Source organism: Rhodococcus sp. 11-3 (genome assembly GCF_023704055.1).
GTDB classification, from domain to species: Bacteria; Actinomycetota; Actinomycetes; order Mycobacteriales; family Mycobacteriaceae; genus Rhodococcus; species Rhodococcus aetherivorans.
Map to the genome: position 1 here is coordinate 2,664,541 of NZ_CP080406.1, position 57,671 is coordinate 2,722,211.

Annotated in this window: 49 protein-coding genes and 1 pseudogene (1 of these 50 running past the window's edge); 38 read left to right on the top strand and 12 right to left on the bottom strand. The window is 71.4% G+C overall.

The window, feature by feature from the left end; genetic code table 11:
- Window positions 1–57: 57 nt before the first annotated feature.
- Window positions 58–426, bottom strand: a complete 369-nt coding sequence (locus KZJ41_RS12735) for a lipopolysaccharide assembly LapA domain-containing protein (protein WP_006937437.1) — start codon at window positions 424–426, stop codon at window positions 58–60.
- An 87-nt stretch (window positions 427–513) separates the two neighbouring features.
- Between KZJ41_RS12735 and rlmN the strand changes: the two genes are divergently transcribed.
- A complete protein-coding gene (gene rlmN / locus KZJ41_RS12740) occupies window positions 514–1,623 on the top strand; it encodes a 23S rRNA (adenine(2503)-C(2))-methyltransferase RlmN (RefSeq protein ID WP_065922642.1) in 1,110 nt (369 codons plus the stop codon).
- Window positions 1,624–1,699: 76 nt separating this feature from the next.
- Here the strand turns inward: rlmN and KZJ41_RS12745 are convergent, their stop codons facing one another.
- A complete protein-coding gene (locus KZJ41_RS12745) occupies window positions 1,700–1,945 on the bottom strand; it encodes a DUF2631 domain-containing protein (protein ID WP_006937434.1) in 246 nt (81 codons plus the stop codon).
- Window positions 1,946–2,087: 142 nt separating this feature from the next.
- Between KZJ41_RS12745 and dxr the strand changes: the two genes are divergently transcribed.
- From dxr to KZJ41_RS12770, 5 genes are all read left to right on the top strand, one after another.
- Window positions 2,088–3,251 carry a 1-deoxy-D-xylulose-5-phosphate reductoisomerase gene (gene dxr, locus KZJ41_RS12750; RefSeq protein WP_065923488.1) on the top strand — a complete coding sequence of 388 codons (1,164 nt, stop codon included), beginning with the start codon at window positions 2,088–2,090 and terminating at the stop codon, window positions 3,249–3,251.
- A 15-nt stretch (window positions 3,252–3,266) separates the two neighbouring features.
- Window positions 3,267–4,484, top strand: coding sequence for an RIP metalloprotease (locus tag KZJ41_RS12755; RefSeq protein WP_006937432.1), 1,218 nt, complete (start codon window positions 3,267–3,269; stop codon window positions 4,482–4,484).
- A 45-nt stretch (window positions 4,485–4,529) separates the two neighbouring features.
- Window positions 4,530–5,684, top strand: a complete 1,155-nt coding sequence (gene ispG, locus KZJ41_RS12760) for a flavodoxin-dependent (E)-4-hydroxy-3-methylbut-2-enyl-diphosphate synthase (protein WP_006937431.1) — start codon at window positions 4,530–4,532, stop codon at window positions 5,682–5,684.
- A gap of 84 nt (window positions 5,685–5,768) precedes the next feature.
- Window positions 5,769–6,605, top strand: coding sequence for a GNAT family N-acetyltransferase (locus tag KZJ41_RS12765; RefSeq protein ID WP_006937430.1), 837 nt, complete (start codon window positions 5,769–5,771; stop codon window positions 6,603–6,605).
- Window positions 6,606–6,672: 67 nt separating this feature from the next.
- Window positions 6,673–8,514: a penicillin-binding transpeptidase domain-containing protein gene (locus tag KZJ41_RS12770; RefSeq protein ID WP_084648639.1), complete on the top strand. Its 1,842-nt coding sequence runs from the start codon at window positions 6,673–6,675 to the stop codon at window positions 8,512–8,514.
- A gap of 55 nt (window positions 8,515–8,569) precedes the next feature.
- Here the strand turns inward: KZJ41_RS12770 and KZJ41_RS12775 are convergent, their stop codons facing one another.
- The gene (locus KZJ41_RS12775) at window positions 8,570–9,430 is read right to left on the bottom strand and encodes a LuxR C-terminal-related transcriptional regulator (RefSeq protein ID WP_006937428.1); all 861 of its coding nucleotides are present in this window, start codon (window positions 9,428–9,430) and stop codon (window positions 8,570–8,572) included.
- A 106-nt stretch (window positions 9,431–9,536) separates the two neighbouring features.
- On the opposite strand from KZJ41_RS12775, the gene KZJ41_RS12780 reads away from it, so the two are divergent.
- The 3 genes from KZJ41_RS12780 to KZJ41_RS12790 all read left to right on the top strand — a co-directional run bounded on the left by KZJ41_RS12780 (window position 9,537) and on the right by KZJ41_RS12790 (window position 12,740).
- Window positions 9,537–11,195, top strand: coding sequence for an AMP-binding protein (locus KZJ41_RS12780; protein WP_065922641.1), 1,659 nt, complete (start codon window positions 9,537–9,539; stop codon window positions 11,193–11,195).
- Between the two features lie 72 nt (window positions 11,196–11,267).
- Entirely contained in the window at window positions 11,268–12,125 is an 858-nt protein-coding gene (map, locus tag KZJ41_RS12785; protein WP_065922640.1) for a type I methionyl aminopeptidase, read from the top strand.
- Between the two features lie 48 nt (window positions 12,126–12,173).
- Window positions 12,174–12,740 (top strand): alpha/beta fold hydrolase, encoded by a 567-nt coding sequence (locus KZJ41_RS12790; protein WP_029543250.1) that lies wholly within the window; start codon window positions 12,174–12,176, stop codon window positions 12,738–12,740.
- Between the two features lie 66 nt (window positions 12,741–12,806).
- Here the strand turns inward: KZJ41_RS12790 and mtr are convergent, their stop codons facing one another.
- Both mtr and KZJ41_RS12800 read right to left on the bottom strand, forming a co-directional pair.
- Entirely contained in the window at window positions 12,807–14,180 is a 1,374-nt protein-coding gene (mtr, locus tag KZJ41_RS12795) for a mycothione reductase (protein WP_102800118.1), read from the bottom strand.
- Between the two features lie 31 nt (window positions 14,181–14,211).
- Window positions 14,212–15,219, bottom strand: a complete 1,008-nt coding sequence (locus KZJ41_RS12800) for an alpha/beta hydrolase (protein WP_029543255.1) — start codon at window positions 15,217–15,219, stop codon at window positions 14,212–14,214.
- Between the two features lie 234 nt (window positions 15,220–15,453).
- On the opposite strand from KZJ41_RS12800, the gene mqo reads away from it, so the two are divergent.
- The 5 genes from mqo to KZJ41_RS12825 all read left to right on the top strand — a co-directional run bounded on the left by mqo (window position 15,454) and on the right by KZJ41_RS12825 (window position 22,905).
- Entirely contained in the window at window positions 15,454–16,983 is a 1,530-nt protein-coding gene (gene mqo / locus KZJ41_RS12805; protein WP_072635112.1) for a malate dehydrogenase (quinone), read from the top strand.
- Between the two features lie 135 nt (window positions 16,984–17,118).
- Window positions 17,119–18,801, top strand: a complete 1,683-nt coding sequence (locus KZJ41_RS12810) for a long-chain-fatty-acid--CoA ligase (RefSeq protein ID WP_082120233.1) — start codon at window positions 17,119–17,121, stop codon at window positions 18,799–18,801.
- Window positions 18,802–18,943: 142 nt separating this feature from the next.
- Window positions 18,944–20,200, top strand: a complete 1,257-nt coding sequence (gene cobA / locus KZJ41_RS12815; protein ID WP_373566473.1) for a uroporphyrinogen-III C-methyltransferase — start codon at window positions 18,944–18,946, stop codon at window positions 20,198–20,200.
- 11 nt (window positions 20,201–20,211) lie between these two features.
- Complete coding sequence (locus KZJ41_RS12820; protein ID WP_050035096.1) at window positions 20,212–21,693, top strand: MFS transporter; 1,482 nt, start codon at window positions 20,212–20,214, stop codon at window positions 21,691–21,693.
- 60 nt (window positions 21,694–21,753) lie between these two features.
- Window positions 21,754–22,905: an FUSC family protein gene (locus KZJ41_RS12825; protein WP_050035097.1), complete on the top strand. Its 1,152-nt coding sequence runs from the start codon at window positions 21,754–21,756 to the stop codon at window positions 22,903–22,905.
- Here the strand turns inward: KZJ41_RS12825 and yaaA are convergent.
- Window positions 22,876–23,619, bottom strand: coding sequence for a peroxide stress protein YaaA (yaaA, locus tag KZJ41_RS12830; RefSeq protein ID WP_029543262.1), 744 nt, complete (start codon window positions 23,617–23,619; stop codon window positions 22,876–22,878). The two genes, KZJ41_RS12825 and yaaA, sit on opposite strands and share 30 nt — an antisense overlap.
- A gap of 53 nt (window positions 23,620–23,672) precedes the next feature.
- On the opposite strand from yaaA, the gene KZJ41_RS12835 reads away from it, so the two are divergent.
- Both KZJ41_RS12835 and KZJ41_RS12840 read left to right on the top strand, forming a co-directional pair.
- Entirely contained in the window at window positions 23,673–25,406 is a 1,734-nt protein-coding gene (locus KZJ41_RS12835; RefSeq protein WP_006937413.1) for a proline--tRNA ligase, read from the top strand.
- A gap of 59 nt (window positions 25,407–25,465) precedes the next feature.
- Complete coding sequence (locus KZJ41_RS12840; protein ID WP_065922639.1) at window positions 25,466–26,122, top strand: O-methyltransferase; 657 nt, start codon at window positions 25,466–25,468, stop codon at window positions 26,120–26,122.
- A 54-nt stretch (window positions 26,123–26,176) separates the two neighbouring features.
- Here KZJ41_RS12840 and KZJ41_RS12845 read toward each other — a convergent pair whose 3' ends face one another.
- Both KZJ41_RS12845 and KZJ41_RS12850 read right to left on the bottom strand, forming a co-directional pair.
- The gene (locus tag KZJ41_RS12845; protein ID WP_006937411.1) at window positions 26,177–26,623 is read right to left on the bottom strand and encodes a ferritin-like domain-containing protein; all 447 of its coding nucleotides are present in this window, start codon (window positions 26,621–26,623) and stop codon (window positions 26,177–26,179) included.
- Window positions 26,620–27,132 (bottom strand): conserved transmembrane alanine RICH protein, encoded by a 513-nt coding sequence (locus KZJ41_RS12850; protein ID WP_065922638.1) that lies wholly within the window; start codon window positions 27,130–27,132, stop codon window positions 26,620–26,622. The genes KZJ41_RS12845 and KZJ41_RS12850 overlap by 4 nt, the downstream gene beginning before the upstream one ends.
- Window positions 27,133–27,296: 164 nt before the next feature.
- On the opposite strand from KZJ41_RS12850, the gene rimP reads away from it, so the two are divergent.
- The 11 genes and pseudogenes from rimP (at window position 27,297) to truB (ending at window position 38,301) form a co-directional block, all read left to right on the top strand.
- On the top strand, window positions 27,297–27,905 hold the full coding sequence (gene rimP, locus KZJ41_RS12855; RefSeq protein WP_006937409.1) for a ribosome maturation factor RimP: 609 nt from the start codon (window positions 27,297–27,299) through the stop codon (window positions 27,903–27,905).
- Entirely contained in the window at window positions 27,902–28,930 is a 1,029-nt protein-coding gene (gene nusA / locus KZJ41_RS12860; RefSeq protein WP_006937408.1) for a transcription termination factor NusA, read from the top strand. The genes rimP and nusA overlap by 4 nt, the downstream gene beginning before the upstream one ends.
- Window positions 28,931–28,974: 44 nt before the next feature.
- A complete protein-coding gene (locus KZJ41_RS12865) occupies window positions 28,975–29,295 on the top strand; it encodes a YlxR family protein (protein ID WP_080688557.1) in 321 nt (106 codons plus the stop codon).
- 150 nt (window positions 29,296–29,445) lie between these two features.
- Window positions 29,446–32,370 carry a translation initiation factor IF-2 gene (gene infB / locus KZJ41_RS12870; RefSeq protein WP_185712710.1) on the top strand — a complete coding sequence of 975 codons (2,925 nt, stop codon included), beginning with the start codon at window positions 29,446–29,448 and terminating at the stop codon, window positions 32,368–32,370.
- Window positions 32,371–32,475: 105 nt separating this feature from the next.
- Window positions 32,476–32,766, top strand: a complete 291-nt coding sequence (locus tag KZJ41_RS12875) for a DUF503 domain-containing protein (protein ID WP_029543284.1) — start codon at window positions 32,476–32,478, stop codon at window positions 32,764–32,766.
- A 60-nt stretch (window positions 32,767–32,826) separates the two neighbouring features.
- Complete coding sequence (gene rbfA / locus KZJ41_RS12880; RefSeq protein ID WP_029543285.1) at window positions 32,827–33,285, top strand: 30S ribosome-binding factor RbfA; 459 nt, start codon at window positions 32,827–32,829, stop codon at window positions 33,283–33,285.
- Window positions 33,286–33,292: 7 nt separating this feature from the next.
- Window positions 33,293–34,276, top strand: coding sequence for a bifunctional oligoribonuclease/PAP phosphatase NrnA (locus tag KZJ41_RS12885; protein ID WP_065922637.1), 984 nt, complete (start codon window positions 33,293–33,295; stop codon window positions 34,274–34,276).
- A gap of 2 nt (window positions 34,277–34,278) precedes the next feature.
- Complete coding sequence (locus tag KZJ41_RS12890; RefSeq protein WP_029543288.1) at window positions 34,279–35,697, top strand: MATE family efflux transporter; 1,419 nt, start codon at window positions 34,279–34,281, stop codon at window positions 35,695–35,697.
- Window positions 35,694–36,650: pseudogene (locus KZJ41_RS12895) on the top strand (metallophosphoesterase). The gene KZJ41_RS12890 and the pseudogene KZJ41_RS12895 overlap by 4 nt, the downstream one beginning before the upstream one ends.
- On the top strand, window positions 36,647–37,354 hold the full coding sequence (gene npt, locus KZJ41_RS12900) for a 4'-phosphopantetheinyl transferase Npt (RefSeq protein ID WP_037200816.1): 708 nt from the start codon (window positions 36,647–36,649) through the stop codon (window positions 37,352–37,354). The pseudogene KZJ41_RS12895 and the gene npt overlap by 4 nt, the downstream one beginning before the upstream one ends.
- 38 nt (window positions 37,355–37,392) lie before the next feature.
- The gene (gene truB / locus KZJ41_RS12905; RefSeq protein ID WP_029543293.1) at window positions 37,393–38,301 is read left to right on the top strand and encodes a tRNA pseudouridine(55) synthase TruB; all 909 of its coding nucleotides are present in this window, start codon (window positions 37,393–37,395) and stop codon (window positions 38,299–38,301) included.
- Window positions 38,302–38,358: 57 nt separating this feature from the next.
- Here the strand turns inward: truB and KZJ41_RS12910 are convergent, their stop codons facing one another.
- The 4 genes from KZJ41_RS12910 to KZJ41_RS12925 are packed head-to-tail and all read right to left on the bottom strand — an operon-like array spanning window position 38,359 to window position 41,629.
- Window positions 38,359–39,033: a metal-dependent transcriptional regulator gene (locus tag KZJ41_RS12910; RefSeq protein ID WP_029543295.1), complete on the bottom strand. Its 675-nt coding sequence runs from the start codon at window positions 39,031–39,033 to the stop codon at window positions 38,359–38,361.
- A 36-nt stretch (window positions 39,034–39,069) separates the two neighbouring features.
- Window positions 39,070–39,957, bottom strand: coding sequence for a metal ABC transporter permease (locus KZJ41_RS12915; protein ID WP_006948325.1), 888 nt, complete (start codon window positions 39,955–39,957; stop codon window positions 39,070–39,072).
- Entirely contained in the window at window positions 39,954–40,721 is a 768-nt protein-coding gene (locus KZJ41_RS12920; protein ID WP_006948323.1) for a metal ABC transporter ATP-binding protein, read from the bottom strand. Before KZJ41_RS12920 ends, KZJ41_RS12915 begins: the two co-directional genes overlap by 4 nt.
- Complete coding sequence (locus tag KZJ41_RS12925; RefSeq protein WP_006948318.1) at window positions 40,718–41,629, bottom strand: metal ABC transporter substrate-binding protein; 912 nt, start codon at window positions 41,627–41,629, stop codon at window positions 40,718–40,720. The genes KZJ41_RS12920 and KZJ41_RS12925 overlap by 4 nt, the downstream gene beginning before the upstream one ends.
- 95 nt (window positions 41,630–41,724) lie before the next feature.
- Here KZJ41_RS12925 and KZJ41_RS12930 point away from each other — a divergent pair, with 95 nt between their 5' ends.
- The 11 genes from KZJ41_RS12930 to dapB all read left to right on the top strand — a co-directional run.
- Window positions 41,725–42,696 carry a bifunctional riboflavin kinase/FAD synthetase gene (locus KZJ41_RS12930; RefSeq protein ID WP_006948316.1) on the top strand — a complete coding sequence of 324 codons (972 nt, stop codon included), beginning with the start codon at window positions 41,725–41,727 and terminating at the stop codon, window positions 42,694–42,696.
- Window positions 42,697–42,742: 46 nt separating this feature from the next.
- Window positions 42,743–44,170 carry a wax ester/triacylglycerol synthase domain-containing protein gene (locus KZJ41_RS12935; RefSeq protein ID WP_006948315.1) on the top strand — a complete coding sequence of 476 codons (1,428 nt, stop codon included), beginning with the start codon at window positions 42,743–42,745 and terminating at the stop codon, window positions 44,168–44,170.
- A 133-nt stretch (window positions 44,171–44,303) separates the two neighbouring features.
- Window positions 44,304–44,573 (top strand): 30S ribosomal protein S15, encoded by a 270-nt coding sequence (gene rpsO / locus KZJ41_RS12940; protein ID WP_003935677.1) that lies wholly within the window; start codon window positions 44,304–44,306, stop codon window positions 44,571–44,573.
- Between the two features lie 369 nt (window positions 44,574–44,942).
- Complete coding sequence (locus tag KZJ41_RS12945) at window positions 44,943–47,234, top strand: polyribonucleotide nucleotidyltransferase (RefSeq protein WP_006948313.1); 2,292 nt, start codon at window positions 44,943–44,945, stop codon at window positions 47,232–47,234.
- A gap of 288 nt (window positions 47,235–47,522) precedes the next feature.
- Complete coding sequence (locus KZJ41_RS12950; protein ID WP_256997142.1) at window positions 47,523–48,779, top strand: NarK/NasA family nitrate transporter; 1,257 nt, start codon at window positions 47,523–47,525, stop codon at window positions 48,777–48,779.
- A gap of 1 nt (window position 48,780) precedes the next feature.
- Window positions 48,781–52,470, top strand: coding sequence for a nitrate reductase subunit alpha (locus KZJ41_RS12955; protein WP_102799226.1), 3,690 nt, complete (start codon window positions 48,781–48,783; stop codon window positions 52,468–52,470).
- Between the two features lie 40 nt (window positions 52,471–52,510).
- The gene (gene narH / locus KZJ41_RS12960; RefSeq protein ID WP_006948304.1) at window positions 52,511–54,187 is read left to right on the top strand and encodes a nitrate reductase subunit beta; all 1,677 of its coding nucleotides are present in this window, start codon (window positions 52,511–52,513) and stop codon (window positions 54,185–54,187) included.
- Window positions 54,184–54,882, top strand: coding sequence for a nitrate reductase molybdenum cofactor assembly chaperone (narJ, locus tag KZJ41_RS12965; protein ID WP_029543308.1), 699 nt, complete (start codon window positions 54,184–54,186; stop codon window positions 54,880–54,882). Before narH ends, narJ begins: the two co-directional genes overlap by 4 nt.
- A gap of 2 nt (window positions 54,883–54,884) precedes the next feature.
- A complete protein-coding gene (narI, locus tag KZJ41_RS12970; RefSeq protein ID WP_029543309.1) occupies window positions 54,885–55,616 on the top strand; it encodes a respiratory nitrate reductase subunit gamma in 732 nt (243 codons plus the stop codon).
- A gap of 84 nt (window positions 55,617–55,700) precedes the next feature.
- On the top strand, window positions 55,701–57,068 hold the full coding sequence (locus KZJ41_RS12975) for a pitrilysin family protein (RefSeq protein WP_029543310.1): 1,368 nt from the start codon (window positions 55,701–55,703) through the stop codon (window positions 57,066–57,068).
- A gap of 83 nt (window positions 57,069–57,151) precedes the next feature.
- A protein-coding gene (gene dapB / locus KZJ41_RS12980) for a 4-hydroxy-tetrahydrodipicolinate reductase (RefSeq protein WP_170914074.1) crosses the window boundary here: on the top strand, window positions 57,152–57,671 show its 5' portion. The gene runs 236 nt beyond the window's last position; the window shows 520 of its 756 coding nt (coding positions 1–520); it begins with the start codon at window positions 57,152–57,154; its stop codon lies off the right edge, out of view.

The following is a 57,671-nucleotide window of genomic DNA, read 5'->3' on the forward strand; positions in this document are numbered from 1 at the left end:
GGCGCGGTGTTACCGCCGCTGCGCGGCGCGGTGTTACCGCCGCTTCGCGGCGCGTTGTTACCGCCGCTTCGCGGCGCGTTTGATCTGCAGGATCCGCACACCGCCCGCCAGTGCCATGACGAGGGCCCCGGCGATGGCCGACAGGAGCAGGCTCACCCCGAGCGGCAGGGTGAACTCCCACACGAACATTTCCATGGTGACCGGGTCGAGGTTCTGCAGGATGAACACGAGCAGCAGGATCAGCACCAGAACACCGATGACCAGGCCGGTCCACGTGGAGGCCGCCCGGCTGCGGTCGAGGGGAATCTCCGGTGCCGGGCGGACGTTGGACTCGGGCGTGGCCTTCGTCGCCCCCTGAGGCTCGAGCTGGCCCCGGACCGGAAGGTCCGGTGGCGGTTCGGGGAGATCCGCAGGGCGTTCGGTCATGGCTCGATCATCTCGCTCCGGCCGCCGGTGCACACCGCATTCGGCGAGGAAAACCGGCGTTGCCGCCCTGATGGATAATGGTTCATTATGCCCTCCTCTCTTCCCCTGGTTTTCGACGCGCCCAAACGCGGCATGCCGCCGCGCCACCTCGCCGATCTCGATGCCGAGCAGCGCCGCGAGGCCGTGCGCGAACTCGGCCTGCCGGCCTTCCGCGCCGATCAGTTGGCCCGGCACTACTACGGGCGCCTCGAGGCCGATCCGGAGAAGATGACGGATCTGCCGGCGAAGGTGCGCGAGCAGGTCGGGGCCGCGTTCTTTCCCGCGTTGCTGACCCCGGTCAAGCACGTGGCCTGCGACGGCGGCGAGACCCGCAAGACGCTGTGGCGCGCCGGGGACGGCACCCTCCTCGAGAGCGTGCTCATGCGCTACCCCGACCGTGCCACGCTGTGCATCTCGAGCCAGGCCGGCTGCGGTATGGCCTGCCCGTTCTGCGCGACGGGCCAGGGCGGCCTGAACCGGAACCTGTCGACCGCCGAGATCGTCGACCAGGTGCGCGCCGCCGCCGCGGCCCTGCGCGACGGTGACGTCGCCGGGGGACCGGGCCGGCTGTCCAACGTGGTGTTCATGGGCATGGGGGAGCCGCTGGCGAACTACAAGCGTGTGGTGGCCGCCGTGCGGCGCATCACCGCGCCGCCCCCGGAGGGACTGGGCCTGTCGCAGCGGTCGGTCACCGTCTCCACCGTCGGCCTCGCTCCGGCCATCCGCCGGCTGGCCGACGAGGATCTGAGCGTGACGCTCGCCGTGTCGCTGCACACCCCGGACGACGAACTGCGCGACACGCTGGTGCCGGTCAACAACCGCTGGCCCGTCGCCGAGGTGCTCGACGCCGCGCGCTACTACGCCGACCGGACCGGTCGCCGCGTCTCCGTCGAGTACGCCCTGATCCGCGACGTCAACGACCAGCCGTGGCGGGCGGACATGCTGGGCAAGAAGCTGCACAAGGCGCTCGGCCCGCTGGTGCACGTGAACCTGATCCCGCTCAATCCGACGCCGGGCAGCGAATGGGACGCCAGCCCGAAGCCGGTCGAGCGCGAATTCGTCCGTCGCGTCCAGGCGCAGGGGGTCTCGTGCACCGTGCGGGACACCCGGGGGCAGGAGATCGCGGCCGCGTGCGGTCAGCTCGCCGCCGAGAACTGAGCGCCACCCCCCCGGGACGCGAAGGGCCCGTCCGGACGAACCGGGCGGGCCCTTCGACGCTGCTGCGGGGGTGCGGCTACCGCCGGCGCCGCCGCTGGACGATGTCGCGCACCAGGATGGCGACGAGCGCCGCGGCGAAGCCGATCAGGAACCAGTTCTCGACGTTGCCGTTGTGGTTGCCGATGATCATCGCCAGCAGGAACAGTGCGACGAGCCAGCCCATGACGCGGAACAGGCGGGGGGCTTCGCCACTCCAACCCCACTCCGCCGACGGCACCTCGGCCGTGTCGACGCCAGTGGTCTTCAACTCGGTACCGGCCACCGCTTGTCCTCCTGCTCGCAAAGATCTTCGCTGTTGGGCCAATCGTGACATACGACCGTCCGTCGTACGAAGTGGGGGCGCTCTCGCGCGCGCCGGACGGGTGATTCAGCATCCCCTCAGGACGGTCGGGGACAATGTCGGCGTGGTCGACTCGCAACCCAGCTCCCGCACCCGTGTCCTGCTGCTCGGCAGCACCGGCTCCATCGGCACCCAGGCCCTCGAGGTGATCGCCGCCAACCCCGACCGGTTCGAGGTGGTCGGTCTCGCCGCCGGTGGCGGCAACATCGATCTGCTCGCCGAGCAGATCCGCGTCACCGGTGTCGCCGAGGTGGCCGTCGCGAACGCGCAGGCCGCCGCGCGGCTCGACGTCCCGGGTCTGCAGGTGCGCAGCGGGCCCGACGCGGTCACGCGGCTGGTGCGCGACGTCGAGGCCGACGTGGTGCTCAACGCCCTCGTCGGGTCCCTCGGCCTGGAGCCGACGCTGGCCGCATTGGCGACGGGCGCGCGCCTGGCGCTGGCCAACAAGGAATCGCTCGTCGCCGGCGGCGCGCTGGTCACCGCGGCCGCGGCCCCGGGCCAGATCGTGCCCGTCGACTCGGAGCACTCGGCGCTGGCCCAGTGCCTGCGCGGCGGCAGCCCCGACGAGGTGGCCCGGCTCGTGCTCACCGCCTCGGGCGGACCGTTCCGCGGTTGGCCGGCCGAGCGGCTCGAGTCGGTCACCCCCGAGCAGGCCGGCGCCCATCCCACCTGGTCGATGGGCCCGATGAACACCCTGAACTCGGCGACGCTGGTGAACAAGGGCCTGGAGCTGATCGAGACGCACCTGCTGTTCGGCATCGGTTACGACCGGATCGACGTCACCGTGCACCCGCAGTCGATCGTGCACTCGATGGTCACCTTCACCGACGGCTCCACCCTGGCCCAGGCGTCACCGCCGTCGATGAAGCTGCCCATCGCACTCGCGCTGGGCTGGCCGCACCGGATCGCGGACGCGGCGCCGGCCCTCGACTTCGCGACCGCCTCGACCTGGGAGTTCGAACCGGTGGCGCACGAGGTGTTCCCCGCGATCGAACTGGCGCGGGCCGCCGGGGTGGGCGGCGGATGCCTGACCGCGGTGTACAACGCCGCCAACGAGGTGGCCGCGGAGGCCTTCCTCGCCGGCGCCCTGCCGTTCCCGGGGATCGTGCGCACGGTGGCGGCGGTCCTGTCCGACGCCGACGACTGGTCCGCGGCACCCGCTACCGTGGAAGATGTGCTCGCCGCCGACGGCTGGGCTCGGGACCGAGCCCGCGCGCTCGTGAAGTAGGAGGACCGGCCACCGATGATGTTCGTTCTGGGCGTCGTGCTGTTCGCCCTCGGCATCGCCGTATCCATCGCCCTGCACGAGGCCGGGCACATGTGGACCGCGCAGCGCCTCGGGATGAAGGTGCGGCGCTACTACATCGGGTTCGGGCCGCGGCTGTACTCGTTCCGTCGCGGCGAGACCGAGTACGGCCTCAAGGCGATCCCTGCGGGCGGCTTCTGCGACATCGCGGGCATGACGGCGCTCGACGAACTGGCCCCCGACGAGCACGAGCGCGCCATGTACAAGCAGAAGGCGTGGAAGCGCGTCGTGGTGATGTCCGGCGGCATCGCGATGAACTTCGTCCTCGGCATGGTGCTGATCTTCGGGCTCGCCGTGGCGTGGGGTCTGCCCCGTCTGGGGGAGACCCCGGCGGAGATCGGGGAGCTCTCGTGCGTCGCACCGACTCAGGCCGGTGAGGCCGGGGGCTACGAGCTGGCGCCGTGCAGCGGGCCGGGTCCCGCCGCGGCCGCGGGCCTCGAGGTCGGGGACGTCGTGGTCTCCGTCGGCGGCACCGAGGTAGCGACGTTCGGGGACCTGGTCGAGGCCACCCGCGCCGCGACCGGGACGGTGGATTTCGTCGTCGAACGCGACGACCGCACGCTGACGATCCCGGTGCCGGTCGAGTCCGCCCAGCGGTGGGTGCAGGATCCCGAGACGGGCGAGATCACCTCGGAGACCGTCAGCGCAATCGGCGTCGCTGCACCGCCGTCCGTCACCGAGTACACCGCGTTCACCGCGGTGGGTGGCACGCTGCGGTTCACCGGTGACATGTTCGTCCTGACCGCGCAGGCCCTCGCCGACCTGCCGAGCAAGGTGGGGGCGCTGTGGGAGTCGGTGACGGGCGGCGAACGCGATCCCGACACCCCGATCAGCGTCGTCGGCGCGTCCGTCATCGGCGGGCAGGTCGCCGAGCGGGGCATCTGGCAGATGTTCGTCCTGCTGCTCGCGCAGCTCAACTTCTTCCTGGGCATGTTCAACCTGCTCCCGCTGCTGCCGCTCGACGGCGGCCACATCGCCGTGGTCGCGTACGAGAAGGTCCGCAACTGGATCCGGGGGCTGCGCGGGCTGCCGGTCGGGGGTCCGGTCGACTACACGAAGCTGCTGCCCGTCACCTACGTGTTCGTTCTCATCGGCGGCGCGTTCATGCTGTTGACACTCACCGCGGACATCGTCAACCCCATCCAGCTGTTCTGACCCGCATCGCTAGAATTGCCGCGTAGCTACGAAAGAAGGCGAAACGTGACCAGCCCCGTCGGTTTGGGCATGCCCGAAGTCCCCGCCGTCCTTGCGCCCCGGCGCAAGACCCGTCAGCTGATGGTCGGCGACGTCGGCGTAGGCAGCGACCACCCGGTGTCGGTGCAGTCGATGTGCACCACCAAGACGCACGACATCAACGCGACGTTGCAGCAGATCGCCGAGCTCACCGCGTCCGGCTGCGACATCGTCCGCGTCGCATGCCCGCGGCAGGAGGACGCCGACGCGCTCGCCGCGATCGCGAAGAAGAGCCAGATCCCGGTCATCGCGGACATCCACTTCCAGCCGCGCTACATCTTCGCCGCCATCGATGCCGGGTGCGCCGCCGTGCGCGTCAACCCCGGCAACATCAAGGAGTTCGACGGCCGCGTCAAGGAGGTCGCCAAGGCGGCCGGCGAGGCAGGCATCCCGATCCGTATCGGCGTCAATGCCGGCTCGCTGGATCCGCGCATCCTGAGCAAGTACGGCAAGGCCACGCCGGAAGCGCTCGTCGAGTCCGCGCTGTGGGAGGCGAGCCTGTTCGAGGAGCACGGCTTCGGCGACATCAAGATCTCGGTCAAGCACAACGACCCGGTCGTGATGGTCGAGGCCTACCGCCAGCTCGCCGCGCAGTGCGACTACCCGCTGCACCTGGGCGTGACCGAGGCCGGGCCCGCCTTCCAGGGCACGATCAAGTCGGCCGTCGCGTTCGGTGCGCTGCTGAGCGAGGGCATCGGCGACACCATCCGGGTGTCGCTGTCGGCGCCGCCGGCCGAGGAGATCAAGGTCGGCACCCAGATCCTGCAGTCGCTGAACCTGCGGCCCCGCAAGCTCGAGATCGTCTCGTGCCCGTCGTGCGGCCGGGCGCAGGTCGACGTGTACACCCTGGCCAACGAGGTCACCGCCGGCCTCGAGGGCATGGAGGTGCCCCTGCGGGTCGCGGTCATGGGGTGCGTCGTCAACGGCCCCGGTGAGGCCCGCGAAGCCGACCTCGGTGTCGCCTCCGGCAACGGCAAGGGCCAGATCTTCGTCAAGGGCAAGGTCGTCAAGACCGTCCCCGAGGCCCAGATCGTCGAGACGCTGATCGAGGAGGCCATGCGCATCGCCGAGGAGATGGAGGGTGACGCCGGCACCGGAAACCCGGTGGTCTCCGTCGGCTGAACCGGTTCGGCGGGCGCAGGACTCCCGCGCGGCCCCGGCTTCTGGCAGTCTGATTGCGTATCCGCAGTCGACAGGTGGTGGGACGTGCTCAAGCTTCTGGGAGTCCGGTCTCTCGGTGGCCGTGACACCGCACACGTGTTGCGGGTGCTGGCCCGCGATCCGGTGGCGGCGTGCATGGTGGCCGGCCGGATCGAGGAGTACGGCCTCGATTCCCGCGCCGTCGGCGGCGACATGTGGAGCCGGGGCGGGCCCGACGACTCGTTGTGCTTCTCGGGGGCGAACCTCGTTCCGCTGCTCGGCGACCGCGACGATCTGCACGCCTTCGCGGACCGCGCCGCCCGCGGCCCCCGCCTGTGCTCGTCGCTCGTCGGCCGGGCCGAACTCGCGTTGCCGATGTGGGAGGTCCTCCAGCCGGAATGGGGTCCCGCGCGCGAGGTGCGGGCCGAGCAGCCGCTGCTGGTACTCGACCGGGAACCGTGCGTCGTCCCCGACCCGCTGGTGCGCCGCGTGCGGCCGGAGGAGATCGACGCCTACATGCCGGCCGCGATCGCGATGTTCCGTGAGGAGGTCGGCGTCGACCCGTGCGCGGGCGACGGGGGCTCGGGCTACCGCCGCCGGGTGCAGAGCCTGATCGCCACCGGACGGGCGTGGGCCCGCTTCGAGCACGGCCGGGTCGTGTTCAAGGCCGAGATCGGCTCCCAGTCCTCGTCGGTGGGGCAGATCCAGGGCGTGTGGGTGGATCCCGGCAGGCGCGACGCCGGCCTCGGCTCGACCGGCACCGCGGCCGTCGCCGCCGCCGTCACCGCCGGCGGCCGGCTGCCGAGCCTGTACGTCAACAGCTTCAACCACCGGGCCCGCGCGGCCTACGCCCGCATCGGTTTCCGTCAGGTCGCGACGTTCTGCACCGTGCTGCTGGACTGAGGGGCCGCTCCGCCCGGCCCGTGTCGCCTCCCCGATCCGCGTGGCCGCCGGTCCTACGATGACGGCGATGAGAACTCGATCCGCCCGCGTCTCGGCCCCGCTCGTCCCGGCACCGCGTCGACTGCTGCGGCGCGGGGCGGTCCTGGTGGCCGCCGTCGCGCTGGCCGGCGGTGTCGTCGCGTGTACCCCGAAGCCGGCCGGCCCCGAGCCCGCCGCACAGGAGTTCCTCACCGACTTCGCCGACCGGGACTTCGCCGCGGCCGCCGCCCTGACCGACCGTCCCGAGCCGGCCGAGGAGGCGCTGGCGGAGACGTGGGCCGGACTACAGGCGGAGACGCTGGCGGTGGACACCGACGGCGTGCGGATCGACGGGGACACTGCGACGGTCACCTACGTCTACGAATGGGGCCTGCCCGGTGAGCGCGTGTGGCGGTACTCCGGCGAGATGAACATGGGCCGCAGCGGGAACGACTGGGTGGTCCGCTGGACCCGGTCGAACCTGCATCCCCAGCTCGGCGATCGGCAGCGGATGCAGCTGCGGACCAATCCCGCCCCCCGCGCGCGCGTCAACGAGCATTCCGGCTCGGATGTGCTCGTTCCGGGCATCGTCTACGGTGTCGGTTTCGACGCCACGGCGGCCGGCGACGTCCGGGGTGCGGCGCGGGCGTTGTCGGCGGCGCTGACACAGTTCGACCCGTCGCTGACCGCGCAGTCGATCGCCGAGACCGCGACCGCCGCCGAGGGCGCCCACTCGGTGGTGCGGCTGCGTGAGGAGGACTACGAACGCGTCGCCGGCACCCTCGCGGCGATTCCCGGCGTCACGATCACCGAGCAGGCCGACCTCGTCTCCACCGACCGCAGCTTCGCCCCCGATCTGGTCGGCCAGATCAAGAAGACCGTGATCGACGAGGTGGACGGCAAGGCCGGGTGGAGCGTGGTCGCCGTCAACCAGAACGGCGTCGACACCGGTGTGCTCACCGAGACCCCGCCCGAGCCGGCGCCGTCGTTCTCCATCAGCCTGGACCGTCCCATCCAGGTGGCGGCGCAGGCCGCCGTCGACGCCCGCGCGGAACAGGCGATGATGGTGGTGATCGAGGCGTCCACCGGCGCGGTCCTCGCCGTCGCCCAGAACGAGGCGGCCGACCGCGACGGACCGGTCGCGCTGGCGGGGCAGTACCCTCCCGGCTCCACCTTCAAGATCATCACCTCGGGCGCCGCCATCTCCAGCGGTCTCGCCACGCCCGGCACCATGGTGGCCTGCCCGGGACGGATCACGATCGGCGAGCGCAGCGTCCCCAACTACAACGAATTCTCGGTCGGCACCGTGCCGATGGCGACGGCGTTCGCGCGCTCGTGCAACACCTCGTTCGCCAAACTCGCCTCCGAGATGGCGCCCGACGCCCTCACCGTCGCGGCCGCGCAGTTCGGCATCGGACCCGAGTACGAGGTGGTGGGCATGCCCACGTTCTCCGGGTCGGTGCCGCCGGCCGAGGACCTGGTCCAGCGCGCCGAGGACGGCTTCGGTCAGGGCAAGGTCGTCGTCAGCCCGCTCGGGATGGCCCTGGCCGCCGCGACCGTCGCGCACGGCAGCGCACCCGTGCCCTACCTGTTGCAGGGACGCGAGACCGCCGTCACCGGCGACCGGCCGCCCGTCACCCCGGAGATGATCGACGGCCTGCGCGGCATGATGCGGCTGGTGATCACCAGCGGCACCGCCGACCGCATCCGCGACCAGGGCGAGGTCTACGGCAAGACGGGTGAGGCCGAGGTCGAGGGTGGCTCCCACGCGTGGTTCGTCGGCTACCGCGGCGACCTGGCCTTCGCCACGCTCGTCGTGCGCGGCGGCAGCTCCGACAACGCCGTCGCCGTCACCCGCGACATGTTCGCGGCCCTCCCGGAGGGGTACTGACCGGCCCGGGCGGGGGTTGCCGGCCGGCACCCGGACGAGCCACCGGCCGGGTCGCTCAGGGCAGCAGACCCAGGCGCCGCGCGGACACCACCGCCTCGTGCCGGGTGTGGGCGTCGAGCTTGCCCATCGCGCTGCGCAGGTAGCTCTTGACCGTCTCCGGGCCGACCGACAGCCGGTCGGCGATCTCGGCATTGGTGCATCCCAGTGCCACGTGCGCGAGCACGTCGGTCTCGCGCGGCGAGAGCACCACGTCGGTCGGTTGCGGGGCCGGGCCGCCGAGCGCCCCGGCCAGCCGGTCCGACAGCGCCCGCAGCTTGCGCTGCAGGCCGGCGTCCTCCACGGACTGGGCGAGGCCGCGCAGTTCCGCGTGCACGTCCCGGATCTGGGCCGCCGCGACCGGGTTCTCGGACGGCCGATCGAGGGAGCCGAGCAGCGCCAGCCGCCGGTCCACCTCGTCCCGGATGGCGATCTCGCTGCTGAGCCGGCGCGCCGCCTGCACGAACGCCCCCACCGCGCGATCGCCGAGCGGTGAGCACTCACGGATCGCGCCGTAGAGGACGGCGCGGGCCGCCCCTCCCACCATCACCGGCACCGCGAGGATCGACCGCAGCCCCTCGCTGAGCACGGGCCGGTCGAAGTGGTGGGTGATCGACGACGACCGGCCGTAGTCGGGCACCGTCGCCGGCCGGGCCCGGTCCACCACGAGGCCACCCAGGCCCGCCCGCGGCGGCACCACGACCCCCTCGAGGCCGTTCGTGCGGGTGCCGAAGAACTCGGTCAGGTGCAGGTTTCCGTCGCGGACCTCCCCGGCGAACACGACGGGAATCAGTGCCTCCGCCGCGGTGCGGCGGAGCTCGCCGCGTAGTGCGTCGCTGTCACGGGGACGAAGGAGAGGCGAGGTGCCGGCCGGCGCCATCGGTCACCCCTTTCCGGGGGTATCGGGACGTACTTGTGACTTGGATCATAAAGGAATCGATCCTCGGGACGTTCACCCCGGGGCGCTTCACGAGAGGACGGATTCGATGACCACCGAGACCACCGCGCGTGCGTATTCCGAGCAGGAGGCACGAGTGCGGGAACTGCTGGACCGCTACGACACCGCCGACGCGTGTGCCGCACAGCTGCTGTGCGACGGGCATCCCGCGGACGCCGTCGCGTTCACGGTGGTCGAGGCGGACCTGAGCGCGACCGATCTGACCTTCGGTTACCTGCGCGAGCAGTCCTCCCGCTTCGCCGCGGCCCTGGCCGACCTCGGCGTCGAGCCGGGCGACCACGTCGCCACCCTGATGGGCAAGTCCGCGGACCTGGTCGTGGCGCTGCTCGGCATCTGGCGCCGCGGTGCCGTGCACGTGCCGCTGTTCACCGCGTTCGCACCCCCGGCGATCGGTTTCCGGCTGCAGGCAAGCGGCGCGAAGGTGGTGGTCTCGGACGCCGACCAGGTGGGCAAGCTCGCGCCCGGCGAGGACATCCCCGCCGACGCGCCCTGGCAGATCGTCGTCGCAGGTCACACCGAGGGCGGTGCCGCCGGCATCGGAGTGAGCTTCGCCGACCTGGTGGCCTCGCACGACGCGGACGATCCGCGCGGTGCCGCGGTCGCCGTCGGCGGGCACGGCGGACTCGTGCAGCTGTTCACCTCCGGCACCACCGGCACTCCGAAGGGCGTGCCCGTGCCGGTACGGGCGCTCGCGTCGTTCCACGCCTACCTGGACTTCGGCCTCGACGTGCGTGAGGACGACGTGTTCTGGAACGCCGCCGATCCCGGCTGGGCCTACGGGCTGTACTACGCGCTGCTCGCGCCGCTGGCCGCCGGGGTGCGCAGCCTGCTGCTGCATGCCGGGTTCTCCGCCTCCCTCACCTGGCAGGTGATGGAGAAGTTCGGGGTCACCAACTTCGCGGCCGCGCCCACCGTCTACCGCAGCCTGCGAGCGGACTCGGCGCCCGTGCCGGAGTCGATCTCGCTGCGCCGCGCGTCCTCGGCCGGCGAGCCGCTCACGCCCGACGTCGTGGCGTGGTCGGAGCAGACCCTCGGCGCGGTGGTGCGCGACCACTACGGGCAGACCGAGCACGGCATGTTCGTCGTCAACGCGTGGGCCGACGGGCTGCGCGAGGAGGTGCGGCCCGGGTCGATGGGCAAGCCGCTGCCCGGTTGGTCCTGCGCCGTGCTGTCCGACGACTCCGACGAGATCGCCGCCCCCGGCGTGCCCGGGCGCGTGGCGATCGACACCCACGCCAGCCCCCTGCTGTGGTTCACGGGTTACGTGGACGCCCCGGAGAAGACCGCGCAGCGGTTCACGGAGGACGGCCGCTGGTACCTCACCGGCGACGCCGGGCAGGTCGACGAGGACGGCTTCTTCTACTTCTCGGCCCGCGACGACGACGTGATCATCATGGCGGGCTACCGGATCGGCCCGTTCGACGTCGAGAGCGTGCTGGTGATGCACGAGCACGTCGTCGAGGCCGCCGTCGTCGGCATGCCCGATCAGCTGCGCGGTGAGGTGCTCGAGGCGTTCGTGGTGCTGCGCGACGGTGTCGACGGCACCGACGAGCTCGAGGCGGAGCTGCAGCAGCTGGTCAAGCGCAAGTTCGCGGCGCACGCCTACCCGCGGACCGTGCACTTCGTGCCCCAGCTGCCGAAGACGCCCAGCGGCAAGATCCAGCGCTACATCCTGCGCCAGGGCTGAGCCCCCGGGTGGGGGGCGGTGCGGCCGCCGGGCCGCGTCGCCCCCCGCTGCGCGGGGCCTATTCTGGTGGGCATGCCTGTTCGCACCGCACTCGTCCCCGGAACCGTCTCGCCTGTCCGTGCCGTCCCCAACGGGATCGAGCGACCGGAGTACGCGTGGAAGCCGACGGCGAAGGAAGGTCACGAGCCGTGGGTGCAGACCCCGGAGACCATCGAGAAGATGCGGGTCGCCGGCCGCATCGCCGCGCAGGCACTGGCCGAGGCGGGCAAGGCCGTCTCGCCGGGCGTGACCACCGACGAGCTGGACCGCATCGCCCACGAGTACATGTGCGACCACGGCGCGTACCCGTCCACGCTGGGCTACAAGGGCTTCGCCAAGTCGTGCTGCACGTCGCTGAACGAGGTGATCTGCCACGGCATTCCGGATTCGACGGTGATCGAGGACGGGGACATCGTCAACATCGACGTCACCGCCTACATCGGGGGAGTGCACGGCGACACCAACGCCACGTTCCTGGCGGGGAACGTCTCCGAGGAGCACCGCCTGCTGGTCGAGCGGACCCGTGAGGCGACGATGCGGGCGATCAAGGCCGTCAAGCCGGGCCGGGCGCTCAACGTCGTCGGCCGGGTCATCGAGGCCTACGCGAACCGGTTCGGGTACGGGGTGGTGCGCGACTTCACCGGTCACGGCATCGGCGAGACGTTCCACAACGGGCTGGTGATCCTGCACTACGACCAGCCGTCCGTCGACACCGTGCTCGAACCGGGAATGGTGTTCACGATCGAGCCGATGATCAACCTCGGCACGGTGGACTACGAGATCTGGGACGACGGCTGGACCGTGGTCACCAAGGACCGCAAGTGGACCGCCCAGTTCGAGCACACCATCGTGGTCACCGACACGGGGGCGGAAATCCTCACGCTGCCGTGACTCGGCCGGGTGCCGGCGGCGGCGCCGTGTCGCGTACCGTGCTTCGGCATGGAACCGACTGACGTGGCGATCCCGGCCGGCACCTTCACCGTTCGCATCGACGGCCCCGAGAGCCGGCACGCGGTGCTGTTGCTGCCCGGCGCCGGGGAATCCGCCGACGTCTACGACGCGGTGTGCGAGCGGCTGCACCATTCGGATCTACGCACGTTCGTGCCCGAGACCATCGAGGGTCTCGACGTCGCGGGCGTGCACGCCCTGCTCGACGCCCTGAAGCTGCCGTGGGTGCACCTCGTCGGCAGCGGCGCCGGGGCGGAGCTGGCGTGGGCCGTCGCGTCGGGCCGGTTCGGCCGGTTCGCCAGCCTCGTCGTCGCCGACCGGGGCCATCCGGCGGTGCCGGACGCCGAGGGCGTCGTGCGGGACGCGAACGCCGCCCCCGCCGAGGTGCCCACCACCGTGCTCGTGGGCAGCGCTGCGCGGCGCGCGGAGGCCGACGCCTCGATGCGGTACGTCCTGTCGGAGTTCCGCGTCGTCGAGCTGAGCGGGGTGGGCAACATCCCGGCCGAGGCGCCGGCGGAGCTGGCCAGCGCGATCGCCCTGCGCACCGGCAGCTGGTAGCAGCGGGCGGCTTCGCCGCCGGTGTGTCCTTCGGGAGGCCGGAACCGCCCGAAGGACGCACGCGGCCTACAGACCCAGCAGCGCGTTCTCGACCAGTTCCGGCAGGGCCGGGTGGATCCAGTACTGGCCGGTGGCCGTCTCTCGCGCGGTGAGACCGAAGCTCATCGCCTGGATCAGCGGCTGGATCACCGACGACGCCTGGGCGCCCAGGATGTGCGCGCCGAGCAGCTTGCCCGTGGCGCGGTCGGCGATCACCTTGCAGAAGCCCTCGGTGTCCTCCATCGCCCAGCCGTAGGCGACGTCGCCGTAGTACTGGATCTTCACCGCGACGTCGTAGCCCTGGGCGCGGGCCTGCTCCTCGGTCAGCCCGACCGTCGCGATCTGCGGGTCGGTGAACACCGCGGACGGCACGAAACGGTGGTCCGAGCGGCGCAGCGCGGAGGTGTCCCCGCCCCACGCGTCGTGGAGCAGGTTGTGCTGCACGACCCGGCCCTCGTGGTTCGCGACGTGCTTGAGCTGGTGCGACGACGAGACGTCACCGAGCGCGAAGACCCCGCGCGCGGTGGTCCGCTGGAACTCGTCCACGACGATCCGGCCGTCCTCGTGCAGCGCGAGCCCGCCGGCGGCGGCGTCCAGTGCGTCCCCGTTGGGCGTGCGTCCCACCGCGACGAGCAGCGCGTCGCCGCTGACGGTGGTGCCGTCGGCCAGGTCCACCTCGACGCCGTCGCCGACGGCGCGGAAGGCGGTCGCGGGGTTGGACAGGTGCACGTCCCACCGGTCGGTGGCCAGACCGGTGAAGTGCTCGGCGAGGTCGTGGTCGAGGTGCCGCAGCAGCTGACCGGTGCGGGCCAGCACCGACACCCGGGTGCCGAGGGCGGAGAAGACGTGGGCGAACTCCATCGCGATGAACCCGGAGCCGAGGATCACGAGCGACTCGGGCAGCTTCGGCAGCCGCATGATGTCGTCGTTGGTGTAGTAACGCACCCCGCCGTCGAGTACCTCCTGCGGGATCACGGGCCGCGCGCCCGCCGCGACGACGACCTGGTCGGCGGTGATGATCTCCCCGGTGCCGGTGTCGAGGGCGCGCTCGCCGACGAACCGGGCGTGCCCGCGGTGGACGGTGACGTTCGCGCAGTCCTCCGTGCGGTAGCGCTCTCCGCCTGCCGCGATCGGGTCGATCCGGCCGAACACGCGGTCGACGATGTCGTTCCACCGGACCCCGTCGACCGTCGCGTCCACCCCGTACTTCGCGGCCTTGCGCACGGTCTGCGCGACCTCCGCCGCGTAGACGTACATCTTGGTGGGGATGCAGCCGACGTTGAGGCAGGTGCCGCCGAAGGTGCCCTGCTCGAGGATGGCCACCTTCTTGCCGTCGTATCGCTCGTCGACGATCGAGTTTCCGGATCCGGTGCCGATGATGGCCAGGTCGTAGTGGCTCACTGTTCTCCCGTAGTCAGGTTCGCGCGGACGGTCACAGGGTTCTGCTGTGACCGTCCAACCAGTCCAGCCACAGATCCAATTCCCGGAATGCCACCTCGAGGACCTCCGGTGTGGAGAGGAACACATCGTGGCGGGCACCGGTGATCGGGACGATCGTCGTGCGGTCGCCCAGGCACCCGGCCCAGCGGGCGATCTGCTTGACGTCGAGGACCGCGTCGGCGGTGTCCACCGCGGGGTCGTACGCCGGGGCCCAGCGCGTGTCCTTCGACCGCAGGATCAGCGACGGGACCCCGACGTCGAGGCCGCGGTGCAGCCGCGCGTGGCCGCGACGGACCGCGCGGAGCCAGCCGAACGTGACGGGGAACCCGGCCAGCGGCTTCCAGTCCAGGTCGTACTCCCACTGGCCGTTGGCGTTCCTGTGCAGGCTCATCCCGTAGGTGTCCAGGCTCTGCCCCGGGATGACGGCTCGGCTGCGGACCCGGCCGACGGTGTCGACGGCGACGGTGCCGAGGCTGCGCAGGATCGAGGGCCCCTGCAGGTCGAACCACGGGCTGTTGAGGATCAGGCCCTGGATCCCGGCGCCGCCTGTGCCGCCGGGCCGGCGGTTCAGCCGGTCGAGCCACAGCGGCAGGACCAGCCCGCCGGTGGAATGCGCCACGAGGAGGATGCCGCCGCCGACCTCGCTGCGGACGACCCGCAGCGCCTCCTCGAGCTCGGCGTCGTAGTAGGTCAGGTCGGTGACGAAGTGCGGCGTCTGCTCCGGTTGCCGGGAGCGGCCGCACTTGCGCAGGTCCAGGGCGAAGAAGCGGTACCCCTGGGCCGCGAAGTGCTCGGCGAGGTGCTGCTGGAAGAAGTAGTCGGTGAATCCGTGCACGTAGATCACGGCACGGTCCGGGGCGGACTCGCCGCCGGGGTAGACGGACGGCTGATAGCGGACGAGGGTGGCGGTGACCTCGCCCTCGCCGTCCGGATCGGGGCCGAGAGGCAGCGTGAGCTGCTCGTATCCGTCGCCGAGGATATCGGGCATCCAAGTAGTCACGATCACACTGTATTGGTCACTACGCGGACCTGTCGTGGGGGCACAATTGGGTGAAGACAAACGCCGGACAACGCGCGGGTAACCTGTTCGTCGCAGTCGGCGCGGCCGCGACGTCGCCGGGATCCGCGAGTGCAGCGAGACCCGGCCGACGAGCACGGACGTGCACGGGACACTCACGCGGAGCAGTGCGGAACGCAACGGCGCGTGCGAACAGACAAGGAAGTCGATCCTCCAGTGTCAGAGAACGTGGTAGAGGCCAAGACCGATGTAGTGCTCGTGGGTGCGGGCATCATGAGCGCGACGCTCGGCGCAATCCTGCGCCGGCTGCAGCCCGACTGGTCCATCACCGCCTTCGAGCGGCTCGACGCCGCCGCGGCGGAGAGCAGCGATCCCTGGAACAACGCAGGCACCGGTCACTCGGCGCTGTGCGAGCTGAACTACACGCCCGCCAAGCCGGGCGGTGGCGTGGACATCACCAAGGCGATCAACGTCAACGAGCAGTTCCAGGTCTCGCGCCAGTTCTGGGCGTTCGCGGTGGACAACGGCATCCTCACCGATCCCAAGAACTTCATCAATCCCGTTCCGCACGTCAGCTTCGTCCACGGCGCCGACAACGTGAAGTACCTGCGTGCCCGCTACGACGCGCTGGCCGGGCACCCGCTCTTCGCCGGCATGGAGTACTCGGAGAGCCCCGAGTACTTCTCCGAGCGGTTGCCGCTGATGGCGCAGGGCCGTGACTTCTCCGAGCCCATCGCGCTGAACTGGACCCAGGACGGCACCGACGTCGACTTCGGTGCCCTCACCAAGCAGCTGCTCAACAACGTCGCCGCGTCGGGCGGCACCGTGCACTTCGGCCACGACGTGACCGACCTGGACAAGCAGTCCGACGGCAGCTGGATCGTCAAGGTCCGCAACCGCCGCACCGGCCAGGCCCGCAAGGTGCATGCCCGGTTCGTGTTCGTCGGTGCCGGCGGCGGAGCGCTGCACCTGCTGCAGAAGTCGGGTATCGCGGAGGCCAAGGGCTTCGGCGGTTTCCCCGTCTCCGGCCAGTTCCTGCGCTGCACCAACCCGGAGCTGATCGCCATGCACAGCGCGAAGGTGTACGGCAAGGCGGCCGTGGGTGCGCCGCCGATGTCGGTCCCGCACCTCGACACCCGCGTGATCGGCGGCAAGCAGGGCCTGCTGTTCGGCCCGTACGCCGGCTGGTCCCCGAAGTTCCTCAAGAACGGCAAGCTCACCGACCTGCCCGGCTCGGTCAAGCCCAACAACCTGCTGTCGATGATCGGCGTCGGCCTTACCGAGATGGGTCTGACCAAGTACCTGATCGGTGAGCTGATGCAGTCGCCGCGCGACCGCATCGGCACCCTCGGCGAGTTCGTGCCGCGGGCCCGCATGGCGGACTGGGAGCTCATCACCGCCGGTCAGCGGGTGCAGGTGATCCGCCGCAAGGGTGCGGGTGGAGTGCTCGAGTTCGGCACCGCTGTGGTCAATGCCGGCGACGGTACGATCGCCGGTCTGCTCGGCGCGTCCCCCGGCGCCTCGACCGCCGTTCCGGCGATGCTCGACGTCCTCGAGCGCTGCTTCCCCGACCGGTGGACGGCGTGGCAGGACACCCTCAAGGAGATGGTGCCGTCCCTCGGGGTCAAGCTCTCGGACGATACCGCGCTGTTCGACAAGGTCTGGCGCTGGGGCACCAAGTCCCTGCAGCTCGATGTCGCCTCCGCGGTGGAGGCCACCGCCCCGGCGGAGCCGGCGACGGTCTGACCGCCCGTCCTCCGATGCGGCCTGCGAGGGTCTCGGCCGGGTCCGGCCCTCGCGGGCCGCGCCGTCCGCCGGAACGCCGTGGCGCCCGCGCCCCGGCGGGATACCCTGATCCCAGTCGCTGAGAGGGGCGGGGCTGTGGGCACCGGTATGGAACGGATCTGGCTCGACAGCTACGCCGAGGGGGTGCCGTCGGACATCGCACCCCCCGAGCACTCGCTGGTCGACATGCTGGAGGCGTCGGTCGCTCGGTTCGGGCCACGTCCGGCGCTCGAGTTCTTCGGCGCGGAACTGACCTATTCGCAACTCGGCGACCGGGTGCACCGTGCCGCGGAGGGGCTGCGACGGCTCGGCGTGCGCCCCGGCGACCGGGTGGCGCTCGTCCTGCCGAACTGTCCGGAGCACGTGATCGCGTTCTATGCGGTCCTGCGGATCGGCGGCGTGGTGGTCGAGCACAATCCGCTCTACACCGGCGAGGAGATGGCCCACCAGTTCGCGGATCACGGCGCCACGGTGGCGATCGCCTGGGACAAGGTCTGTCCGCTGCTGCAGCGGATCGCCGGGGACACGGCCGTCGAGCACATCGTGGCGGTGAACATCACTCGTTCGATGCCGTGGTCCAAGCGGCTCGCGCTCACCCTCCCCGTCCCGAGAGCGCGCACGTTGCGGGACGCGCTGACGGGGCCGGCGCCGGGAACGATTCCGTGGCAGCGGTTGCTGGCCGACGGACCCCTCGACCCGGAGCATCCGCGCCCCTCCGTCGGCGATCTGGCGGTCGTCCAGTACACGAGCGGCACCACCGGCACCCCGAAGGGCGCGATGCTCACGCACTCGAACCTCGGCGCCAACGCCGCGCAGGGCCGCGCCTGGGTGCCGGGGCTGGTCGACGGCGCAGAGGTCGTCTACGCGGTGCTGCCGATGTTCCACGCCTACGGGCTCACCCTGTGTGTGACCTTCGCGATGAGCATCGGCGCCCGTCTGGTGCTGTTCCCCAAGTTCGACGTGGATCTGGTGCTCGCCGCCGCGAAGAAGCACCCACCCACGTTCATGCCCGCGGTGCCGCCGATCTACGAGCGCCTCGCCCGCGCGGCCCGGGAGCGGTCGGTGGATCTGACGTCGGCGCGCTGGTCGATTTCCGGGGCGATGCCCTTGCCGACGGAGACACTGGAACTGTGGGAGGCGGTCACCGGGGGCGTGCTGGTCGAGGGGTACGGGCTGACCGAGACGTCGCCGGTCGCGGTCGGCAATCCCATCGGACTCGCCCGCCGGCCCGGTGCCGTCGGAGTTCCCTTCCCGAGCACCGAGATCCGGGTGGTCGATCCGGCCGACCCTGAGCGCGACGTCGAACCCGGGCAGCGGGGAGAGCTGCTGATCCGCGGACCGCAGGTGTTCTCCGGATACTGGAACAAGCCCGAACAGACGGCGGAGGCGCTGCTCGACGGCGGCTGGTTCCGGACCGGTGACATCGTCCAGGTCGACCGCGACGGATTCGTCACGGTCGTGGACCGGATCAAGGAACTGATCATCACCGGTGGCTTCAACGTCATGCCGTCCGAGGTCGAAGCGGCGCTGCGGCTGTTCCCGGGAGTAGTCGACGCCGCCGTGGTCGGTCTGCCGACCCCTGACGGCAGCGAGGAGGTGGTGGCGGCGGTGCTGGTCTCGGGCGACGACTTCGACCCCGAGGCGGCGCGGGAGCACTGCCGTTCGCGCCTGGCCGCCTACAAGGTCCCGCGGCGTGTGGTGGTGGTGGACGACCTGCCGCGGTCCCTGATCGGGAAGGTGCTCCGCCGGCAGGTCCGCGAGTCCCTCCTCGTCGGCTGAGTCCTTCGGACGCCGTGCGTGCCGGGCCTGCGGCGTCCCTCACGATGTTCGTACGGCGGATGGCGCCGCGATCGGCCCGGCCCGTAGTGTTTGTGCGTTCCCCGCAGCGTGATGCGCGTTGCACAGTGCCGAAAGATGGGAAGTGCCGGTGTCCAGTGCTGCCGATGACGAGACCAACTACCTGGTCGGGCTCAATTTGCGGGGCCGGCGAGTAGTGGTGGTCGGGGGCGGTACCGTCGCACAGCGACGGCTCGGTCTGCTCGTGGCCGCCGGTGCCCACGTGCACGTGATCACCCGTGCGGCGACGCCCGCGGTCGAGGGCATGGCCACCGCCGGGCAGGTCACCCTGGAACTGCGCGACTACCGTGACGGGGATCTCGACGGCGCCTGGTACGCCATCGCCTGCACCGACGAACCGGACACCAACGCCGCGATCGTCGCCGAGGCCGAACGTCACCGCATCTTCTGCGTCCGGGCCGACAACGCCCGCCGCGGCACGGCCGTCACCCCGGCCACCGCCCACTACGACGGGATGACCGTCGGTGTGCTGGCCGGCGGCGACCACCGCCGCTCCGCGGCCGTGCGCACCGCGATCCGCGAGGCCCTGCAGTCCGGTGCCGTCGTCGCCGACGCCGAGCCCGCCCGCCCCGGGGTCGCGCTGGTCGGTGGCGGCCCGGGCGATCCCGACCTGATCACGGTCCGCGGGCGGCGCCTGCTGGGTCGCGCCGACGTCGTCGTCGCCGACCGGCTGGCCCCGCCGGAACTGCTCGCCGAGCTCGGCCCGCACGTCGAGGTGATCGACGCCGCCAAGATCCCCTACGGCCGGGCGATGGCGCAGGAGGCCATCAACCAGGCGCTGATCGACGGCGCCAAGGCCGGAAAGTTCGTCGTCCGGCTCAAGGGCGGCGACCCGTACGTGTTCGGCCGCGGCTACGAGGAACTCGAGGCGTGCGTCGCCGCCGGAGTGCCCGTGACCGTCGTCCCCGGCATCACCAGCGCCATCTCGGTGCCGTCCGCGGCCGGGATCCCCGTCACCCACCGCGGCGTCACTCACGAGTTCGTCGTGGTCAGCGGCCACGTGGCGCCCGACCACCCGGATTCGCTCACCGACTGGGGTGCGCTCGCCCGCCTGCGCGGCACGCTCGTGCTGCTGATGGCGGTCGAGCGGATCGAGCAGTTCGCCGCCGCCCTGCTCGAGGGCGGCCGGCCCGCGCAGACCCCGGTCACCGTGATCCAGGAGGGCACGCTGCGCACCCAGCGGGTGCTGCGCGCCGACCTGAAGACCGTCGCCGCCCGCGTCCGGGAGGAGCAGATCCGCCCGCCGGCCATCATCGTGATCGGGCCGGTGGCCGGGTTCGACATCGGGCCGGTGGCCGGGGTCGCCCCGGGCGCTCGGTAACGTTGATCCACATGGCCGAAACCTCCTCGCCCGTGAGCTACCCCGTCACCACGCGTGCGCTGGGCCTGGCGATCATCGTCCTCAGCGGTCTGCAGTTGATGGTCGTGCTCGACGGCACGGTCGCCAATCTCGCGCTGGCGCCGCTGCAGGAGGACCTCGGTCTGAGTGACGCGGGCCGCAACTGGGTGCTCACGTCGTACGCCCTGAGCTACGGGGGGCTGATGCTCCTCGGCGGACGTCTCGGCGACGCCTTCGGCCGCAAACGCATGTTCATCGCCGGCGTCGGCCTGTTCACCGTCGCGTCGCTGCTGTGCGGCCTCGCCGTCAACGAGGGCACCCTCGTCGCGGCCCGCGCGCTGCAGGGCGTCGGCGCCGCCGTGGCCTCGCCCACGGCCCTGGCGCTGGTCGCCACCACCTTCGCGCCCGGACCGGCACGCAACCAGGCGATCGCCATCTTCGCGGCCATGACGGGCGTCGGATCGATCGCGGGGCTGATCATCGGCGGCGCCCTCACCGAGGTGTCCTGGCGCTGGATCTTCCTGATCAACGTGCCGATCGGGATGCTGATCGTGAGCCTGGCGGTGGTCGCGCTGCGCGAGACCGCGGCCGAGCGGCTGCCGCTGGACGTGCCGGGCGCGGTGCTCGCCACACTCGGCTGCACCGGTCTCGTCTTCGGGCTCACCGAGGGCCCGGAGATGGGGTGGACCAGTCCTGCGGTGGTCGGCGCGCTGATCACCGGTACCGCGCTGCTCGCGGTGTTCCTCGTCGTCGAGCGCCGCGCCGAGAACCCGCTGCTGCCGTTCGTGCTGTTCCGCAACCCGGACCGGGTCGCGACGTTCGTGTCCATCTTCTTCGCCGGTGCCGTCATGTTCAGCCTCGCCGCGTTCGTCGCCCTGTTCGTGCAGGACATCCTCGGCTATTCGCCGCTGCAGGCCGGCCTGGCGTTCGTGCCCTTCGCCTTCGGCCTGGGCGCCGCCGCGGCGGTCGCGTCGAAGCTGGCGGTGCGGGTGCGGCCCCGCTGGCTGGTCGTCACCGGGGCGCTGATCATGGCGGTCAGCCTCCTGTACGGCTCGACGATGTCGCACACCGTCGCCTACCTGCCGACGCTGTTCGTCCTGGTGCTCGTCGTCGGGTTCGGGGTGGGCCTGGCCGTGGTGCCGCTGCCGCTGTGCGCGATCGCCGGCGTCGGCTCGCACGAGATCGGCCCGCTCGCGGCGATCGCCCAGGTGGCGCAGACCCTCGGCGGCCCGATCGGCCTGGCCGTGATCGGCGCGATGGCCACGTCGCGGACCCTGTCGCTGGGCGGCACGTCCGGCGCCGTCGCCGACATGGATCCCGGCCAGCTCTACGCGCTGGGGGAGGGCTACCTCTTCGCCCTCGTCGGCTGTGCGGTGTGCGCCGTGATCGCGGGTGCCGCGGCGCTGTTCATCCGCTTCACCCCCGAGCAGGTGGCGCAGGCCCAGGTGGCGGAGAAGGCGGCGCAGGGCGCGTAGCCCCGTACCGGCCCTGCCGCCGAGGTGTGCCCGGCCCCAGCGGCGGGGTAGCCGACGGACATGTTGTCGACCATCACCGAGTGGATGCGGTTCCCGGCGACGTGGACCGCACGCGCGGTACGCGTGCGCGGGCACGAGCGGTACGTCGCCGCGCAGGCGCTGAAGTCGGCCCTCGCGGCGGTCCTCGCGTGGCTCGTCGCCGCCGAGTGGCTGACGCTGCCGCAGGCCTTCCTCGCCCCCTACGTCGCAGTGTTCCTCGTCGAGACCACGGTGTTCCGGTCCCTCCGGCAGGCGGTGGTGCAGATCGGAACGGTCGTCGCCGGCGTGCTGCTCGCGGCAACGGCGGAATGGCTGGTGCCGGGGCAGACGGCGGCGATCGGCGTCGTGGTGCTCGTCGGCTGGTTCGTCGGCCGCTGGCGGCGGTTCGGTTCGAACGGGATCTGGGTGGCGATCACCGCGTTGCTGGTGATCGCGACGGGCGCCGCCGGCAGCCCCGTGATGCTGGGGGAGCGGCTGCTCGAGACGGCGATCGGGGCAGCGTGCGGACTCGTGGTGACCGCGGCGCTGTTCCCGCCGGTCTACCCGGTCGGGGACGAACTCGGGGTACTCGCCCGTGAGGCCCGATCCCTGCTGTGTGACATGGCCGCCGGGCTGGGCCACGAGGCGGGTCCGGGGCCCGGGGGCTGGGTGCGTCGCACGGGGGAGATCGACCGGATGGTGGACCGCGCGGCGGAGTCGTCGCAGTGGGCACGAGAGAGTGTGCGGCTCAATCCGCGCCCGATCGCGGCCCGGGTCCGGGATCAGGCCTCGGCCTCCGACGACGTCCTCGACCGGCTGTGGTACGCCGTGCCGGCGCTCCGCGAACTCGCCCGCGTGGCGGAGGCGGCGTCGGACGGCGTTCTCGACGGGGCGGACGACGCGGCGCGCTGCTCGGTGCCTGCTCTCCTGACAGCCCTGGCCGAGCTCGTGGACCGGATCGGGGACACCGCTGCCGACCCCGTCCGATTCGCCGAACCCGTCCGATTCGACGACGCCTGCGGCGAGTGCGCCGACCGGCTGGCCGAACTGCAGCGATCGGCCGCCGGGTCCGCCGATCCTCGGGTGGCGGCCGTGCTCGGTAGCTTCTGGCACCCGGCGCACCGGTTCCTCACCGCGGTGCAGGACACCCGGCGCGTGCCGCAGTCAGGTCAGGATCACCAGTTCGGTGGCTGACGCCACCTCGACCCGCAGGCCCGCCCGGGCCGCGACGCGGGCGGCACCGTCGACGTCGGCCGGCTCCGCGCGGGTCAGTACGAGCGCGCGGGCCAGCAGGCCCTTGTGGTGCTTGTTGAAGTGACTGACCACCTTGCGGCTCCCGTCGGGCTGCTCGGTGAGCACGGTCGCGGTGACCGCGCCGGGGACGGGCCCGAGCTGCCGGTACACCCCCGACCGCAGGTCCACCACGAGCTGCCCGGCGGCCTCGGCGGCCAGGGCGCCGCTCAGCTCCGGCCGCCACAGCGACGCGAGGGTCCCGACGCCGGGCAGCTTCGATCCGCCCGACAGGCGATAGGCCGGGATGGGATCGCCCGCGCGCACCGCGCCGAACAGGGCCGATCCGATCGCGAGTCGCCGGTGGGCCTTCTCCCGCTGCGCCCGGGTGAACGAGCCGGCGTCGAGGGCGTCGAACAGCACCCCGGTGTAGCGCGCGAGAGCCGGCCGGGTGGGCGAGACCCACAGCTTGGCGTTGCGTTCGATCTCGTCCGCCTGCGTGGGACCCAGGCCCAGGGCGAGGCTCGACGCCTCCGGATCCGCGGCCAGGTCGACGAGCGCCTGCACCAGCTCCTCGCGGGTCGCGGTCAGTTGCGGCATCGACAGCTCGCCCAGGTCGAGGGGCGCACCGTCGCCGCCGTCGGACTTGGTTTCGGAGGGAGGCAGAAGCACCAGCACAAGCGGTAACCGTACCGAGGTCGGTTCCGGGGCGGCAGGTAGGCTGCTCTCCCGTGATCACCCGCATGTCGCACCTGTTTCTCCGCACCCTCCGCGACGACCCGGCCGACGCCGAGGTCGCCAGCCACAAGCTGCTCGTGCGCGCCGGCTACGTCCGCCGCATCGCCCCGGGGGTGTACTCGTGGCTGCCGCTGGGTCTGCGGGTACTGCGGCAGGTCGAGCGTGTCGTGCGCGAGGAGATGAACGCGATCGGTGGGCAGGAGATCTCGCTGCCGGCGCTGCTGCCGCGCGACCCCTACGAGACCACGAACCGGTGGACCGAGTACGGCGACGGGTTGTTCCGGCTCCAGGACCGCAAGGGCGCCGACTACCTGCTCGGCCCCACCCACGAGGAGATGTTCGCGCTCACCGTCAAGGGTGAATACAACTCGTACAAGGATTTTCCGGTCACCCTGTACCAGATCCAGACGAAGTACCGCGACGAGGAACGTCCCCGTGCCGGCATCCTCCGCGGCCGCGAGTTCGTGATGAAGGACTCCTACAGCTTCGACCTCACCGACGAGGGCCTGGCCGAGTCGTACCGGGCGCATCGTGACGCCTACGAGCGGATCTTCGCCCGACTCGGCGTGAAGTACGTGATCGTCTCCGCGACGTCGGGCGCCATGGGCGGCAGCGCGTCGGAGGAATTCCTCGCCGAGAGCGACGCCGGCGAGGACACGTACGTGCGCTGCCTCGAGTCGGGCTACGCCGCGAACGTCGAGGCCGTCGAGACCCTGGCCCCCGAGCCGGTTCCGTTCGACGGGCTGCCCGAGGCGGTGGTGCACGACACCCCGGACACCCCGACCATCGACACTCTCGTCGAGTGGGCCAACGGTGCGCTCGACCGCCCGGTGACCGCCGCCGACACCCTCAAGAACATCCTCGTCAAGACGCGGCGACCCGGCGGGGAGTGGGAACTGCTCGGCATCGGCATCCCCGGCGACCGGGAGGTCGACGACAAGCGGCTCGGCGCGTCGCTCGAGCCGGCCGAGTACGAGCTGCTCACGGACGCCGACTTCGCGGCCAACCCGTTCCTCGTCAAGGGGTATATCGGTCCGAAAGCGTTGCTCGACAACGGAGTTCGTTACCTCGTCGATCCGCGTGTCGGAAACGGCACGTCGTGGATCACCGGCGCCGACGAGCCCGGCAGGCACGTCGTCGGACTCGTCGCCGGGCGCGACTTCACCCCGGACGGGACCATCGAGGCCGCCGAGGTGCGCGACGGTGACCCGTCCCCGGACGGTGCGGGCCCGCTCGTGTCGGCGCGCGGCATCGAGATCGGCCACGTGTTCCAGCTCGGCCGCAAGTACACCGACGCCTTCGCCGTCGACGTGCTCGGCGAGAACGGCAAGCCGGTGCGCCCGACCATGGGTTCCTACGGCGTCGGTGTCTCCCGGCTCGTCGCCGTGATCGCCGAGCAGCAGCACGACGACAAGGGCCTGCGGTGGCCCGCCGAGGTCGCCCCGTTCGGGGTGCACCTGGTGATCGCGAACAAGGACGAGGCGGCCCGGGAGGGTGCCGAGAATCTGGCCGCCGAGCTCGACAAGGCGGGCGTCGAGGTGCTGCTCGACGATCGCAAGGCCTCGCCCGGCGTGAAGTTCAAGGACTCCGAGCTGCTCGGCGTGCCGCTGGTCGTCGTCGTCGGCCGCGGCTGGGCCGACGGCAAGGTCGAGCTGCGCGACCGGTTCAGCGGCGAGTCCCGCGAGGTGCCGGCCGATGCGGCCCTGAAGGAGATCCTCGGCGCGTAGTAGCACCCCCGTTGGCCCTCGGGATCGCGTGCGGGCCACCGGGGCACCACACTGATGCCATGGACGACTGGGAGCGCACCGACGCCTACCTGACCGACACCCTGATCGGGGCCGACCCTCAGCTCGAGGACGCGCTCGCGGCGAACGCCGCGGCGGGCCTGCCGCCGATCGACGTCGCACCCGTGCAGGGCAAGTTCCTGCATCTGCTGGCGCGGATCCGCGGTGCGCGGCGCATCCTCGAGATCGGCACGCTCGGCGGGTACTCCACCATCTGGCTCGCGCGGGCCGTCGGCGACGACGGGCGCGTGGTCACCCTCGAGTACGAGCCCCGGCACGCCGAGGTCGCGCGCGCCAACCTCGATCGCGCCGGCGTGGGGGAGCGGGTCGACATCCGGGTGGGCGCCGCCCTCGACACCCTGCCGTCCCTCGAGGGCGGGGCCCCGTTCGACCTGGTGTTCGTCGATGCGGACAAGGAGAACAACCCGCACTACGTGCGGTGGGCGCTGCGGCTCGGCCGCCCCGGCACCGTCATCGTCGTCGACAACGTGATCCGCGGCGGTTCGGTCACCAACGCCGATCTCGACGACGAGCGGGTGCGCGGCGCCCGAGAGGTGCTGGAACTCATGGCCACCGACCCCCGGCTCGACGCGACCGCGCTGCAGACCGTCGGCGCAAAGGGCTGGGACGGCTTCGCGATAGCGGTCGTGACCGACTGAGCATTTCGCCCGCGGCGGTCGGCGCGAGCGGATGCCGCGGCGTCCCGGTCGAGGTCAGGGCTGCCCGGGCAGCGCGACGGACGGCGGGACGACCCCGAGGTTCGCGCGCCACCGGGCCGCCCGCATCGCGGACTCGGTGAGCGCCTCGATCGCCGCCCCGCGGGTGTGCTCGCTGCGTGCCCGCTCGACGACGGAGCGCCACGCCACCGCGACATCGGTCTCGATCTGCACCGCCAACTGTGCGGCGGAAACCGCGTCGGTCACCGGGAAGGGCGTCGTGTACCCGGCGGCCGCGGTGGGCGGGGTGACGGCGGCGGCCCGCAGCGCGTCCGTGGTGGCGTCGCGCCGGGCCCGGTGGGCGGCGGTGTCCGCCGACACCTCGGCCGCGCGGGCGGGATTGGAGAACGCGGCGACGATGCCGTAGCCGAACACCGCGGCGTACTCGGCGTTCAACGCGTCCACGAGGGCCTGCTGCTCGACGCCCAGCGACTGTGAACTCACGGCAGCAGCACCCCCTTGTGCACGGCGCACGCGGCGCTGATCGAGGCGAGCATGCCCGCCCGGTAGCCCTGCAGGGTGCGGGCCAGGTCCGCGGCGGCCCGCTGGGAGCCGTTCAGTCGCTCGCGCAGCAGGTCGAGGGTGGGTGGATCCGCGGCCGGGGCCACGGTCGTCGTCGTGGTGGTCGACGCCGTGGTGGTCGACGCCGGGTCGGCCCCGGCGAGCCGGGCCACCTCGGCGTCGAGGACCTGGGCGTGGGTCGTGCGCTCGGCGCCGACGGCATTCAGGGCGCCCGCCCGGTCGGGGAGCAGCGCGACGAGCAGACCGGCGGTCGCGGCGTCGACGCGCGCCCGCTCGGCCTGGGCGATCAGGGGATCGACCTCCCCGGCGCCGTCGTCCGTGCCGGCGCCGCACCCGGCGACGGCGAGCGCACCGACGCCGCCGAGCGCGGCGCCGGACCAGCGCAGCACGGTGCGTCGGGACACGGGTGGTGAGGATGCGGGCGTCGGCACCGCACCATCGTGCCAGCCCGGTCCGGGCGGATCCGACGGTGGTCGGGCCGCGGGGGGTTGGTCACGGGAGCGCCGGATGCGCGATACCCTTGAATACCTGCCGGTCCGCTCGTGCGCCGGCATGACGTCCGCTGCGATCACAACTGAACGAGGAGCCTGTCGCGATGCCGGTGCCGCCCCCGGAGAGAATTGCCGAACTCGTCTCCGGCCCGATCGAGCGCGAGGGATACGACCTCGAGGACGTGGTGATCACGTCTGCGGGCAAGCACAGCACGGTGCGGCTGTTCGTCGACAGCGACGCCGGGTTGAGCCTCGACGAGGCCGCCCGCCTGAGCACCCTGGTCTCCGAGGCGTTCGACGCCGTCTCCGATTTCGGCGAGTCGCCCTACGTGCTCGAGGTGACCAGCCCCGGCATCGGCCGCCCGCTCACCCGCGAGCGGCACTGGCGCCGGTCCCAGGCCCGCAAGGCCCGGATCGAACTGGACGACGAGACGATCGTCGGCCGCATCGGCGAGCTCGTCGGGGACGAGGTCCGGATCGTCGTTCCCGGCCGCAGCGGGCCCTCGGTGCGGGCGATCCCGCTCGCGGAGGTGCGCCGCGCCGTCGTCGAGGTGGAGTTCAACGCGCCGAATCCGCGCGAACTCGAGCTCGCGGGCGGCCTGCCGGACGGCCGGGTGCGTGCCGGCGAGATCGCCGAGGGCGACGGCGACGACCCGGACGACGAGAGCGGCACGGACTACAACGGCACGGACGAAGTGAAGGTGGACAAGTGAATATCGACATCGCAGCCCTGAAGGTCCTCGAGGCCGACAAGAACATCCCGTTCGATGCGCTGATCGAGACGATCCAGACGGCCCTGCTCACGGCCTACCGGCATACCGACGGGCACCAGCCGCACGCGAGTGTCGACGTGGACCGCCGGACCGGTGCCGTGCGGGTGATGGCGCAGGAGTTCGACGCGGACGGCAACCTCGTCTCCGAGTGGGACGACACCCCGGAGGGCTTCGGTCGCATCGCGGCGACCACCGCCCGCCAGGTGATCATGCAGCGCATCCGCGATGCCGAGCACGAGCAGCGGTTCGGGGAGTTCGCGACACACGAGGGCGAGGTCGTCGCCGGTGTGGTCCAGCGCGACACCCGCGCCAACGCCCGCGGCATGGTCGTGGTGAAGATCGGCGCCGAGACCACCGGCACCGAAGGGCTGATCCCGCCGGCCGAGCAGGTGCCCGGCGAGACGTACGAGCACGGCGACCGGATCCGGTGCTACGTCGTCGGGGTGTCGCGGGGGCAGCGCGGCCCGCAGATCACCCTGTCGCGGACGCACCCCAACCTGGTGCGCAAGCTCTTCGCCCTCGAGGTGCCGGAGATCGCGGACGGGTCGGTGGAGATCGTCGCCGTCGCGCGGGAGGCCGGCCATCGCTCCAAGATCGCCGTCCACTCGCGGGTGCCGGGATTGAACGCCAAGGGCGCGTGCATCGGCCCGATGGGGCAGCGGGTGCGCAACGTCATGCGCGAACTCGGTGACGAGAAGATCGACATCATCGACTTCGACGAGGATCCGGCGAAGTTCGTCGGTAACGCGCTGTCCCCCTCGAAGGTGGTATCCGTCACAGTCGTCGACCCCGACGCGCGCGCCGCGCGGGTCGTCGTTCCCGACTACCAGCTGTCCCTCGCGATCGGCAAGGAAGGGCAGAATGCCCGGCTGGCCGCGCGGCTGACCGGGTGGCGGATCGACATCCGCAGCGATGCCGCGGCCGGCGGTCCGGCGTCGGCGGGATCGCCCGCGACAGGCAGATAGGCGTGGAATGCACGGTTCCGGCCCGATCAGCGGTAGAGTGGTCGATGGCTCAGCATGAGCTGCCCTCGGTCGACCGAGAGCGCACCGGTCCGGTGCGCACCTGTGTCGGGTGTCGGCAGCGGGTGCTGGCTGCCGATCTGCTGAGGGTTGTGGCGCGGGCGACGGAGCCGTCAGGCTTCGTGCTGGTGCCGGACCCGGGGCGGAGGATGCCCGGTCGGGGCGCGTGGATGCACCCCGATCCGGAATGCCTCGGTCAGGCGGAACGGCGTCGAGCATTCGGCAGAGCGCTGCGGGTGTCGGGAACAATCGACCCGTCTGCGCTTGTTCAGCTGGTCGGGGTCCGGAACGAGGAGGACTCGGCGTAGCGATACGCGCCGGACCGGGGACACCAACTCTGAGAAGAACAGGTACAAGCACTCATGAGCACACCGTGAAGCACCAGCGATGAACGTCCATCGGAGATAACCCGAGGTCGTGCGGGCACCAGCCGCTCGACCTCATCAGTGAGGAGAGCAGTGGCAGGCAAGGCCCGTGTACACGAGTTGGCCAAGGAACTCGGTGTCACCAGTAAGGAACTTCTCGCCCGTTTGAAGGAACAGGGCGAATTCGTGAAGTCGGCGTCCTCGACGGTCGAGCCGCCGGTCGCGCGTCGACTGCGCGAATCTTTCGCGAAGGCGAACGGCGACGGCGCAGCTCCGTCGGCGGCAGCCCCCAAGCCCGGGGCGCCGCGCCCCGGTCCCCGTCCGGCAGCGCCCGCCCAGGCCGCGCCGGCACCCGCCCCGGCCCCGAAGTCCGAGGCCGCAACCCCCGCGCCGAGTCCGGCTCCGGCTTCGCGCCCCGCCGCACCCGGCCCCAAGCCCGGCGCTCCGCGCCCGGCTGCCCCGAAGCCGGCCACCCCGCAGGCTCCGGCCGCGCAGGCCGCGCCGCAGGCTCCGGCCCCGCAGGCTCCGGCCCCGCAGGCTCCGGCTCCGCAGGCTCCGAGCGCCGGCCCCAAGCCGGGCGGTCCCCGTCCCGGCCCGAAGCCGCCGCGCGTCGGCAACAATCCGTACTCGTCCGCACCCGCGGAGCGGCCCGCGCCGCGTCCGGGCGCGCCGCGTCCGGTTCCCGGTCAGGGTCGCCCCGCGGCCGGTCCCGGCGGTGCCCGTCCGGCTCCCGGTCAGGGTCGCCCCGCAGCCGGTCCCGGCGGTGCCCGTCCGGCTCCCGGTCAGGGTCGCCCCGCGGCCGGTCCCGGCGGTCCCCGTCCGGCTCCCGGCCAGGGCGGTCCCCGGCCGTCCCCCGGCTCGATGCCCCCGCGTCCGAACCCGGCCGCGATGCCGCAGCGTGCTGCGCGTCCCGGCCCGACCGGTCGTCCCGGCCGTCCCGGCGCGCCCGGCGGACGTCCGGCCGGCGCTGGTGGCGGCGGCGGTTACCGCGGTGGCGGTGGCGGTGCTCCCGGCGCCGGTGCCGGTGCCGGTGCCGCCGGTGGTTTCCGCGGTCGTCCCGGTGGCGGTGGCGGTGGCGCCGGCCGTGGTGGCCGCGGCGGAACCGCGGGTGCCTTCGGTCGTCCCGGTGGCGCTCCGCGCCGTGGCCGCAAGTCGAAGCGGCAGAAGCGGCAGGAATACGATTCGATGCAGGCACCGTCGGTCGGTGGTGTGCGGCTGCCGCGCGGCAACGGCGAGACCATCCGTCTCGCCCGTGGCGCGTCGCTGTCCGACTTCGCGGAGAAGATCGACGCGAACCCGTCGGCCCTGGTCCAGGCGCTGTTCAACCTCGGTGAGATGGTCACGGCCACTCAGTCGGTGAACGACGAGACCCTCGAGCTGCTCGGCTCGGAGATGAACTACAACGTTCAGGTCGTCAGCCCCGAGGACGAGGACCGCGAGCTGCTCGAGTCGTTCGACATCACCTACGGCGAGGACGAGGGCACCGAGGAAGACCTCGTGCAGCGTCCGCCGGTGGTGACCGTCATGGGTCACGTCGACCACGGCAAGACCCGCCTGCTCGACACGATCCGCAAGGCCAACGTCCGCGAGGGCGAGGCCGGCGGCATCACCCAGCACATCGGCGCCTACCAGGTGATGACCCACCTCAACGGCGAAGACCGGCTGATCACCTTCATCGACACCCCGGGTCACGAGGCGTTCACCGCCATGCGTGCCCGCGGCGCGAAGTCGACCGACATCGCGATCCTCGTGGTCGCGGCCGACGACGGCGTCATGCCGCAGACGGTGGAGGCGATCAACCACGCGCAGGCTGCGGACGTGCCGATCGTGGTCGCGGTGAACAAGATCGACAAGGAGGGTGCGAACCCCCAGAAGATCCGCCAGCAGCTCACCGAGTACGGACTGGTCACCGAGGAGTACGGCGGCGACACCATGTTCGTCGACATCTCGGCGAAGCAGGGCCTGAACATCGACCAGCTGCTCGAGGCCGTGCTGCTCACCGCGGACGCGTCCCTCGACCTGCGGGCCAACCCGGACATGGAGGCGCAGGGCGTCGCGATCGAGGCGCACCTCGACCGCGGCCGCGGCCCCGTGGCCACCGTCCTGGTCCAGCGCGGCACGCTGCGCGTGGGCGACTCGATCGTCGCGGGCGACGCGTACGGCCGTGTCCGCCGAATGGTGGACGAGCACGGCGACGACGTCCTCGAGGCGTTCCCCTCGCGTCCGGTCCAGGTCATCGGCTTCACGTCGGTGCCCGGCGCCGGTGACAACCTCGTCGTCGTCGAGGAGGACCGCATCGCACGGCAGATCGCGGACCGCCGCAATGCGCGCAAGCGCAACGCGCTGGCCGCCAAGAGCCGCAAGCGGATCAGCCTCGAGGACCTCGATGCCGCGCTCAAGGAGCACAACGAGCTCAACCTCATCCTCAAGGGCGACAACGCCGGTACGGTCGAAGCCCTCGAGGAGGCCCTCATGGGCATCGAGGTCGGCGACGAGGTGCGCCTGCGGGTCATCGACCGCGGTGTCGGTGGTGTCACCGAGACCAACGTCAACCTGGCCGCCGCGTCGAACGCCGTGATCATCGGCTTCAACGTCCGCGCCGAGGGCAAGGCCACCGAGCTCGCCAACCGCGAGGGCGTCGACATCCGCTACTACTCGATCATCTACCAGGCGATCGACGAGGTGGAGAAGGCCCTCAAGGGCATGCTCAAGCCGATCTACGAGGAGGTCGAGCTCGGCCGCGCCGAGATCCGGGCGATCTTCAAGTCGTCCAAGGTCGGCAACATCGCGGGCTGCATGGTCCAGTCGGGTGTCGTCAAGCGCAACGCGAAGGCCCGTCTGCTCCGCGACAACAACGTGGTCGCCGAGACGGTCACCATCTCGTCGCTGCGGCGCGAGAAGGACGATGTGACCGAGGTGCGGGAAGGCTTCGAGTGCGGTCTGACGGTCACCTACTCCGACATCAAGATCGGTGACGTGATCGAGGCGTACGAGCTGCGCGAGAAGCCGCGCGACTGACGCAGCCGGACACAACCGACGGCCTCGTCGGCGGCGGTGGGCGAGATGATCGCCCGCCGCCGTCGGCGTGCCGGAGGACCGGCACCGGACGACACCGGAGGGTGGATGTATCTCGGGGCACTGGAACTGGACGTCCTGCTCGGTGACGTGCGCTCGCTCAAGCAGAAGCGGTCCGTGATCCGGCCCGTCCTCGCCGAGCTGCGGCGGATGGCGGTCAGCGCCGCCGAGACCGGCGACCAGGACCTCTACCGTCGCGCCGAGATCGGCGTGGCGGTGGCCGCATCGGCGGTGCCCTATCTCAACGAGGTGCTCGACACGTGCGAGCGGCTCGTCGCCGGCCGCCCGGAGTTGCAGCTGCTCTCCGTGCGGCGAAGAATTTTCGGTCCGGAGGACTGACCGGACCGGTGGAACAAACATGTGGTCGCCGCCGGCGGCCGGGGAGAGGAACCGACTGACATGGCCGATCCAGCACGGGCACGTCGACTGGCCAAGCGCATCGCCACGATCGTCGCCACGGCCATCGATCACGAGATCAAGGATCCGCGGCTGGCGTTCGTCACCGTGACCGATGCGAAGGTCACCGCAGATCTGCACGACGCCACCGTCTACTACACGGTCCGCGGCGAGGACCTGGACACCGAACCCGACCTGGCCGCGGCCGCCGCAGGCCTGGAGAAGGCCAAGGGCGTGCTGCGCTCGAAGGTCGGGGCGGGCACCGGGGTGCGGTTCACCCCCACCCTGACCTTCGTCACCGACACCGTGCCGGACACCGCCCGGCACATGGAGGAACTCCTCGAACGGGCACGGGCCGCCGACGAGGAACTCGCCAAGGCCCGCGAGGGCGCCGCTCCCGCCGGCGAGCCGGATCCCTACAAGGAACCACGGGTGCGTCCCGACGACGGTGACGACCTGTAGCGCACCGATGGCCGAGTCGATCCAGGCCGCCACGGCGGTCGATCTGCGCGACGCCGTCGCGCTCCTCGGGGACGCCACCTCGGTGACGATCCTCTGCCACGTCCAGCCCGACGCCGACACCTTCGCCAGCGGCCTGGCACTCGGCACGGTGCTCGAGCGGCGCGGCATTCCGGTGCAGGTGGCGTTCGCGTCGCCGACCGCCGTCCCGGCGTCGATGCGCGACCTGCCCGGCGGGCACCTGCGGGTGCCCGCCGGGCAGGTGCGCCGCGAGGTCGACCTGCTCGTCACCGTGGACTGCGGCACGGCCGGCCGGCTCGGGCATCTCGCGGACCGGCTGGCAGGCGCGAAGCACACCCTGGTGATCGACCACCACCGCTCCAACACCCGGTTCGGCACCCACAATCTGATCGACGAGGCCGCCGAATCCACCACCGCCGTGCTCGCCGAGCTGTTCGACGAGTGGGGCGTGGAGATCGACGCGGACCTCGCCCACTGCCTGTACGCGGGGCTGGTCACCGACACCGGCTCGTTCCGGTGGGGACGCGCCGGGGGACACCGTCTGGCCGAGCGCCTGCTGGCCACCGGCATCGACGGGGCCGCCATCACGCGACGGCTCCTCGACACGCACCCCTTCGGGTGGCTGCCGATGCTGTCGCGGGTGCTCGCGTCGGCGACGCTCGTTCCCGACGCCGCCGGCGGACGCGGACTCGTCCACGCGACGGTGCTGCGCGCCGATTCGGCGCACCTCGGCGCCGAGGAGGTCGAAAGCGTCATCGACATCGTCCGGACCACCGCCGAAGCGGAGGTCGCCGCCGTGTTCAAGGAGTGCGGCCCGGACGTGTGGACGGTATCGCTGCGCTCGAAGAACGCCGTCGACGTCTCCGTCGCCGCCACCGCCCTCGGCGGAGGTGGGCATCGGTTCGCATCCGGATACACCGCGTACGGCGACCGCGACCGGGTCGTCACGGCGCTGCGCGCGGCCCTGGACTGACGGTGCCGGCGCCGCAACCGCGGGACACCGCCGGCCCGGAACCGGACGCGCCCCCGCACGTCGTCCCCGAGGCCACCGCCCGGCGCATCCTCGGGCTCGCGGTGCCGGCCCTCGGGGTGCTCGCCGCCGAGCCGCTGTACCTCCTGTTCGACATCGCCGTCGTCGGCCGGCTCGGCGCGCTCGCGCTCGCGGGCCTCGCCATCGGCGGCCTCGTCCTCGCCCAGGTCAGCACCCAGCTGACCTTCCTGTCCTACGGGACCACGGCCCGCGCCGCCCGCCTCCACGGCGCCGGCCGGCGTGACGCCGCCGTCGCCGAGGGTGTGCAGGCCACCTGGCTCGCGCTCGGTGTCGGCACCGCGATCCTGCTCGTCGGGCAGGTACTGGCGGAACCGGTGGCCGCGCTGATCGCCGGGGACCCGGAGATCGCCGACGCCGCAGTGTCGTGGCTGCGGGTCGCCCTGTTCGGCGCACCGCTGATCCTCGTCGGGCTCGCCGGCAACGGCTGGATGCGAGGCGTGCAGGACACCGCCCGCCCGCTGCGGTACGTGCTCGCCGGGCTCGCGCTCTCGGCGGTGCTGTGCCCGGTGCTCGTGCACGGCCTGCTCGGCGCCCCCCGCTGGGAACTCGCCGGTTCCGCCGTCGCCAACGTCGCCGGACAGGGTGTCTCCGCGGCCCTGTTCGTCGGGGCACTGCTCCGGGCCGGTGTGCCGCTGCGGCCTCGTCGCGCGGTGATCGTGGCGCAGTTGCGCCTCGGCCGCGATCTGATCGCCCGCAGCCTCGCCTTCCAGGCGTGCTTCCTGTCCGCGGCCGCGGTGGCGGCCCGCTTCGGTGCCGCGGCCGTCGCGGCGCACCAGGTGGTGCTGCAGCTGTGGAACTTCGTCGCGCTCACCCTCGACTCGCTCGCCGTCGCCGCGCAGGCCCTGGTGGGTGCGGCGCTCGGGGCGGGGGCCCGGTCCGGCGCGAAGCGCCTGGCCTGGCGGATCACCGCCTGGTCCACGGTGTTCGCCGCCGGCCTGGCCCTGGCGTTCCTGCTCGGCGGCGACGTGATCCCGGCGCTGTTCACCGACGACCCGGCGGTCCTCGAGCAGATCGACGTCGCCTGGTGGTTCTTCGTCGCGCTCATGCCCGCCGCCGGAGTGGTGTTCGCGCTCGACGGGGTGCTGCTCGGCGCCGGTGACGCCGCCTTCCTGCGCACCGCCACGCTCGCGTCCGCGCTGTTCGGCTTCCTGCCCGTCGTCTGGTGCTCGCTGGTGTGGGGCTGGGGGCTCGCGGGTATCTGGACGGGGCTTACGGTGTTCATCGTGTTCCGCATGGCGGCCGTGGTCTGGCGGACCCGGTCGGGGCGGTGGGCCGTCGCCGGTGCGGACCGGCAGATCCGGCGCGAGACGGTACGGGACGAGACAGAAGGGCAGGACCGGTGACGGGGAAACTCTGGGCGGTCAGCGACATCCACGTCGGGCATCGAGGCAATCGCCCCGTCACCGAGGATCTGCACCCCGAATCCCCGGACGACTGGTTGATCGTCGCCGGCGACGTCGCCGAGAAGTCCGACGACATCCGCTGGGCGCTGTCGCTGCTGCGCAGCCGTTTCGCCAAGGTGATCTGGGTTCCCGGCAACCACGAGCTGTGGACCACCGCCAAGGACCCGGTGCAGATGCACGGCGCCGCCCGGTACGACTACCTCGTGACGATGTGCCGCGAACTCGACGTGCTCACCCCGGAGGACCCGTATCCCGTGTGGCACGGGGAGGGCGGGCCGGTGACGCTCGTGCCGATGTTCCTGCTCTACGACTACTCGTTCCTGCCCGAGGGCACCACGACGAAGGCCGAGGGCCTGGCGCTCGCCCGCGAACGCAACGTCGTCGCCACCGACGAGTTCCTCCTCTCACCCGACCCGTACGTCACCCGCGACGTGTGGTGCCGCGTGCGGCTCGACGACACCCGCAAGCGCCTCGACGCCCTCGACCCGGCGCTGCCGACGGTGCTGATCAACCACTTCCCACTGGTCCGCGAACCCACCCGGATGCTGTTCTACCCGGAGTTCTCCCTCTGATGTGGCACCACCGAGACCGCCGATTGGCACCTGCGCTACCGCGCGTTGTGCGCCGTGTACGGACACCTGCACATCCCGCGCACCACGTACTACGACGGCGTCCGCTTCGAGGAGGTCTCCCTCGGCTACCCACGGGAATGGCAGCGCCGGGGTCTGCCCGAGCCGCTGCTGCGCCAGATCCTGCCGGTGCCGGAGTATCCGCCGGGATCGCTGAACAAGTGGGGCGGGCACTTCCGGGTGACCCCCGAGATGGAAGCCGAAGTCGAGAAGATGCGCGCTGAGCGCGCTGCACAGAACACGCGCACTGGGGAGCTGCGATGACCGACCCGACGACCTCGACCCGCACCGGGCTGATCACCCGGATCCTGCCCGACGGCATCGCCGCCGCGGAGTTGTTCGAGGACCCGCCCGGCCTGCGACCGCACCCGCAGGAGGAGGCGCTCGTCGCCCGTGCGGTGGACAAGCGGCGACGGGAGTTCGCGGGGGCGCGGCACTGCGCGCGGCTCGCCATGCGGCAGCTCGGGATGGAGCCCGGGCCGGTGCTCAAGGGCGACAAGGGGGCGCCCGTATGGCCGCGGGGAGTCGTCGGCAGCCTCACCCACTGCGACGGTTACCGCGGCGCCGTCCTGGCCTACGCGCTGCAGGTGCGGTCGCTGGGGATCGACGCGGAGCCGCACGGTCCCCTGCCCGACGGGGTGCTCGAGGCGGTGTCCCTGCCGCAGGAGCGCACCTGGCTCGCCGGCACCGAGCCGAGCCTGCACTGGGACCGCCTGCTCTTCTGCGCGAAGGAGGCCACCTACAAGGCGTGGTTCCCGCTCACCGGGCGCTGGCTGGGCTTCGAGGACGCCCACATCACGTTCGAGCGCGACGGCGCGGCCGCCGTACCGAGCGCGGCCGCGTCGGGCACGTTCCGTTCCGACCTGCTCGTACCCGGCGACACCCGCGACGGTGCGCCGCTGTCGGCGTTCGACGGGCGGTGGTTGATCGCCGACGGGCTGGTGCTCACCGCGATCGTCGTGCACTGACACCGGGGCCGCCGCGGCAGGTGGCAGAATCGGGCCCCGTGTCTGCCTCCGAGAACCCCGCCCTCGCCCGTGCCGGCCTGCTCGTCGTCGACAAGGACCCGGGTATGACCAGCCACGACGTGGTGGCCCGCTGCCGGCGGCTGCTCGGCACCCGCAAGGTCGGTCATGCCGGCACCCTCGACCCGATGGCGACGGGCGTGCTCGTGCTCGGGGTGGAGCGCGCGACGAAGATGCTGGGCCTGCTCGCCCTCACCACCAAGGCGTATTCGGCGACGATCCGGCTCGGGCAGAGCACCGTCACCGACGACGCCGAGGGTGAGGTGCTCGCGACCACCGACGCCTCCGCCGTCGCGGACGAGGCGATCGCGGCGGCCGTTGCCGCGCTCACGGGGGAGATCTCCCAGGTGCCTGCCAGCGTCAGCGCGATCAAGATCGACGGCAAGCGCGCCTACGCCCGGATGCGCGAGGGGGAGACCGTCGAGCTCGCGGCCCGGCCGGTCACGGTCTCGCGGTTCGAGGTGCTGTCCCGGCGGACCACCTCGGACGGGTTCGTCGATCTCGACGTCGAGGTGGAGTGCTCGTCCGGCACCTACATCCGGGCGCTGGCCCGGGATCTGGGGGCCGCCCTGGGCGTCGGCGCGCACCTGACGGCGCTGCGGCGCACCCGGGTCGGCCCGTTCGGGCTCGAGCACGCCCGCACGCTCGCCCAGCTCGAGGAGAGCCCGACCGTGAGCCTGGACATCGATGCAGCCGTCCGCACCGCGTTCCCGTGCCGCGACGTCACCGCGGCGGAGGCGGAACTGCTGGCGAACGGCCGGTGGCTGGATCCGGTGGGGATTCCCGGCGTGTACGCGGCGATCGACCCGTCCGGCCGGGCCGCGGCGCTGCTGCAGGAGAAGGGCAAGCGGGCCTCGGCAGTGTTCGTCGTGCGCCCGGCCACCATGTAGCGGTGTGTCCTTCGGGCTGCTCCCGCCGCCCGAAGGACACACCGGCGCCGCGGCCGCCTACACCAGCCAGATCGCGTCGGCCGCGGGATGCCCGAGGTCGACCGTGGTGCCGCCGTCGCCGCCGATACGGACCGAGACGGTGCCCGCGAAGTCGCGGCGTTCGACGACCCGGATGTCGGTGTCGAGGGCTATGCCCACGTCGTCGAAGTAGCGCAGCATCGCCGGGTCCGCGTCCGAGATGCGGGCGACGCGGCCGTGCTCGCCGTCGACGAACGCGCTGAGCTGCCGGGCCGGGGGAGTGGGGATCGTGCCGTCGTCCGCCGGGATCGGGTCGCCGTGCGGGTCCCGCTCGGGATGGCCGAGCTTGGCGTCGATGGCGGCGACGAGCCGGTCGGAGACGGCGTGCTCGAGGACCTCGGCCTCGTCGTGCACCTCGTCCCAGCCGTAGCCGAGTTCCTGGACCAGATACGTCTCGAGCAGACGGTGCTTGCGGACCATGGCCACGGCGGCGGCGCGCCCGGAGTCCGTGAGGGAGATCGCGCCGTAGCGGGCGTGGTCGACGAGGCCCTGATCGGCGAGCTTGCGGACGGCCTCGGAGACGGTCGACGCCGACACTCCGAGCTTCTCCGCGAGCAGCTTCGTCGAGACCTTCTCCCCCGACCATTCCCGCACGGTCCAGATGATCTTGAGGTAGTCCTGCGCGACCGGCGTCAGCGTGTCCGCCGTCGCCACCTCGGTCGTCCCGCTTCTCTCGCCCACGGGGACAGCTTAGGCAAGTCTCACCGCGGATTCATCCGCGTCGCGCAGCCGTGCCCGCCGCCGCAGCGCCCCGGTGATCAGTCCCTGGTGCGGCGAGAAGAGGTAGGCCACCGTGAACACGACGGCCTGCGCCAGGACGACGACACCGCCGGTGGAGGCGTCGGTGTAGTAGCTGACGTACACCCCGGCCGCCGATGTCAGCGCGGCCAGGGTGGGGGCGAGCACCAGCATCCGCGACAGCCGTTCGGTGAGCAGGTACGCCGTCGCACCGGGGATGATCAGCATCGCCACGACGAGGATCACCCCGACGGCCTGGATGGCGGCGACGATGGTGACCGCGAGGAGAGCGAGCAACAGGGCGGACAGCCGGGCCGGGGAGATCCCGAGGGCGTGGGCCTGCCCCCGGTCGAACGCGAACAGGGTCAGGTCGCGGCGCTTGGCGATCAGCACGACGAGCACCACCACCGCGAGGGCGGTGACCTGCCACATGTCCTCGGTGGCCAGGCCCAGCAGGTTGCCGAAGAGCACGTGGTGCAGGTCCACCTGGCTCGGGTTCTTGGAGATCAGGACGACGCCGAGGGCAAACAGCGTCGTGAACACCACGCCGATCGCGGCGTCCTCCTTGACCTTGGTGGTGCTGCGCACGAGCCCGATCAGGGCGACGGCGGCCCCGGCGAACAGCAACGCGCCCAGGGCGAACGGTGCCCCCACCAGGTAGGCCAGCACCACCCCCGGCAGCACGGCGTGGGAGACGGCGTCGCCCATCAGCGACCAGCCGATGAGGACGAGCCAGCAGCTGAGCAGGGCACACACGACCGTGGCGGCCACCGCGACGACGAGCGCACGCTGCATGAAGCCGTACTGCAGCGGTTCGACGATCAGTTCGACGAGGTTCACCGCGCCTCCTGGGGAACGTAAGGGGTCGGCACCAGCGGGTCGACGCCGAAGGCGCGGGCGAGGTTCTCCGGCCGGAGCACCTCCTCCGGGGCGCCGTGCACGAGGATGCGACGCTGCAGCAGCGCGGCCTCGTCGCACAGCGTCGACAGCCCGGCGAGGTCGTGGGTGGCGACGAGGACCGTGTGCCCGGAGCCGGCGAGGTCCCGGATCACGCCGGTCAGCGCCGCCTCGGTGCGCTTGTCCACCCCGGCGAACGGCTCGTCGAGCAGCAACAGGGGAGCGCCCTGGGCGATGGCGCGGGCGACGAAGACCCGCTTGCGCTGACCGCCCGAGAGCTGCCCGATCTGCCGCTGCTCGTAGCCGGCCATGTCGACGCGTTCGAGCGCGGCCCGGACCGCGGCGTGGTCGGCAGGCCGCGGCCGGCGCAGCCAGTTCTGGTGGCCGTAGCGGCCCGTCATCACGACTTCGCCCACGCTGATGGGGAAGTCCCAGTCGACGGCCTCGCTCTGCGGCACGTACGCGACGGCTCCGGCCTTGCGGGCGGTGACGGTGTCGGCGCCGCCGATGGACACGGTGCCGGCGCTCGGCCGCACGATGCCCATGATCGCCTTGAAGAGGGTCGACTTGCCCGAGCCGTTGGTGCCGACGAGCCCGCACACCCGGCCGGTGGCGAGGGTCAGGTCGACGCCGTCGAGCGCGGTGACGGTGCGGTAGTGCACGCTCAGGCGGGAGACGGCCAGTGCGGGGGCGGGTGTCGCGGTCATGGGCGCAGCCCTTCGGTGATGGTGCGGACGTCGTGCCGGAGCAGCTCGAGGTAGGTCGGCACGGGGCCGTCCGGCTCGGAGAGCGAGTCGACGTACAGGGTTCCGCCGAACCGGGCACCGGTGTCCTCGGCGACCTGCCGCTGGGCCTTGTCCGAGACGGTGGACTCACAGAACACGGCGGGCACGGCGTTGGCCCGGACGAAGTCGACCGTACGGGCGATCTGCTGGGGGGTGCCCTGCTGGTCGGCGTTGACCGCCCACAGGTACGCCTCGCTCAGGCCGGCGTCGCGGGCCAGGTAGCTGAAGGCGCCCTCGCAGGTGACCAGCGCTCGGTGATTCGGCGGCAGCACGGCCAGGTCGGCGACGAGCTGTTCGTGCACCGCCTGCAGTTCGGCGCGGTACGCCGCGGCGTTGGCGGCGTAGTCGGAGGCGTGCTCGGGGTCGAGCTCGGCGAACGCGGCGGCGATGTTGTCGACGTACGTCTGGGCCGCCAACGGGGACATCCACGCGTGCGGGTTGTGCCGCCCCGCGTAGGCGTCCTCGCCGATCGGCAGCGGCGGCACGCCCTCGCTGAGGACGGCGTGGGCGGCGTCGGTGTCGGCGAGGAACTGTTCGAACCAGCGCTCGAGGCCCAGGCCGTTGTCGAGGACGAGGTCGGCCCGGGTGGCGTAGCGGAGGTCGCCCGGGGTGGGCTCGTAGCCGTGGACCTCGGCACCGACCTTGGTGATCGACTCGACCCGCAGGTGTTCCCCGGCGACGTTGCGGGCCATGTCCGCGAGCACCGTGAAGGTTGTCAGCACCAGGGGGCGGTCGTCGTCGGAACTCTGCGCCGAGCTGCAGCCCGCCAGGATCGCCGTGGCCGCGAACGCCACGGCGATTTTGCGGAGTCCAACGAAAATGTTCGGCATACCGAAATTATGGCGGTGTGCCGTCGGCGTTGTCCATGCGACGCCCCGGGCGAGCCGGAGATGACCGTCCGGCCGCCGGGTCGTAGGCTGCGCTTGTGCAGAGATGGCGAGGTCTCGACGAAATTCCCGCGGATTGGGGTCGTTGTGTCCTGACGATCGGGGTGTTCGACGGTGTGCACCGCGGGCACCAGCAGCTGATCGCGCGGGCAGTGAAGTCGGCGAAGGAACGCGGCACAGCCAGCGTCCTGATGACGTTCGACCCGCACCCGATGGAGGTCGTGCGGCCGGGCAGTCACCCGGCGCAGCTCACGACCCTCGCGCGGCGGGCAGAACTGGCCGAGGAGCTCGGCATCGACGTCTTCTGCGTCATGCCGTTCACCCCCGAGTTCATGAAGCTGTCCCCGGAGCGGTACGCCCACGAGATCCTCGTCGAGCGGCTCCACGTCGCCGAGGTCGTCGTGGGCGAGAACTTCACCTTCGGCAAGAAGGCCGCCGGCAACGTCGACCTGCTGCGCACCATCGGCGAGCGCTTCGGCTTCGCCGTTCAGGGCCTGACCTTGCTCAGCGAACATGCGGTGACGTTCTCCTCCACCTACATCCGCTCGTGCGTCGACGCCGGCGACGTCGCCGCCGCGGCCGACGCGCTGGGCCGCCCGCACCGCGTCGAGGGCGTCGTGGTGCACGGGGACGGCCGCGGCCGCGATCTCGGCTTCCCCACCGCGAACGTCGCGCCGCCGATGTACTCGGCCATTCCCGCGGACGGCGTCTACGCCTGCTGGTTCACCGTCCTCGGCCCGGGCACCGGGGGGCTCGGCACCGTCACGCCGGGGGAGCGGTACCTCGCGGCGGTGTCGGTGGGCACCAATCCGACCTTCTCCGGGCGCACCCGCACCGTGGAGGCGTTCGTCCTCGACGAGGAGGCCGACCTGTACGGCCAGCACGTCGCGGTCGACTTCGTCGAGCGGCTGCGCGGCATGGAGCGGTTCGAATCGGTGGAGGCCCTCATCTCGGCGATGCACCGCGACGCCGAGCGGGCCCGCGAGGTGCTCGAGCGCACTCGCGGCTAGGGCCGTTCCGGTCCGGGCCCCGCCCGGATCGGGGACAATTCCCGGTGTGTCGATACGTCAGTGGCGACACGCGCGCCTGACCTGGGCGGACGCCGCGAACTATCACGAGTCGAAATCGGACCGGCCGACCGACTGGTCCGCCTTCGTCGTGTTCGACGAGCGGGACGGTGCGATCCGCGGCCCCGAGGACGCGTCCGCTCACTTGCGCTCCCGGGCGCATCTGCTGACCGTGCTGGACCGGCGGATCGTCGAGGCGCCCGGCCGGCTGGACTATCCGTACTGGGTGCGGGCGCAGCTGCCGCCCGAGGAGCGCATCGAGTACCACGAGTGGGCCGGCGGCTCGTTCACCGCGTGCATCGACGCCATCGCGGACCTGTGCGCGGACCCGCTGGACGTCCGGCGGCGCGCGTGGTGCCTGCACGTCTTCGTCGCGGTGTCCGACCCGGACGATCCGGGCGCGACCGTGACGGTCGTCGTGCTGCAGGTCAGTCACGCCGTGATGGCAGGCTCGGCGCTGCCCGCCTTCCTCGGCGCGCTGTTCGGCGCGGACGGGCAACCGCTGCGCGTTCCCGGCCTGCCGCCGGCCGCGGCGCGACCGCAGCACGTCGCCGCAGCGGTCTCGGGTGTGGCGCGCTTCGCCCGCTGGTACCTGCGGCTCGGCTACCTGACGCTCGGCGCGGTCCTGGTGCGGCGCGCGGCGTCGGCGCGGTCCGCGGACGCCCCGACGGTCCCGTCCCCGGCGGCGCGGCCCGCAGCGGTGCTCGCCGGGGCGCCCGGCCCCGACCGGGTGATCCGGATCGTGCGGCCCGACCTGGGCAGTCTCGTCGGCCGGACCTACACCGTGACGGCCATGGGCCTGGCAGCGGTGTCCCTCGCGATGCAGCGCTACTTCGGCGAGCGCGGCCGGCCCGTCGTCGGCGCCCACGTCGCGGTTCCGGTCGCGGTCGGCGCGGCCGGTGCCGCGCTGGGCGTCAATCGGCTGACCGCCGCGATCGTTCCGTTGTGTACCGAGGTCGCCGATCCCCGCGACCGGGTGGCGGCCGTGGCCGACGCGCTCGCCGGCGAACGGCGGGTCGCGACGTCCCCCGAGGTGCTGCACCGCCTCGCGGGTGCGGGCGCGGTGCCGTATCCGCTGTACCGCCGGGCGGCGGACCGGCGCGACCGTGCGGCGGCGGCGGGCGGGTTCGCGGCACCCGCCGAGACCGCGGTCACCAGTGTCGACTGTGGCGCCGACACCGGCTGGACCTACCACGGCGGAACGTTCCGTTTCGTCGCGGGCATCCAGTCCCTCCGCCCGGGGATGGGTCTGGTGCACTCCTTCAGCCGGGCCGGCGAAGCGTTCGCCGTCACGGTCATGAGCTCGCCGCTGCTGATGCCGGATCTCGATCGGTACGCGACCCTCCTCGAGGAGGCGTTCGCCGAGGTGATCGAGGCCACCGGAGGCCGCCGATCCGGCACCGGATCCCGCGGCTGAGGGTGGCCGGGGCCGGCACCTGCCCCTCTGGTACGCTCATCCGCTGGTGTGTGCTGCGGTTCGCGGTGGCCGCACCGACGGGCATCGGCCCGTTCCACGAAGCGCGCGGACGTCATCGATCAGGAGTATCCCAGTGGCATTGACCACCGAGCAGAAGAAGCAGATCCTCGGCGAGTACGGCCTCCACGAGACCGACACCGGATCGCCCGAGGCGCAGGTCGCGATGCTCACCAAGCGCATCCAGGACCTGACCGAGCACCTGAAGCAGCACAAGCACGACCACCACTCCCGCCGCGGCCTGCTGCTGCTGGTCGGTCGTCGTCGCCGGCTGCTCAAGTACGTCGAGAAGGTCGACGTCAACCGCTACCGTTCGCTGATCCAGCGTCTGGGTCTGCGCCGATAGGAGCGCGGCGAAGCGACGACGCGATCTGCGTTCGCTGATCTTTCCGATAGCCAACGAGGCAATGCTTAGACTGAGCCTCGTTGGCTATCGGTGTTTGGCCGCTGCGCGGCCGGAGGTGGGTGACGTGCCCACCGGACACCGGCAGCGGCACCCGCGGACGGCGACACCGCCCGCGGAACCGTATGCACCGACGGTGTCGGTCTTCGGTAGTGACCTTCCGGACCCGGTCCGGACGGTTTCGATCGACGACCGCCTCCGCACGCTCGGCCCGTGAGACGCGGGCACGGGCGATCGGTGCGCAGCCGCAGCCACGAGGGTTGTGGCGCCCGCGCGGGTACGGCGAAGACGAGAGGGAAGAGAAGAGTAGAGATGACCAGCAATTCAGCAGTCGAGGTCGACGAGGGCGTGTTCGAGTCCGTCGCAGTCCTCGACAACGGGTCCTTCGGCACCCGCCAGATTCGTTTCGAGACCGGCCGCCTCGCCCAGCAGGCCGCCGGCTCCGTCGTCGCGTACCTCGACGACGAGACCATGCTGCTGTCGGCGACGAGCGCCAGCAAGCAGCCCAAGGAGCACTTCGACTTCTTCCCGCTGACGGTGGACGTCGAGGAGCGCATGTACGCCGCGGGCCGCATCCCCGGCTCGTTCTTCCGTCGCGAGGGCCGGCCCTCCACCGACGCGATCCTGACCTGTCGCCTCATCGACCGGCCGCTGCGCCCGTCCTTCGTCGACGGCCTGCGCAACGAGATCCAGGTCGTGGTGACGGTGCTCAGCCTGAACCCGAACGACCTGTACGACGTCGTCGCGATCAACGCCGCGTCGGCGTCCACCCAGATCGCCGGCCTGCCGTTCTCCGGCCCGGTCGGCGGCGTGCGGGTCGCGCTGATCACCTCCGAGGAGAACAAGACCGGCCAGTGGGTCGCGTTCCCGACGGTCGAGCAGCTCGAGAACGCCGTGTTCGACATGGTGGTCGCGGGTCGCATCGTGGGTGGCGGCGACAACCCCGACACCGCCGACGTCGCGATCATGATGGTCGAGGCCGAGGCCACCGAGAACGTCGTCGAGCTGGTCGCCGGCGGTGCGCAGGCGCCGACCGAGACCGTCGTCGCCGAGGGTCTCGAGGCCGCCAAGCCGTTCATCGCGCGGCTGTGCGTCGCCCAGCAGCAGCTCGCCGCCGCGGCCGCGAAGCCCACCGGTGACTTCCCGCTGTTCCCGGCCTACGAAGCCGACGTGTACGAGGCCGTCGAGGCCGCCGCGTCGACCAAGCTGGCCGAGGCGCTGACCATCGCCGGCAAGCAGGAGCGCGACGAGCGGACCGACGAGGTCAAGGTCGAGGTCCTCGAGCAGGTGGCCCCCAACTTCGAGGGCCGTGAGAAGGAGATCGGCGCGGCGTTCCGCTCGCTCACCAAGAAGCTGGTCCGCCAGCGGATCCTGCGGGACAAGTTCCGCATCGACGGCCGCGGCATCACGGACATCCGCGCCCTGTCCGCCGAGGTCGCGATCGTGCCCCGGGCCCACGGCTCGGCGCTGTTCGAGCGTGGCGAGACCCAGATCATGGGGGTCACCACGCTGGACATGGTGAAGATGGCGCAGCAGATCGATTCGCTCGGTCCCGAGACCAGCAAGCGGTACATGCACCACTACAACTTCCCGCCGTACTCCACCGGTGAGACCGGCCGCGTCGGCTCGCCGAAGCGCCGCGAGATCGGCCACGGCGCCCTCGCCGAGCGGGCCCTGATCCCGGTCCTGCCCAGCCAGGAGGAGTTCCCCTACGCGATCCGTCAGGTCTCCGAGGCGCTCAGCTCGAACGGCTCCACCTCGATGGGCTCGGTGTGTGCCTCGACGCTGTCGCTGCTCAACGCCGGTGTGCCGCTCAAGGCCCCGGTCGCGGGCATCGCGATGGGCCTGGTCTCCGACGAGGTCGACGGGGAGACCCGCTACGTCGCGCTGACCGACATCCTCGGCGCCGAGGACGCGTTCGGTGACATGGACTTCAAGGTGGCCGGCACGAAGGATTTCGTCACCGCGCTGCAGCTCGACACCAAGCTCGACGGGATCCCGTCGCAGGTGCTCGCCGGGGCGCTGTCGCAGGCGCACGACGCCCGCGCCACCATCCTCGAGGTGATGGCCGAGGCCATCGAGACCCCGGACGAGATGAGCCCGTTCGCGCCCCGGATCACCACCATCAAGGTCCCGGTCGACAAGATCGGCGAGGTCATCGGCCCCAAGGGCAAGATGATCAACTCGATCACCGAGGAGACCGGCGCGAACATCTCCATCGAGGACGACGGCACGGTGTACGTCGGTGCCGCCGACGGCCCGTCCGCGCAGGCCGCGATCGACAAGATCAACGCCATCGCGAACCCGCAACTGCCGAAGGTGGGCGAACGCTTCCTGGGCACCGTGGTCAAGACCACGGCGTTCGGCGCGTTCGTCTCGCTGCTGCCGGGCCGCGACGGCCTGGTGCACATCAGCAAGCTCGGCAACGGCAAGCGCATCGCCAAGGTCGAGGACGTCGTCAACGTGGGCTCGAAGATCCGCGTGGAGATCGCCGACATCGACAACCGGGGCAAGATCAGCCTGGTGCCGGTGCCCGACGAGGACACCGCCGACGCTTCGGGCGAGACACCCGAGGCTCCCGCGGCCGAGGACACGCAGCAGTAGTCCGGCCTCCGAGTCGCACCGCGGCCCCGCACCCTCGGAAGGTGCGGGGCCGCGGCCGTGTTTCCGGGGGAAGGCACGCGTCGGGCATCGGCCGGGTCGCGCCCCGGGGTCCGGGACATTCGCCCCGGCGTGACCGGATCGTTGTACTGTGTTGACGCACAATGTGTTCGGTGACTCCACGTGCCGTATTCCGGGGCGGAACCGTTCGCATGTCCCCACCGCCGGCCCGCCATGCACCTTTTCCCTCAAAGCGGCTCGCTCGTTGCCTGAGGGTGGTTCTCTGGGGACGTGAACACCGCAACGGAGCGTGTCCCCGGTTCCGGCCGGGGACTGAACCTGGCGCTGGCCACCTGGGTTTCCGCCATCAATTTCTGGGCCTGGAACATGATCGGCCCGCTGTCCACCACCTACGCGGGTGAGCTGTCCCTCAGCAGCTCGCAGGCGTCGATGCTGGTCGCGACGCCGATCCTGGTCGGTTCGCTCGGCCGCATCGCCGTCGGTTCGCTCACCGACCGCCACGGCGGACGGATCATGTTCATCGCGATCTCCCTCCTGTCGATCCTGCCCGTGATCGCAGTGGGTTTCGCGGCCGAGGCCGGGTCGTACCCGCTCCTGCTGGTCTGCGGGTTCTTCCTCGGCATCGCGGGCACGATCTTCGCGGTCGGAATCCCGTTCGCGAACAGCTGGTACGAACCCGCCCGCCGCGGCTTCGCCACGGGTGTTTTCGGCGCCGGCATGGTCGGCACCGCGCTCTCGGCATTCTTCACCCCACGCTTCGTGAACTGGTTCGGGCTCCTCGCGACGCATGTCATCGTCGCGGCCGCCCTCGCCGTCACCGCCGGCGTGTGCGTCCTCGTGATGCGCAACTCCCCGGACTTCCACCCGAACACCGACCCTGTCGGACCGAAACTTGCTGCGGCACTGAAACTGCGGGTCACGTGGGAGATGTCGTTCCTCTACGCCGTGGTGTTCGGCGGATTCGTGGCCTTCAGCAACTACCTGCCCACCTACATCAAGACCGTCTACGGCTTCTCCGCCGTCGACGCGGGCGCCCGCACCGCGGCGTTCGCCCTCGCCGCGGTGATCGCGCGGCCGATCGGCGGTGCCCTGTCCGACCGGATCGGGCCCAAGCCCGTCGTGCTCGTCTCGTTCGCGGGGACCGCGGTGATGGCCGCCATCGCGATCCTGCAGCCGCCGCCGGAGGTGTGGGCGGCCACCGACTTCATCCTGCTCGCGGTCTTCCTCGGCGTCGGCACCGGCGGTGTCTTCGCCTGGGTCGCACGACGTTCCCCCGCGAAGTCCGTGGGATCGGTCACCGGCATCGTCGCCGCGGCCGGGGGGCTCGGCGGCTACTTCCCGCCGCTGGTCATGGGCGCGACCTACGACCCCGCCGACAACGACTACACGGTGGGACTGGCGCTGCTCGTCGTCACCGCCCTCGTCGCCCTGCTCTACACCGCGGTCAAGCTGAGGGCCCACGAGAACGCCGCGCGCGACACACCCGGGGCCGGCACGACCACCACGACGCGACCCGAAGGGAGATGACGTGACAACCCAGCACACCGGCGGTGCCGCCGAAGAGTTGCTGCGCAGCAGCGGACGGTTCTTCACCCCGGGGGAGATCTCCGGAGACGGCCGGACCGTCACCCGCCGCGGCGGACGCGAAGGCGACATCTTCTACCGGGACCGGTGGAGTCACGACAAGGTGGTCCGGTCCACCCACGGCGTCAACTGCACCGGTTCGTGTTCGTGGAAGATCTACGTCAAGGACGGGATCATCACGTGGGAGACGCAGGAAACCGACTACCCCACGGTGGGCCCCGACCGCCCCGAGTACGAACCGCGCGGCTGTCCCCGCGGCGCTGCGTTCTCGTGGTACACGTACTCGCCGACGCGGGTGCGCTACCCGTACGCCCGCGGCGCGCTCGTCGAGATGTACCGCGAGGCCAGGGCGCGGCTCGGCGATCCCGTTCTGGCGTGGGCCGACATCCAGGGCGATCCCGAACGGCGCCGCCGTTACCAGCGGGCCCGCGGCAAGGGCGGCCTGGTCCGGGTGACGTGGGCCGAGGCGACCGAGCTGATTGCGGCGGCGCACGTGCACACCGTCCGGGAATACGGACCCGACCGGGTGGCCGGCTTCTCGCCGATCCCCGCGATGTCGATGGTGTCCTTCGCTGCCGGTTCCCGGTTCGTCGAGCTGATCGGCGGCGTCATGACGTCCTTCTACGACTGGTACGCCGACCTTCCCGTCGCCTCTCCGCAGGTGTTCGGGGACCAGACCGACGTGCCCGAATCCGGCGACTGGTGGGACGCGGCCTACCTCATGATGTGGGGATCGAACGTGCCGGTCACGCGCACACCCGACGCGCACTGGATGGCCGAGGTCCGCTACCGCGGCACGAAGGTCGTGACCGTGAGTCCCGACTACGCCGACAACACGAAGTTCGCCGACGAATGGATGCCGTGCGCGGCGGGCACCGACGGCGCGCTGGCGATGGCGATGGGCCACGTGCTGCTGACCGAGTTCTACGTCGAGCAGCGGGTCCCCTTCTTCGTCGACTACGTCCGGCAGTACACCGACCTGCCGTTCCTCGTGAAACTCGAGGAACGCGACGGCCGGCTCGTCCCGGGCAAGAACCTCACCGCGGCCGACCTCGGTCGGGACGTGGAGAACGCGGCGTTCAAGCCGGCGCTGCTCGACGGTGCGACCGACACCGTGGCGGTTCCGCACGGTTCGCTCGGCTACCGGTACGGCGACGACGGCATCGGCAAGTGGAACCTCGATCTGGGCGACCTCGTGCCGGCACTGACCGTCGCGCATCCCGGCGGCATCGCCGGCGAGGACGCGGTGACGGTGCACCTGCCGAGCTTCGACACGGTCGACGGGCACGGGGCGAGCATCGAGCGCGGAGTGCCGGTGCGGCGCGTCGGAGGACACCTGGTGTGCACCGTGTTCGACCTCATGCTTGCGCAGTACGGCGTCTCCCGTCCGGGCCTACCGGGCGTGTGGCCCACCGGCTACGACGATCCCGCCGTCCCCTACACCCCGGCGTGGCAGGAAGGCATCACGGGAGTTCCCGCCGCCCAGGCGATCCGGATCGCGAAAGAGTTCGCGCGCAACGCGGAGGAATCCGGCGGCCGGTCGATGATCATCATGGGTGCCGGCATCTGCCAGTGGTTCCATGGTGACGCGACCTACCGGGCGGTGCTGGCGTTGCTCCTTCTCACCGGGTCGATGGGCCGCAACGGGGGTGGCTGGGCCCACTACGTCGGGCAGGAGAAGTGCCGGCCCGTCACCGGCTGGGCTGCGATGGCGATGGGCACCGACTGGAGCCGGCCGCCGCGGCAGATGGCCGGTACGTCGTACTGGTACGTCCACACCGACCAGTGGCGCTACGACGGGTACCGCGCCGACGCGCTGGCGAGCCCGCTGGGCCGCGGCCGGTTCCGGGACAAGCACACGATGGACGTGATGACCTCCGCGGTCGCGATGGGGTGGACCCCGTTCTACCCGCAGTTCGACCGCAACACCCACGAGATCGCCGACGAGGCGCGGGCTGCGGGCGTGGACATCCCCGCGTACGTCGCCCGGAAACTCGCGAGCGGCGAGGTGAAACTGTCGGTCACCGACCCGGACAACCCGCGCAACTGGCCGCGGGTGCTCAACGTGTGGCGGTCCAACCTGCTCGGCTCGTCCAGCAAGGGCAACGAGTACTTCCTGCGGCACCTGCTCGGGACCGACTCGAACATCCAGGGCGTGCCGACCGGTCCGGACCTGCGCCCGCACGACGTCGCCTGGCCGGACGACCTGCCCGAGGGCAAGCTCGACCTGCTGATGTCGATCGACTTCCGGATGACGTCGACCACGCTGTTCTCCGACGTGGTGCTGCCTGCCGCGACGTGGTACGAGAAGGGCGACCTGTCGAGCACCGACATGCACCCCTACATCCACGCCTTCAGTCCCGCGATCGACCCGCCGTGGGAAACGCGTTCCGACTACGAGGCCTTCGGCGCCATCGCGAAGGTGTTCAGCGCGCTGGCGGCGAAGCACCTCGGAACCCGCACCGACATCGTGCTCGGCACACTGCAGCACGACACGCCGGGCGCGATGGCGTATCCGTCGGGCACGGAGAAGGATTGGCGCGTCACCGGGGAGGTGCCGGTGCCGGGCCGGACCATGGGCCCGCTCGCGGTGGTCGAACGGGACTACACCGCGATCGCCGACAAATGGTCGACCCTCGGGCCGCTCGTCGACACCCTCGGCCTGACCACCAAGGGCGTCACGACACGTCCGGTGCAGGAGGTCGCGGAGCTCGCCGCGACGTTCGGTGTGATGAATTCCGGTGCCGGGGAAGGCCGCCCGGCGGTCACGAGCGCCGAACGGATGGCCGATGTCATCCTCGCGCTGTCGGGCACCTCGAACGGCCGGCTCGCCGTCGAGGGCTTCCGTGAACTCGAGAAGCGCACCGGCCGCCGGCTCGTGCACCTCGCCGAGGGCAGCGAGGAACGCCGCATCACCTACGCCGACACCCAGGCCCGGCCGGTCCCGGTGATCACCAGCCCGGAATGGTCCGGCAGCGAGACCGGCGGGCGCCGCTACGCGCCGTTCACGGTGAACATCGAGGAACTCAAACCGTTTCACACGCTCACCGGCCGCATGCACTTCTACGTCGATCACGACTGGATCGAGGAACTCGGCGAGCAGTTGCCGACCTACCGTCCGCCGCTGGACATGTCGCGCCTGTTCGGCGAGCCCGCCGTGGGCAGCGGCGACGGCGTCGGACTGACCGTGCGGTACCTCACCCCGCACTCGAAGTGGTCGATCCACTCCGAGTACCAGGACAACCTGTTCATGCTGTCCCTCTCGCGGGGCGGTCCGACCATGTGGATGAGCCCGGGGGACGCGGCGAAGATCTCGGTGCGTGACAACGACTGGGTCGAGGCCGTCAACCGCAACGGCGTCGTGGTGTGCCGCGCGATCGTCTCGCACCGCATGCCCGACGGCGTCGTGTACGTCTACCACGCGCAGGAACGCACCATCGACGTGCCGCTCACCGAGACCACCGGCACCCGCGGCGGCATCCACAACTCGCTCACGAGGATCCTGATCAAGCCCACCCACCTGGCGGGTGGCTACGCGCAGACGTCGTTCGCGTTCAACTACCTCGGCCCCACCGGAAATCAACGCGACGAGGTGACGGTCGTACGCCGCCGGTCGCAGGAGGTCACGTACTGATGTCGACACCCACGACCACGATCCGGGAAGCGAGGCCGGCATGAAGGTGATGGCCCAGATGGCAATGGTCATGAACCTCGACAAGTGCATCGGCTGCCACACGTGCTCGGTCACCTGCAAACAGGCCTGGACCAACCGCTCCGGCACCGAATACGTGTGGTTCAACAACGTCGAGACCCGGCCCGGCCTGGGATATCCCCGTATGTACGAGGACCAGGAACGCTGGCGCGGCGGATGGATCCGCGACCGGAACGGCCGGCTGCGGCTGCGCGACGGCGGCCGGTGGAACAAGCTGTTCCGGATCTTCTCGAACCCGAAGATGCCGGCGATCGGCGACTACTACGAACCGTGGACCTACGACTACGAGAACCTCACCACCGCGCCGCTCGGCGACCAGATCCCCGTGGCGCCGCCGCGCAGCCTGATCAGCGGCAAGCCGATGAAGGTCGAATGGTCGGCGAACTGGGACGACGACCTCGGCGGCTCGCCGGAGATCGTCCCCGCCGACCCGGTGCTGAAGAAGGTCGGCGAGCAGGTCCGGCTCGAACTCGAACAGACCTTCATGTTCTACCTGCCGCGTATCTGCGAGCACTGCCTGAATCCGTCGTGCGTCTCGTCGTGCCCCTCGGGAGCGATGTACAAGCGTGTCGAGGACGGCATCGTTCTCGTCGACCAGGACCGCTGCCGCGGCTGGCGGATGTGCGTGTCCGGCTGCCCCTACAAGAAGGTGTACTTCAACCACAAGACCGGCAAGGCCGAGAAGTGCACGCTGTGCTATCCGCGCGTGGAGGTAGGCCTGCCCACCGTGTGCGCGGAAACCTGCGTGGGCCGGCTGCGGTACATCGGGCTCGTGCTCTACGACGTCGACCGGGTGCTCGAGGCCGCGTCCGTCGAGGACGAGAAGGACCTCTACGAGGCACAGCGGCAGGTGCTGCTCGACCCCCACGACCCGGAGGTGATCGCCGGCGCCCGCGCCGAGGGCATCTCCGACGAGTGGATCGAGGCCGCCCAGCGGTCGCCCGTGTACGCGCTGATCAACACGTATCGGGTTGCGCTGCCGCTGCACCCGGAGTACCGCACGATGCCGATGGTCTGGTACGTGCCGCCGCTCTCGCCGGTCGTCGACGCCGTGACCCGCGACGGCCACGACGGCGAGGACATCGGGAACCTGTTCGGTGCGCTCGAATCGCTGCGCATCCCGATCGAGTACCTGGCGGGACTGTTCACGGCGGGCGACACCGACGCCGTCGAAGCGGTGCTGCACCGGCTCGCCGCGATGCGCTCGTACATGCGCGACATCAACCTGGGCCGGGATACGCGGCCGGACATCCCCGACGCCGTCGGCATGACCGAGGAGCAGATGTACGAGATGTACCGATTGCTCGCCCTTGCCAAGTACGACGAGCGGTACGTGATCCCGACCGCCTACGCGGCCGAAGGCCACCAGCTCGAGGAATCCGCCACCGACTGCGCGTTGTCGTTCGAGGGCGGCCCCGGCATGTACGACTCCGGGCCGTTCGGCGAGGCCAGCGGAGGTCCCGTTCCCGTCGCGGTGGAAACCTTCCACGCGCTCCGGCAGCGGCAGACCTCCGAGGGGATGGCGGCGAACGCGTCGAATCCCTCCCGCGTGAACCTGCTCAACTGGGACGGCAAGGGCGTGCCCCAGGGCCTGTTCCCGGCCGGGCATCGAGTCGAGAACCGGGGGAGCGGGCGATGAGGGGGCTGCTGCGCCGTGGCGCGCGCGACACCGCATCGCGGCACCTGCAGCACCGGCTGATCCGGCAGGCGGCGTCGCTGCTGCTGGCGTACCCCGACGAGCGACTGCCGTCCCGTCTCGCGACCGTCGACCGGCTTCTCGGGCACATCACCGGGGAACCGGCGGAGCTGCTGGGCCGGACCCTCGCCGCCCTGCGCGACGGCGATCCCTTCGCCGCGCAGGCCGACTACGTCGACACGTTCGACATGCGCCGGCGCTCGACGATGTACCTCACGTACTGGACCGGCGGCGACACCCGCAACCGGGGCGCGGCGATCCACGCGTTCGCGCAGGCCTACCGCGACGCCGGCGCGGAGCCGCCGCCCGGGGAGGCGCCCGATCACCTCCCGGTGGTGCTCGAATTCGCCGCGACCGTCGACCCGGACGCGGGGGAGCAGCTGCTCGCCGCGCACCGCATCCCGATCGACGTGCTCCGGGTCGCGCTCGGCGAACGCGATTCCCCGTATGCGGCGGCGATCGAGGCGGTGTGCGCGACGTTGCCCCCGGTCGGCGATCAGGAAGAGCGCCGCGCCCGGCAGCTCGCGGAGGCCGGGCCGCCGGCCGAGGCGATCGGCCTCGAACCGTTCACCCTCACCGTCCCACCGCGCCGGACCGCAACCGTCTCGGCCCAGACCCGAGCCGAAGGAGTCGACTGACCATGTCCGCAGGGGAGATCTTCTGGGACGTCGTCCCGTACGTCACCATCGCCGTGGTGGTCGTCGGCACGTGGTGGCGCTACCGCTACGACAAGTTCGGCTGGACCACCCGCTCGTCGCAGCTCTACGAGAGCAAGCTGCTGCGCATCGCCAGCCCGATGTTCCACTTCGGCATCCTCGTGGTGATCGTGGGTCACGTCATCGGTCTGCTCATCCCGCAGTCGTGGACCGATGCGATCGGTCTGAGCCAGCACGCGTACCACGTGCAGGCGGTGACGCTGGGCACCGTCGCCGGGATCGCCACCCTCGTCGGGATCCTGTTGCTGATCTACCGCCGCCGCACCCGCGGACCGGTCTTCATGGCCACCACCGCCAACGACAAGCTGATGTACGTGGTGCTCGTCGCCGCGATCGTCGCGGGACTCGCCACGACCCTGATGGGCTCGGGTGTGGTGGGGGAGGAGCACAACTACCGCGAGACCGTCTCGCCGTGGTTCCGCTCCATCTGGATCCTGCAGCCGCGCGGCGACCTCATGGTGCAGGCACCCCTGTCGTTCCAGCTCCATGCGCTGATCGCCCTGGCCCTGTTCGCGCTGTGGCCGTTCACCCGCCTGGTGCACGCCTTCAGCGCACCCGTCGGATACCTGTTCCGCCCCTACGTGGTCTACCGCAGCAGGGACGTCGCCCCCAAGGGGCAGCTGGTCGGGTCGCGGCCGCACCGCCGCGGGTGGTGACCGGAAGGGGTGCGCGGCGGCGCGTGTAGTGTGAGATGTTCCGTCCAGCACACCCACTCGCCTGTAGGACCGTCGAACATCTTCATGGCCGCCACCCGCCGCTCCGCCGCCGCTCCGTCCGCCGCCGTTTCGTCCGTCGTCGCCTCCGCGTCGGCACCCACCGAGCCCGACTCCGGGGTTCGGCGCACCCACCTGCCCGGGGGGCTCCGCGTCGTCACCGAGCACGTGCCCGGCGTGCGCTCGGCCGCCGTCGGCGTCTGGGTGGGCGTCGGCTCCCGCGACGAGCAGCCCTCCGTCGCCGGTGCCGCCCACTTCCTCGAGCACCTGCTGTTCAAGGCCACCCCGACCCGGACCGCGCTCGACATCGCCGAACTCGTCGACGGGGTCGGCGGCGAGCTCAACGCGTTCACCGCGAAGGAGCACACCTGCTTCTACGCCCACGTGCTCGACGACGATCTGCCCCTGGCCGTCGACCTCGTCGCCGACGTCGTGCTGCGCGGCCGTTGCCGCAGCGCCGACGTCGACGTCGAACGGCAGGTCGTCCTCGAGGAGATCGCAATGCGCGACGACGATCCCGAGGATCTGCTCGGCGACGCGTTCCTCACCGCCCTGTACGGCGACCACCCGATCGGCCGTCCGATAATCGGCTCGGTCGAATCGATCGAGGCGATGACCCGTACCCAGTTGCACTCGTTCCACGTGCGGCGGTACACGCCGGACCGCATGGTCGTCGCCGTCGCCGGCAATGTCGATCACGACCACACCGTGGAACTGGTCCGTCGCGCGTTCGCCGGGCACCTCGACCCCGCCACGACCGCCGCCCCGCGCCGCGAGGGCAGTCTCCGCCTGCGTACGACGCCGACGCTGAGCATCACCGACCGCGACGGCGAGCAGGCCCACCTGGCGGTCGGCGTGCGATCCTTCGGCCGCCACGACCACCGGCGCTGGGCGCTGTCGGTGCTCAACACCGCCGTCGGCGGCGGCTTGAGCTCACGGCTGTTCCAGGAGATCCGGGAGAAGCGCGGCCTCGCCTACTCGGTGTACTCGGGTGTGGACACCTTCGCCGACACCGGCGCGTTCTCCGTCTACGCCGGCTGCCAGCCCGAGAACCTCGGCGAGGTCGCCGCGCTCGTCCGCGAGGTGCTCGCCGATGTCGCCGAGAACGGCGTCACCGAGGCCGAGTGCGCCCGCGCCAAGGGTTCGCTGCGCGGGGCTCTGGTCCTCGGCCTCGAGGACACCGGGGCCCGGATGAACCGGATCGGACGCAGCGAACTGAGCTACGGCACGCACTGGAGTGTCACCGAGACGCTCGAGCGGATCTCGTCGGTGAGTGCGGCGGAGGTCCGCGCCGTCGCCGCCGAGCTGCTGCACCGGCCGTTCGCCGCGGCCGTCGCCGGACCGTATCGCCGGCCCCGGGACCTGCCCGCCTCGGTGCGCGTCCTCGTCGCGTGACCGCGGGCTGAGCACGGTCGAGGTAGTCCGGTTGCGTAGGCTGCTGCGGGACGGCGATCGGACGAGGAAGCGTGGAGAGTCAAGTGAACGCAGCAGCAATTCGGGTGGGTGTGCTCGGCGCCAAGGGCAAGGTCGGGCAGGCGATCTGCGCGGCCGTCGAGGCGGCCGCCGACCTCGAGCTCGTTGCTGCGGTCGACCGGGGCGACAGCCTCGACGACTTCGTCGCCTCCCGGGCGCAGGTGGTGGTGGACTTCACCCACCCCGATGTGGTGATGGGCAACCTGCAGTTCCTCGTCGAGCACGGCATCCACGCCGTCGTCGGCACTACCGGATTCGACGACGCACGACTGGACCGGGTCCGCGGCTGGCTGGCCGCGCAGCCGGAGGTCGGCGTCCTGATCGCGCCGAACTTCGCGATCGGTGCCGTGCTGTCGATGCGCTTCGCGCAGGCCGCCGCGCGGTTCTTCGACTCCGTCGAGGTCATCGAGCTGCACCACCCCAACAAGGCGGACGCGCCGTCGGGCACGGCCTACCGCACCGCGGCGCTCATCGCGCAGGCCCGCGCCGCGGCCGGTGTGGGCCGCAGCCCCGACGCCACCAGCA

Bases quoted from the DNA above. Each gene is read 5' to 3' on its own strand.
- KZJ41_RS12865 (WP_080688557.1), top strand. From the start codon at position 28,975: ATGGCTCAGCATGAGCTGCCCTCGGTCGACCGAGAGCGCACCGGTCCG.
- KZJ41_RS12825 (WP_050035097.1), top strand. From the start codon at position 21,754: ATGTTGTCGACCATCACCGAGTGGATGCGGTTCCCGGCGACGTGGACC.
- KZJ41_RS12735 (WP_006937437.1), bottom strand. From the start codon at position 426: ATGACCGAACGCCCTGCGGATCTCCCCGAACCGCCACCGGACCTTCCG.
- narJ (WP_029543308.1), top strand. From the start codon at position 54,184: ATGAGGGGGCTGCTGCGCCGTGGCGCGCGCGACACCGCATCGCGGCAC.
- KZJ41_RS12755 (WP_006937432.1), top strand. From the start codon at position 3,267: ATGATGTTCGTTCTGGGCGTCGTGCTGTTCGCCCTCGGCATCGCCGTA.
- KZJ41_RS12920 (WP_006948323.1), bottom strand. From the start codon at position 40,721: ATGACCGCGACACCCGCCCCCGCACTGGCCGTCTCCCGCCTGAGCGTG.
- KZJ41_RS12975 (WP_029543310.1), top strand. From the start codon at position 55,701: ATGGCCGCCACCCGCCGCTCCGCCGCCGCTCCGTCCGCCGCCGTTTCG.
- KZJ41_RS12945 (WP_006948313.1), top strand. From the start codon at position 44,943: ATGACCAGCAATTCAGCAGTCGAGGTCGACGAGGGCGTGTTCGAGTCC.
- KZJ41_RS12770 (WP_084648639.1), top strand. From the start codon at position 6,673: ATGAGAACTCGATCCGCCCGCGTCTCGGCCCCGCTCGTCCCGGCACCG.
- KZJ41_RS12875 (WP_029543284.1), top strand. From the start codon at position 32,476: ATGTATCTCGGGGCACTGGAACTGGACGTCCTGCTCGGTGACGTGCGC.
- KZJ41_RS12820 (WP_050035096.1), top strand. From the start codon at position 20,212: ATGGCCGAAACCTCCTCGCCCGTGAGCTACCCCGTCACCACGCGTGCG.
- KZJ41_RS12780 (WP_065922641.1), top strand. From the start codon at position 9,537: ATGACCACCGAGACCACCGCGCGTGCGTATTCCGAGCAGGAGGCACGA.
- rimP (WP_006937409.1), top strand. From the start codon at position 27,297: ATGCCGGTGCCGCCCCCGGAGAGAATTGCCGAACTCGTCTCCGGCCCG.
- KZJ41_RS12885 (WP_065922637.1), top strand. From the start codon at position 33,293: ATGGCCGAGTCGATCCAGGCCGCCACGGCGGTCGATCTGCGCGACGCC.
- rlmN (WP_065922642.1), top strand. From the start codon at position 514: ATGCCCTCCTCTCTTCCCCTGGTTTTCGACGCGCCCAAACGCGGCATG.
- narH (WP_006948304.1), top strand. From the start codon at position 52,511: ATGAAGGTGATGGCCCAGATGGCAATGGTCATGAACCTCGACAAGTGC.
- KZJ41_RS12775 (WP_006937428.1), bottom strand. From the start codon at position 9,430: ATGGCGCCGGCCGGCACCTCGCCTCTCCTTCGTCCCCGTGACAGCGAC.
- narI (WP_029543309.1), top strand. From the start codon at position 54,885: ATGTCCGCAGGGGAGATCTTCTGGGACGTCGTCCCGTACGTCACCATC.
- rbfA (WP_029543285.1), top strand. From the start codon at position 32,827: ATGGCCGATCCAGCACGGGCACGTCGACTGGCCAAGCGCATCGCCACG.
- KZJ41_RS12925 (WP_006948318.1), bottom strand. From the start codon at position 41,629: ATGCCGAACATTTTCGTTGGACTCCGCAAAATCGCCGTGGCGTTCGCG.
- KZJ41_RS12840 (WP_065922639.1), top strand. From the start codon at position 25,466: ATGGACGACTGGGAGCGCACCGACGCCTACCTGACCGACACCCTGATC.
- KZJ41_RS12790 (WP_029543250.1), top strand. From the start codon at position 12,174: ATGGAACCGACTGACGTGGCGATCCCGGCCGGCACCTTCACCGTTCGC.
- map (WP_065922640.1), top strand. From the start codon at position 11,268: ATGCCTGTTCGCACCGCACTCGTCCCCGGAACCGTCTCGCCTGTCCGT.
- npt (WP_037200816.1), top strand. From the start codon at position 36,647: ATGACCGACCCGACGACCTCGACCCGCACCGGGCTGATCACCCGGATC.